Raw genomic sequence first — 56,807 nt, forward strand, 5'->3', positions numbered from 1 at the left:
GCGCGCGGTCTGCTCCGCAGACACGACGCGCCGCCGCTACGCGGCGGAAGGTCGCCGCGCTCCGCGCGGCTTGGCCGGCCACTCCGTGGCCGGTGCAGACAACTCCGTTGTCTGCGGCTCGGATCGCTCCGCGATCCGGCCAGACGGAATCCGCTCCGCGAATTCCTAAAGCAGCCAGCTGCGGGATGGGGGCGGTGTGCGAGTAACTGGCTTTACAACCTGGGAGATTGCTGGTACTTCTCCTCTTGTTCCATGGCTGACCACCCATCAGGTCTTCTGCCGTTGTTCCAGGGCGATGTCCAGAACGACGGCCTGAGGGTTCACCCGAAAGAGGAGGGCCGACCACCCCGACGATCACCGGGTTCCGGTAGCGTGAACTTGCGACTCACCTCTCCATGCTACCCCGGCAACCGGATGCATCATCCGTAAGGTTTGGGGATACGCCCACCCCCTCCGGCGACCTCCTCCTCTGTTGGCCTTCGCCTCCTGATGGTCTGGAAGGAATTCATCATGCCCACGGCCCCCATGTCCGACCGACAGGCCCGCTCTCTCGGTGAGCCCGTCATCCCCGCACGTGACCATCAACCCGACCTCCTCAACAAGGTGGTGGCAGAACTCCAGCCCCAACCCGGGGCCGGGATCCCAGAGAAAGGGCTACGGGTGACCCTTGCTGCCGCGCCCGGCTCAGGAAAGACATGGATCAGCCGGGAAGTGGCACGACGGCTGGCCCCGCGCCGGCGGGTCCTGGTGATGGTCCACACGCTCGACCTACTGGTCCAGACAGTGGCGTGGTGGAGGACCGCCGGCCACACCGAGCCGGGCATCGCAGTCTGCTCACCGATAGGCAACGCGGAGGAACTGAAGGAGCTGGGGGTACGGTGCACCACGAGTGCGCCGCGGCTGGCGCTGTGGGGCGGTAGCGGACCGGTCACGGTCTTCGCGACCTACGCCTCGCTCGCGTACCGCCGCCGGGGCGGCGAGATAGTGCCGGGACCGCTGGAAGAGGCCATGGCAGGCCTGTACGGACAGCAACTGGCTCCGTTCGACCTCGCCGTCGTGGACGAGGCGCACCGCACCTCCGGAGCGCGGGGGAAGCCGTGGGCCATCATCCATGACAACACGCGCATCCGGGCAGACCGCCGGCTGTACATGACGGCCACGCCCCGGTTGTGGGAGATCCCGGAATCCGTGGACGGCAAGGCGGGGCCGGCTCGTGGGGAGGAGGGGGTGGGCGGGCAGCTGGTCGCCTCTATGGACGATGAGGAGATCTACGGGCGGCAGATCGGCTTCGGGCTGCTGGAAGCGATCGAGCGCGGTGTCCTGGCCCGGTTCGAGATCGACGTGCTGGAGATCCGCGACCCTGCCGCCCAGGACGAGCTGACGGAGCAGCAGGCGCGGGAGCGGCGGCTGGCGGCTTTGCAGGCCGCGCTGCTGACGCGCTGGAAGGAGAGCGGGCTGCGGTCTGTGCTCTCCTTCCACCACCGCACCCGGGACGCGATGGGCTTCGCCCGGAGCCTGCCCTCGGTCGCCACCGACCTGTACGAGAGCGACCCTGGTCGTTACCCGGACCCTGCCAGGACGGTGGCGGAATGGCTTTCCGGTGAGCACCCTCTGGGCTACCGTCGGCAGGTGGTGGGCCGGTTCGCCGACGGGCTCGACGACGACGGCGCCGAGACGGTGATGTCGTTCCTGGCGACGTGCAAGGTCCTCGGGGAGGGCGCGGACATCACCGGGAGACGCGGTGTCGACGCCGTGGTGTTCGCCGACACCCGCGGCAGTGTGGTCGATGTCGTGCAGAACACCGGCCGCGCACTACGGCAGACGCCCGGCGAAGGAAAGATCGCGCGGGTCCTCGTGCCTATCTTCCTCCGGCCGGATGAGGACCCGCAGGACATGGTGTCCTCCCCCAGCTACCGGCCCCTGGTCGCTGTCCTCCAGGCGCTGCGCGCCCACGATGAGCAGATCATCGAGAAACTCGTCCTGCGCCAGGAGCACAGCGGCCGCGGAACCGCCGACGAGGTCCTCGTCGACGACCCCCAGTACATCCGCGACACCGGCACAGGCCAGGAACAGCAGGGCGCCGAGAAGGACGGGGGCGCGGCCGGGTGCGAGGGGATGCCGGGGGATGCGGCGCTGCTGCGGTTCTTCGCTCCGCGCGATGCGATCACGGTTGCGCGGTTCCTGCGTACCCGGGTTCTGCAGCCCCAGTCCGAGGTATGGCTGACCGGCTACCACCTTTTGTGCCGGTGGGTGGCCGGGCACGGGCACGCCCGCGTCCCTCTGCAGGAACGCGTCCCGCGCAGCAGTCAGGCGCAGCCCGGTGACGGTTGGGAGAGGGACTATGCGCTGGGGCAGTGGTGCGCCGAGCAGCGGCGGGCGCACCGGGACGGGACGCTGCGGGCGTGGAGGTTCCAGCTGCTGGACGAGCTCGGCATGGAGTGGGAGGGGGCCGACGCGCGGTTCGCGGCGAAGATCGCGGTCTACCGGCGCTACTACGACGAGCACGGCACTCTCGCCGCTCCTCTGGCAGCGGTCTTCGAAGGGCAGCCCGTGGGTCAGGAGTTGTCCAACCTGCGCAAGCCCCACGGCCTGGGGAAGAAGCCCGAGCGGGCGCAGCGGCGGCGGGAGCTGCTGGAGGCGATCGACCCCGACTGGAATCCCCAGTGGCCCCTGGCCTGGCAGCGGCGCTGGGCGAAGGTGAAATGGTGTCTGGACGGTGGGGCGCAGCTGGCCGACCTCCGGCCCGGCCTGATGGTCGACGGGGAAGATGTCGGTGCCTGGATCGCCGAGCAGCACCTTTCCTGGCAGGGCCTGAGCGCCGGTCAGCGCGAGCGGCTCGCCGTGCTCGGCATCCGCGTGCCGGCCGGTGAACTCGAAACCGCCGCCCTCCCGGCCCTCGAAGCAGCCGGTGCCGTCGTGCTGCCGGCCACGGCGACCCCATGGGAACGCGGCACAGCGGCTCTGCGCCAGTACAAGGCGCGCGAAGGGCATGTGCGGGTCCCGCGTGCGCACCGGGAGACCATCCGTATCGATCACGGCGACGACGGGCTCCGCGAGGAACACGTCCGCCTCGGCATCTGGCGCAGCAACACCCGCAGCCGCCGCGACCGCCTCACCGACACCCAGCGTCAGGAAGCGCAACGCCTCGGCCTCCTCACCTGACAGTGAGGATTGGCCATGGCATCGCCCGGAGGTCTGGCCCTCCACCTGTCTGACGCTTCAGTTGTCCTCGTGGTGAATCGTGGGCCGGCCGGGCGATGCCGTCTGGCGCGTGGCCGGCCGGGCTTCCGTGACTTCATAGGAGTCAGCTTCGCCCCCGCACCGGGACACTGTTGTCCGGAAGGCAGGGCGGAGGGGTGTAGCGCCGTTCACGTGTTCGCGGCGGTAGCACTGGTCTGGGCTGGAGGGCCGAAGGCGGTCCGACACCCGCTCTACTCGGCAGCGGAGACCATGCTGAAGCGGTCGAAGCGCTTCGGCGTGCTGAACATGGGTCGTGCCCAGTACCCGCCGGTGTCACGGCGCTTTAGTACGTCCTCCACGATCTCTCCCGCATCGCGGTCGAAGCCGGCGGGGGCGAGGGAGACTCGGTGGCAGAGCAGGTCCGACTCACCCTGCGAATATCCCTCCCACTTGCCGGAGTCGTAGCGCTTCTCGGGCCTGATGACGTCGAGGAGCTGGTAGGCGTCGAGGGCCTGGTGCGTCTCGTATGCCTTCCGCCCCAACCCGTAAAGGCCCTGCCTTATATCGCCGGTGACGTAGGTAATGGTGAGCGGGTCGCCCTCCTCGGCGCCGACTTCGGCGCCGGCGTACTTGAGACGGTCGAACCACATGAGCAAGGCGGCGATCTCGCTGTTGGTGAGCACATGCACCCAGCCGCAGGTGAAGAACTCGGCCGGGATCTCGATGTACGGCTCAGTGTCGTCAGCGGCGGTGTACGGGATGGCCGAGCTGACGGTGCTGGTCCCGTTCTCGCACAGGAGCTGCAATCCGGTGCTGAAGCGGCCAGGTCCGGTGTTGGCCCGCACGAGGGCCATCTCCTCCAGCGTCTTCAAGGCTTGGGTGATCTGGCGTCGGCGGTTGACGTCCTCGGACGCCAGCTGGATGCCAGGACCGGCGTATTGGCTCACAGAAGCCGACAGGCTCATCCATGACACCGGGTGCTTTGCCGTCGACTCCACGGGATAGGGGGTGCCCCACTGCTTGCCCGGCCCCACGGCGCACTGCGCGGCGTACAGCATCGTCAGCATGAGCCGGAGTTGGAGTCCTTTCGGGGTGACCATGCGGGCCGCGAACGGCTGCTCCTCCTTCGGAAGCGGCTTCCGCTCGTCTTCCAAGATCCTCATTTCGTCAAGCCGGTAGAAGGCCTGACGGACTCGGACGGAGGCGGGCCTCTGCCCTTGCTCCCAGATCCGGCGCATGACCTGGTTGACGCCCCCGAGCATGCGGCTGCGAAGGGTCTGAAGGTGTGCAAGGCGTGTGTCGACCTTGCCGTCCTTGGGACGCATCTCGATCCACCTTTTGGAAACTACGGATTGATTCTCATGCTCTGTGATCCATCAATTACTCACCCATTTCCGGTTTCTCTGGTCAGCATGTCATGCGAGTTAATCCGTAGTTGAGAGTACCGGACGACCCCTCAGACGGGCTACATCATTTGATGTGTGAGGCGCTGAACAGGGCCCCACAGGCGGCCTGGTGGGCTTCTCCAGCCGCGTCCAATCGGGGGCTCCGGAGCATCGACGCCGGCAAGCACTTGGTGCTCCGGGCCTCCCAATCGCGAAAGAGGCGGTACCTCTGTCAATGGAACGTACAGCAGAAGAGCACACCGAGCCCAGCCCGGGAGCCGAGCTCCAGGAAGAAGGCGGTGCCAACTACAGCCGTTCCCTGAGGTGGGTGACCTTCGGCTTCACAGCGGCCTGCACCGTGAGCGGCACGGCCATCGCCCTGACAGTCTCCCCACCAGTCGGACTGGCTCTGCTCGCAGTTGCGGCTCCCGCCATCACGATTCAGATCCGCCGGTAAATCCCGGATGGCCGCAGTCCTCGGGCTGCGGCCATCCGCCCCGGCCCCTGCCCGATCCAGAAGTGGGCTGGGATCTGCGCGCGAAGGACGGCACTCTCCACTGGCATCGCTGCGCCCGGCACTGCCACCCGCTGAGCGCCCCCGCGCCGGAACAGCGCTACAAGGGTGCTCCCCCGCCTGCCGCGTCTCAGCCGTCCAGGAAGGCGGCCAGGGCGCAGCGTTGCTCTTCCTCGCGGGCGATCTGCCGGGCGAGGAGGTCACGTCGGCGTACGGGGTGACGGCGGCGAGGGCTCCGGAGTTCGGTCGGCTCCAGGGCCTCCACCTCCCACTGCACCGGGCCCACGCCGCGCTCAACGCCGCAGACGCCGTCCAGGAGCCGGGCAGTGACGACGCGCACGAAGCGGCAGGCGGCGGACTCGGCGAGGCGCGCGAGCTGATCGGGCAGGCCCGCGACCACGTCCTGGTCGTCTACGCCCTCGCACATGCGCGGATCGGCCTGCCGCCCGACGCGGTCTGGAATGCGATCTGGCACCGCCAGCTCGTGCGACTTCGCCTGTTCCGGGCCGAGGGCGGCCGACGGGCCGGACTCCTTGCCGGACCACGGTGGTTCCGCGGCAGTGGCCTCGGAAAATGGGTGCAAACGCAGCATGTGCGGTGGAAGGGCCTGGCCGAGGCGCAGCGAGCGGCGCTCAAGGATCTGCGGATGGGCCCCGCCGCCGGCGACGCACGCGTCCGCGCGGCGGGGGCCCCAGGCGCGGCGCAGCCGCAGTGAGCGGGCCATGGAAATCGTCCTCGCCGCCCGGCAGCACCTGGAGGAGGCCGGGCCTGTCGTCGATGAGGCGGGGAGGATCATCGTCGCCGCCTCCTACCGGCCCGTCATTACCGGACGCGAGATTCAGCTCCGCAAGCGGCGTACCCGGTACGGGCCGGGTTCGACAGCTACCCGGCCGAGTTGCATGCCGTGTTCCACGGACCCGGACTGCCCTGGGTGAGGGAGGCACACCGGCCGGAAGGCTGAGGCGAGCACGTCATACGCTCCGGGCGGCGGGCCCAGGCAGGGGCCGGTCACTGGTAGAGGAAGTCCGTCCACCACACCTGTAGCCCATCGACCAAGACAACCGCGTTGTCCGCCGCTTCCCGACGCTGCGCGGCACTGCACGCGTCGTACATAACGCCGAAGGGTGGCCCCTGGTTGTGGTATTCCGCAGCGTGTCGGCGGAAGGTGGTCGAGGGGCGGAAAATGGTGCCCGCCGACGCGACCTCGTCCACGAGCTCCTCGGGAAGCCCGCCGTACACCTCGGACGTGATCCAGCATGCCCAGTCCACCAGCTTGCGCGTCGCCCCTACGCTGGCCGCGACGCGGGTCGAGGAGCAGCGGGCGGCAGGTGGGATCAGGGCATTCGTCCACCGTCGCATAAAACAGCTGGTCCAGCAGGGCGTCGCCCGCCGGCTCCTGGACGCCAGGCAGGTAGGACTCGGAAGGCGGAACGAACGTCCGTTGGCGTTGCTGGGCCGTCTCCGCAGTGTGTACGTGGTCAGCGCTGATCACCGTGTGTTCCACGGCCTTCTCGGCAGGCTCGTGTCCGGCATTGCAGCTCCTTGTCCTCATCCTTATCGTCGCGCCCCTGCGCGCGGGGTGGGTCTGTCACGGCTGATCTCGGTTTGTCGGTCTAGGTGAGGCGGCCTTCACGTGCGTGGAATCTGTCCGTGCGGTCCTGTGGCCGTGTGGGAGGGAGGTGTGCGGCTCCTCATGTGCGGAGCAGGCGGGCCTGGTGGTGCCAGGCTGGGCCGGGGTGCGGGTGGTCGAGGGTGGGGATGGGGTGGCTGGCATCCTTCACGAGGGCTTTGAGGCGGTGGCCGAAGGATTTGCTGAACAGGTGGAAGTGGCCGGGTGCGCCTTCGAGCTGGCGGAAGAGGCGTGCGGCTTGCAGGTAGGGCCGTGCGTGGGGCGGGATCGCGTACCAGACGCGGGGTGGCGGATGGTCTTGGTCGTACTCGCCGCTGAAAGGCTCGGGCAGGGCGAGCCGGGAGCCGTCGTGGTGCACGTCATCGACGGTGGCGTGGACGAGGCGGTCGGTGGCGGCTCCGGTACACAACAAGGCGGCTAGCGCGGCGACCTGGGTCGGTCCGGGTACAGCCCGGCTGATGCGGTACGCGACCTGGGCGGTGAACGGGACCGTGCAGATGCCCGGGCCGCCGGCGGCGGCGAGATCAGCGGGGTGGGCCAGGCGCAGGCCGGCTGCCGCGAAGCCGTCCCGGGCGCCGTGGATGCGGGCGGTGGTGTACTCGAGGGTGGGGCTGAGCGCAGTCAGGCGCGACAGGAAGAGCTCCACGTCGCGCTGGTCGGGCAGTGCCGGCAAGGTGGCGCGGTGCCAGGCCAGCCAGTTGTGGGCGGCGAGCAGCCCTGCACGATGCTGGCCGAAGAGGCGGGGCGCGGACCGTCTGGCGGGTGGAGCGCCGTGTGCCACGGTTGCGGCAGAGGATCTTGTTGTCGATGGCTGCTGCCGGGCGGGGCGCGGGCTCGGAAGGCTCGGCCGAGGTGCGGCGTGCTGGGTGAACAGGCGCAGGGCGGCGGGGGTGTCGAGGTGCTCGAGTTCACCGGCGAGGCCGGCTTCGGCGAGGTGCGTGGTGAGGCGGGCACGCTCGCCGGTGGTGGCGCCGCTGGCTATCAGGATCAGGCGGATGCCGGTCACCTCGCGGAGCACGGAGAGCTGTTCGGTGCGTTCGGGGGTGAGCATGTGCGCCCGCAGGACGGTCAGCTGGCGGATGTCATCGATGGTGATCCAGCAGGCGGCGGCCCGCCAGGCCGGTTGTGCGGTGATGACCGGGCTGTGGGTGGGTGCGTAGGCGGTGCGGCCGAGCGCGGCCAGGATGTCGCGGGCAAGGAACGCGGAAGTGACGGTGGCGGGGGTGGGATCGACCGTGATCCGGCCTTGGCGGGGGTTGGCCCAGTGGCGGGCCGCGCGGGCCAGCGCCACATCGTCCGCCGTGTCGGTGATGAGGGCGAGCGGCGGGATGGGGGCCGGAGCGGAGCACCGTCGGCGTCACCCGATGCTCCCGTCGTCCACGCGGGCGGCGAGCTGCTCGATCCATCTGCGGCAGGCGGCGGGGGCGGTGGATCGGATACGGCGGGCCTGGTGGGTGAGCAAGGCCCAGCGGCCGCAGCCGGCCGTGCGCGAAGTGGCCGTCCAGATGGCGCAGTTGGGCACCGGAGGCCTGCCGCCACAGCGGGTGCAGGCGGCGGGCGGCGAGTGGCACCAGGTCAGCATCCAGCGGGCGGATCTCGCACCACAGGGCGGCCCGGGTGCCCAGCAATCGGCGTATCGCGCAGCACGCTCTCGCTCTTCTCTCCGGCGATCAGCACGGTGCACAGGCCGTCGGGCAGGCTGTCGTAGAGGTAGCGCAGGTACTCGAGGGCGGCGAGGGAAAGCTGGTGTGCTTCGTCGACCACCACGGTCTGCGGGCCCGGCGGCCAGCGCGTCCAGGACGGCGGCGTCGCACACCCCGGGGTCGTCGGGCGGCGGGCCGGGAAGGTGAAGGGCGTCATGGAAAGCCGTGCGCAGGTCGGCCGGGGTGGGGCGGGAGGGCAGGCTGAGCACGCATGGACCGGTGGGCTGGGTGGCCCGCGAGCAACGGCGTGGGCGGCGAAGGTCTTGCCCACACCGGAGGCACCGGTCACACAGAGCATCGCGCGCCGGGCGAAGCAGACCTCGACGGCGCGGCTAACGTCCAGGAGGCCGGGGGTGCACAGCCCTTGAAGGCCTTCACCGTCCAGGAAGTGCGCTGAGGGATCAACGGGGTTCGGCACCGGGGCGAGCAACGGGCCGGTGCCGCCGCGCCGGGCAGCCGTCAGCACTGGGCCAGGGCCCAGTCAGCTACCTGCTGATCGACCGTGTCCGTCTTGAAGTGCTTCAGGCCTTTCAGGGCGTAGTGGGTGACCTTGGCCCACTCGCGCATCGAGCCGTCGGCGTGACGCACGTCGATGTGCTCGAGGAGTTCGGGGCCGGCAGTGGCCCAGATGGCATGGGTCAGCGGGATGACCTGCAGCATTTCTTCGGGAGACATGGCCTTCACCTCGCGCCGGGCGCACAGCCGGGAGGCCAGGGACGGGTCGCTCTGCAGGGTGTCGTACGCCTCGTGCCCGCCGATGAACAGCACGGCCGGCCGCTGTTTTCGGCTGTTGTCCCAGAGGTTGCGGATCAGCTCGAAACAGGCGCGGTTGTACTGCTGGGCCTCGTCGCACACGATCACGTACGGGCGCCGCGGCAGCGCGGCCATCAGCTGCCGGTACAAGGGGGTGGCGGTGCCCGGCATCTTCCCGGGCAGGCGCAGCTGGTGGAAAAGTTCCTCGCGCAGGTCTTTCGGGCCCGGGCGCGAGCGGGCGAACTGCAGGGACAGCAACAGATCCGGTGCGATGGTCTTGAGCGCGGCGCGGGTGGCGAACGTCTTGCCCAGACCGGACTCGCCGTAGATCAGCGACATCGCCCTCGCCTCGACCGTCTCGGCGATCGTGTCCTGGACCTGGAGCAGCACATCGGTCGTCACCAGCCTCGCGCCGGGAACATCGAGGTAGAACTCCGGCTCCATGTCCCCCGGCTCCCAAGACTGGGGCGGCACTTCACTGATCACGGTCACTCCTCATCGAGAGAATCTTCGTCAGGGGCGGCTTGGGGAACGGCCCAGCCCGGGGCGGGGCCAAGACGCGGGACATAGCGCTCGGTAGCCCGCTGGCGTCGTGGCATGGGTGACGCCGCGGTGCCCTCAAGTTCGGCGCGGGCCTCCTGCTCGGTCATACGCACAGCGCGCACGGGCACCTCGGGCCGGGTGGACGGCAGGTGGCGTTCCCGTCGGCGCTCGCCGGAGCGTTTCAGGGCGCGTCGCAGGGCCTGGCTGTGCTCGTCGCGTTCGAGGAGCACCTTGGCCCGCAGTTCCTCGCTGGCCTCGTTGCTGAGGAAGGCCCGGCCAGGTAGCGGTTGCCGCGGAAGGTGTAGAGGTCGACCTCGTGGGTGTGGTGCGGCATCCAGCGCACACGGACCTCGAGCCCGATCCGGCCCACCCCGTTCTCGGGCATATAGGCGCGGCGGTTGAACTCCACCCGTGACTGGTGATCTTACGGGGCCGGTGGTCGCTCTCCAGCATGAAGGCGCGCAGCTCGGACGCGCTCGGCTCGGGCCTGATCTCGGTGGGATCCGCCTGCCAGGCCTCAAGCGGGGTCATCCCGGTGCGCTCGATGACGTGCTCGGTGTTGTGCTGGTGGACCCACTCGCCCAGCAGGCGCACGAACTCCTCGAACATCAGCGGCGGGTCCGTGTCTCCGAGGCGGCGACGGTGATCGAGGCGGGGCGCTTTCGTGTAGCGGGGCAGGTCGGCGAAGAAGCGGGTCATGCTGGTGCGGTTCAGCCGCTCGACACCGCCCTTGTGGCGGGCGCTGCGCACCTGGTGGACCGGGACGCCAAGGAGGCCGAAGGCCCGTCGGACGGTCTTGGAGAGGAAATCGGCGCCGCCGTCGACGCGCACCAAGTGCGGCAGCCCGCCCGGCGGGCCGTAAGGAGCTTCGCGGAGGACGGAGGCGCGTACAGCGGCGAGGACGGAGCCGCGGTGCGCGGAGCCGGCGGTGACCGCCCAGCCCATCACATAGCCGGTACCGCGGTCCTCGAACCACGTCACCCACACCTTCGCCGGCTTGCCATCGGGCATCATCACGACGGTCTCGGCCTGCTTGTGGTCGCCCTCCCACACCTGGTTCCGGGCCACCGCCGGCCGCTGGAAAGCCGGATCGAACCCCCGCGCAGCCGGAATGCCCTCCCGCAGCCCTGCCATGAAACCCGGATCGAGATCACGAGCGATCGCATCGTGCAGCGTGGTCAAACCCGGCGGCCGCTCCCCCGCCGCCACGGCCATCTCGACCAGGCGCTCGTGAGCGCGCTTCACATTGCCCTGATAGTCGGCGAGGACTTCGATGACCTCCTCGGTGACCCGGAACCGGCGGCGTTCCGGCTTCTCCGGACTGCCGGTCCCCTCCGCTTGCGCCAGCCAGGTCCACACCGTCCTGATGTGCACACCCACCGCGTCAGCGACCAGCCGCACATGTGCCGTCCGCAACTCCCCCGCGGCCCGCAGCCGCAACAGCTGAGCCACCGCGGCAGGCCGCAACTCATCCCGATGCCGTCCCAACCCGCCCTCCACGGCCCCAGGGGCATCTCCCGCCGTCACCGGAGCCGACATACACGCACAGAGCAAACCGGTAACCAAGCAGTGATCACAGTGTCAGCCTCCGGGGAGTCAACCCCTGCTCCACACAGAGCAGTTCATGATGACGGCCCGTAACAGGCGCGACGCATGAAACGTTAAAGCCGACACCCCGACCAGACCCCACTCGATCACTTGGACGGGTGACAAATCTCCGTTCCTCTCCGCCTCACACCTTCATGCGCTACAGAACACGCCTCAAAGGAGGTTCGACGAACACACCACCGACCGATCCGGAATCACACCACCACCGAATCCGGAAGACCACCACCAAGATCAACTGCCTGACAGGCCCGTCGACCAGCACGCAAACAACCCCACATCAACGGCGGGGAAACCCGAACACCCTAGAGAGACCTTCCCCGAACCTCACAGGGCGGGTGTCGTGTTCCGCCCGGTGGAGCCGACGTCCGTCGGTCCGCCGCTTCCGTCCCGCCTCTCCCCCGTAACGGTCGGCACCGCGACGGCATGCGTCGCCCGGGCGAGGTTGCGAGGGAGGGGTGCGGTGTAGTGACGGCGGGCTACGGGGTGACCGGGCGGGGAGTTCCCGTGCGATCCGCAACGGGTGTGCCGGTCCCGTTCGCCACGGCCTCCGCCGGTGCGGGCGCGCGGTTCCAGCGCATACGGGACCACGGCAGGGCCAGCCCGCTCCGGTCGGACACCTCGCGCGGGGCGAGGTCCGTGATCGGGACGGCTTCCCGGTGGCGGGCGTGGACCGTGTCGGTGTAGCGGTGGCCGGTGTCGGCCGCGATGAACAGGACCGTGCGGCCGGGTGAGCGCTCGTGTTCGTGGCGGGCGGCGAGGTAGCCGGCGCCGGTGGACAGGCCCGCGAAGACCGCGTGCCGTCGCAGCAGGTCGACGCTGCCGGCGAGCGCGGCGTCGAAGGAGACCCAGTGGAGGATGTCGTACAGCTCGTGCGAGACGTTCCCGAAGGGGATGGAGCTGCCGATTCCGGCGATGATGATCTCGGGGTCGGCGATGTGTTCGGCGCCGAACGTGACGCTGCCGTACGGCTGGACGCCGACGAGCTCGACGTCGGCCGGCCCGTCGGGCCCGGCGCGCAGATGGCGGGCGAGGGCCCCGGTGGAGGCGCCCGAGCCGACGCCGCCGACGACGGTCAGCCCGTCCGCGCCGACCGCCTCCCGGATCCGGTCGGCGATCGGGCGGTAGCCGAGGTAGTGGATGTCGTCGTGGTACTGGCGCATCCAGTGGTACTCAGGGTGTTCGGCGAGGATCTCCTGGATCCGCTCCACACGGCGCTTCTGGTCGAGTTTGAGGTCGCTGCACGGTTCCATCTGTTCGAAGGTCGCGCCGAGGACGGCGAGCTGGACGCGCAGGGTGCGGTCCACCGTCGTCGAGCCGACGACGTGGCAGCGCATGCCGTGGCGGTGGCAGGCCAGGGCGAGGGCGTAGGCGTAGATGCCGCTGGAGCTGTCCAGCAGGGTGTCGCCGCGCCGTACGGCTCCGGTGTCGAGCAGGTGGCGGACGGCCGCGAGGGCGGAGACCACCTTCATCGTCTCAAAGCGCAGGCAGACGAGCCGTTCGTCGAGGCGTACGAGGTCGGGCCGGCCGATCGCCTCCGCGATGTGCTGGTCCATGCGGGATCTCCTTGAAGAAGGGGGTCGGGGTGGTGAAGGTGCGGGTGGCGGGGATGCCGTGGGCGGCCAGGGCGCGCAGGCAGCCGCGTACGCGGTGTCGTACGCCCGGCGCCGCCGGGTCGAACAGCACGCCCGCCACCGCTCCGCTGTGCGCGATCTGCACGCCCACCGCGCCGGACCGCCGGGCGATGCCCGTCAGCGCGTCGAACTCGGGGTGGCGCAGCACCCGTTGGCCGCGTGTCGCGCTGGCCGTGGCGACCTCGCCGAGGAGTCGCGCGTCGCCGGTGGCCACCGCGCGGCGCAGCAGCGCACGCAGGCGTTCGCAGGCCCGGACGTCGTGCTCGTCGGTCTCGTGGGCGGGCAGGGAGAGGGTGTCGACGGGCGCTCCCCCGCCGAGGGCGCAGCCGACCACGAGCAGCGGCGGGAGGGCCGGGCCGAGGGTTTCCAGGACCCGGCCCTCGCGCTGGGCGAAGAGCACCGGGCGGGCGTCGAGCATCAGCGGGTCGCAGGCCCGTTCGGCGCGGACGGCCAGCCGGGCGACCGTCCCGGGCGGCAGGCGCAGACCGTAGGAGGAGGCGACCGCGCGGATGGCGGCGATGACGTCGCTGGTGGAACTGCCCATGCCGAGGCCCACCGGTACGTCGCCGGTCAGCCGCAACGTGCCGCCGGCAGGCGGCCGTCCGGACCGTTCCGCGCACGCGGCGACCGCGAGGGTGGCGGCCCGGGCGGCCTTCGTACGGCCGGCGGGGACGACGGTGAGCGCCTCGGGCGGCGTACCGGGCCGGCGGACGAACACGGCGGTGCTGCCGGGGCCCGCCATGGGAAGCGTGACCAGTCCGGCGCACCGGCGCCCGTCGTCGTCGCGGAAGACCCCTTGGAGGAGCTCGCCGTGGTGGCAGGGGGCGTGCCCGGTGCCGGAGACGGATGGCCGGCGGGTGACGGGACTCATGCGGCCACCGCCGCACGGTAGCGGTACAGAACCGTTTCCTCGGCGCTGAACTGCGAGTACGGGAACGGTTCCGCGGACAGCGCGGTCACCCCCGCGCCGAGGAAGGCGCGGGCCACGGCGCTGCCCGTCTGCGCGTAGACGATCAGCGGGACGCCTCGGGAGCGGCACCGCTCCAGGATGACGTCGAACGAGCCGTTGCCCAGGGTCATTCCGGTGGCGACGACGGCGTCGGCGCGGTCCAGTACCTCGTGCATGTCGTCGGTGACGGGGTCGCCCCACTGGGTGGCCTTGAGGTTGAAGTCGCAGGGCAGCGGCCTGCCGCCGCGCTCGCGTATCGCCGCCACCAGCGGGTTGACGACGCCGATGAGGCCGACCGCGGCGCCCGCGTCGGTCTCCAGCAGCCCGGCGACGGCCGCGTCCCGGGCCCTGGCGCGGACCTCCGGGGTGCCCGTGGGAAGCACGACGGCCTCCGCATCACCCGCCCCGGCCGCCTCGCGGTGCGGGCGGACGCGGGAGAGGTAGGCGTCGAGCGCGGCGATCCGGAGCGGGCGCGGGGAGTCGCGCAGCAGGACGTCGAGCGGTGCGCCGGAGGCGTCCCGGCAGATCGACGGCTCGATCTCGCCCGCCTCGAAGGCGCATCCGCCGAAGGAGTCGCCGAGGCGGACGAGGACGTACTGGTTGAGGTAGGTGGTGTCACCGCCGGCCAGCCGGGTGCCGTGGTGACACCAGAAGACGCTGGTCGCGGTGGATTCGGAGGGCAGTGGTCCGTGCTCGCCAGCGAGGACGGCCTTGATGAGGGCGTCGACGGAGGAGGGATTGGGGGTGGAGATGGAGCGTGTGAGACTCATGAGGTTCCATTCGCAGGGTGGGTGGGGTGTTCGGGCCGTCGTTCCGTGGTGCGATGCGGTGCGGTGCAGGTTCGTGTGTGCGGGGCTTGCAGTGCGGAGGGGCGGGGTTCACCGGTTGGATCGGGTGACGGCCTTCGGCCCTGGCCGAAGGCCCCGGCGCACCGAGTCCGGCAGCGGACTCGACGGGTCCGGGCACTCGACGGGTCCGGGCACTCGACGGGTCCGGGCACCGGCCTCAACGGTTGGGCGGCCGATCGGGATGCGGGCCGGCCGGAGCGGGCTTCCCGCGCTCGGGCGAGCCGGACTATCGCGTTCCGAAACGGCCGTCTTTCGGGCGTCGGCGCGTCGGACGCCGGCGTCCGCGCGGTCAGAGTGTCGAACGCCGGCGTCCGCGCGGTCAGTGCGTCGGACGCCGGGCTGTCGGACATCAGCACGTCCGGCGCCAGCGTCCCCGACGACGGACTGCCGGACGGCCGCCTCCCCGAAGTCGGCTCGTCGGGCACCGGCCTGGCACACGTCAGCACGTCGGACACCGGTGTCCCCGAAGGCTGTGTGCCGACGGGCCGCCTCCTCGGAGCCGGCCCGTCGTTCCGGCCTGTCACGCGTCAGCGCGTCGGGCGGCGGGCGGCGGTGTCCTTGAAGCCGGCGCGTCGAAGGACGACGCGGCCGCCTCGGGCGCGCCGGGGATCGCCGTGTCGCCCGGCCGCCCCTGCCGCCGCGCACCGCGCGTCTTCTCTGCGGCGAGCGGTCCGCGATAGGTAATCGCCGGTCTGCCGACGGCGTCCGTGCCGAGTTCGGCGTCCACCTCGAAGACCTCTGCGAGCCGGTCGGCCGTCAGGACGGTGGACGGCGGCCCGGTGGCGACGAGGCGGCCGTGGTGCAGGAGGAGCAGCCGGTCGCAGTAGCGGGCGGCGAGGGACAGGTCGTGCAGGGCGACCAGGACCGTCTGCCCGGTCCCCGACAGCAGTTCCATGAGCTCGAGTTGGTGCCGGACGTCGAGGTGGTTGGTGGGTTCGTCGAGCAGGAGCGCGTACGGCTGCTGGGCCAGTGCGCGGGCGATGTGGGCGCGTTGCCGTTCGCCGCCGGACAGTGCCTTCCAGGAGCGGTCCGCGAGTGCGGTCAGTCCGACGCGTTCCAGGGCGGCGGCGACGACCGCGCGGTCGGTGGCGTCCGGTGCGCGCCAGCGGTCGCGGAACGGTGTCCGGCCCAGTCCCACCACGTCGGAGACCCGTAGTTCGCTGTCCGCGCCCGTCTCCTGCTCGGCGAAGGCGGCGTGCCGGGCGATCCGGCGCGCGCTCCAGCCCCGTACGCACACGCCGTCGTACCGGACCGTGCCCGCGTCGGGCGTCCGCAGCCCGGCCAGGCAGCGCAGCAGCGAGGACTTGCCCGAGCCGTTGGGGCCGAGCAGTCCGACGGTCTCGCCGGGGGCGATGTCCACGCTGACGTCGCGTACGACGGGGGCCGGCAGGCCCGCGACCGACCAGGTGAGCCCTTCGGCGGTGATCCTCACAGCTCCCCCCTCCTGCGCAGGACGAGGAGGAACAGGGGCACACCCAGCAGGGCGGTGATGACGCCGACGGGAACCTCGCGGGGCGCGAAGGCGACGCGCGCCACCGTGTCCGTCCACACCAGGAACACCCCGCCGGCGAGCGCCGCGTACGGCAGCAGGACCCGGTGCGCCGGTCCGACGAGGAACCGTACGGCGTGCGGGACGATCAGTCCGACGAAGCCGATGGCGCCGACGGTCGCCACCGCCACCGCGGTCAGGACGGCCGTGACCACGAGCAGCAGCGTCCGCGTGCGCCGTACGCCGATGCCGAGGGAGGCGGCGGTGTCGGCGCCGAACGCGAGTCCGTCCAGGGCGTTGGAGCCGAGCCACGCGAGGAGCAGCCCCGGCGGGGTGACGGTCGCGCAGGCCAGGACGGTGTCCCAGCGGGCGGGCGCCATCGAGCCGAGCAGCCAGTGGGTGACGGCCCGGGTGGTGTCCGCGTCCGCCGAGGCCATCAGGACGAGGGAGGTCAGGGCGGTGAAGAGCTGTCCGACGACGACGCCGGTGAGGACGATGCGGGTGGAGTCCGGCCCGGTGCGCCGGAGCAGCAGGAGGAGCAGTCCGAAGGCGAGCAGCGCCCCGGCGAGCGCGCCGCCGGTGGTGCCGAGCGCGTGCGCGCCCACGCCGAGGACGATGACGGTGACGGCGCCGGTCGACGCGCCCGAGGAGACGCCGAGGAGGTACGGGTCGGCGAGCGCGTTGCGGGTGACGGCCTGGAGCACCGTGCCGCACACGGCGAGCGCGGCGCCGACGAGGGCGGCCATCAGGGCGCGCGGCAGCCTGAGGTCCCAGACGAGGGAGTCCGTCAGCGGGGGCGGCGGTCGGACGTCCAGGCCGAGACGGGCGCCGAGGACGCGGGCGAGGTCGGTCCAGCTCACGTCGGCGGTGCCGATCCGTACGGCGGCCGTGAGCGAGCCGGCGAGGGCGGTGACGGCGAGGAGGAGCAGCGCGGCGCGGGCGGGCAGGGAACGCTCGATGGTGGCGGTGGGGGGTGGGACGGCGGCCCGGCCCCGGGCCGTCGGGAGCAGGAGGTCTGTCGGCGAGGGCAGGGGGTCCGTCAGTAGGGGCAGGGGGTCTGCCGGCTGCCGCCGGGTGGCCGGGTCAGTGGGTGTGCCGGGCATGTCCGACGCCCTTCAGCCCCTCGGCCAGCATGCCCAGGGCGTGCACCGACCGTACGGAAGGGTCGAGTTCGATGCCCGGTACTTCCAGGATCCTGTTGTCGCGGACCGCCGCGAGCCGGGAGACCACCGGGTGCGCGGTCATCGCGGCGCGCTTCTCGGCGGCGCTGTCGCCGGGGCGTCCGCGCTCGGACAGGTCGCCGATGACGATGTAGTCCGGGTCGCGTTTGGCGACCTCCTCCCAGGAGACCTCCGGCCAGTCCTCCTTGACGTCGTCGAAGGCGTTCCTCGCGCCGACGATCCGGCTCATCTCGCTGGGCAGTCCGGTCCCGCCCGCCACGTACGGCATGCCGTTGAAGACGGAGTAGAGGTACACGACCGTGGGGCGGTCCTCGTCCCGGGCGGTGTGCGGCGCGGTCTTCCCCGCCTCGGCGACGGCCGCCCGCTGCTCGGCGGCGAGCCGGTCCGCGCGCCGTTCGGCGCCGAAGATCTTGCCGAGGTTCTCGTAGTCGGAGAAGAGCAGCTCGAAGGGGGACGTACCGGCGCGTTGGCGCTCCGGGCAGTCGACGGCGCTGACGAAGGTGGGGACCTTGAGGGCGGCCAGCTCGTCGCGGGTGCCGGCCCGGTCCTTGGTAAGGAGGTCCGCGGATCCGGCGACGACGAAGTCCGGGGTGGCGGCGCGCAGTTGTTCGCCGGTGGCGATTTTGGGGGCGATGACGGGGACCTTGGCGTACGCGTCGGCGTACCGGGCGGTGACCTTGGTCTTGATGTTGGCGGTGCCCGCCATCCGGTCCTGGAGTCCCAGTTCCAGCAGGGTCTCGGTGGAGGACTGGTCCAGGGTGACGGTCCGCTCCGGCGGGCCGGCGAAGGAGAGTTGCCGGCCGCAGCTGGTGACGGACGTCCGCGCGGCGGAAGTCCCGGCGTCGGACTCGGTGCCCTGCGTGCCGCAGCCGGCGGTGGCGAGGGCGACGGTCAGAACTCCGGTCAGGGCTATGCCGAGGCGGGCGGGATGGTGCATGGGGGCTCCGATACGGGAGGGAAGGGTGCGGTCGTTGTCGTACACGGGACAGGGGTGCCGTGCACGAGAGAGAGTACCGTAATGGTATTCATTTTCATTAACGAATCCGGGGCCGGTCCGCGGAACCGCCCCTTCGCACCCTGAGGAGCACTCACACCGTGGCGACCACACCTGTCCCGGCGGCGGCCAAGTCCGCTTCCCCTCCCCCGCGTTCGATCCTCCGGGACTCGGCGTTCCTGCGCTTGTGGGCGGGGACCACCGCCTCCGGCCTCGCGACCTGGGCGCTGCCGTTCGTCCTCGGGCTGGCCGTCCTCCACCGCGACCTCGGCGCCGCCGGCCTGGGCCTCGTGCTCGCCGCCCGTACCGCCGGGTTCCTCGTCGCGGTCACCGTCGGCGGCGTACTGGCCGACCGGCACTCGCGCCGCGCGGTCGTCCTCTGGTCGTCCCTCGCGGCGGCGGCCGCCGCGCCCCTCCTCGCCGCCGGACTCGGCCGCTCGCTCCTGCTGATGTCGGCCGCCGCCGTCCTCGCGGGCGCCGGGCAGGGCGCCTGCCGCCCGGCGTTCCAGGCGCTCACCGCCGAGACCGTCGCCCCGGAGCGCCGCCAGCGGGCCAACGCCGCCATGACCCTCGCGGTACGGAGCTCCACGCTCGCCGGACCGGCCCTGACCTCGCTGCTCGCGGCGTTCCTCGACACCCGGACGCTACTGCTCGGCATCGGACTGCTGTGGCTGGTGGCCGCGTTCGTCCCGGGGCGGGGGGTCGGTGCGGGTGCGGTCCCGGCGGCGGGTTCCGCTTCGGACGCGTCGTCCCCGGCGGTCGCGGCCGCGCGGCCCGGGTTCCGTACGGAGTTCCTCGACGGGATACGCGAGGCGCGCCGCCACCCGTGGTTCCTCGCCGGGCTGGCCGCGCTCGTCGCGGTCGTCACCCTCGGCTACTCGGCCACCGGCGTCGCCCTGCCCCTGGTCAGCCGGGACCGCTACGGCACGGCGTGGGTGCTGGGGGCGTCCACGACCGCGTACACCGTCGGCGCGCTGGGTGGCGCGCTGCTCGTCGCCCGGTGGCGGCCGCGCTCGCAGGGCTGGGCGGCGTTCGCCGGTCTGGCCGCGTACGGCGTCGCTCCGCTGAGTCTGACGCTGCCCGTGCACGCGGCCGTGGTCGTCGCCGCGTACGCCGTCGCGGGGGTCGGGATCGAACTGTTCAACGTGCCGTGGTTCACGGCGACCCAGCGCGAGGTCGCCCCCGACAAGCTGGCGCGGGTCTCCTCGCTGGACTTCCTGGTCTCCTACGGTCTGGCGCCGGCCGGTCTGGCCCTGATCGCCCCGGCCATCGGCGCGTTCGGGGTGACGCCCGTCCTGGCGGTCTGCGCCGCCGCCTGCTTCCTCGTCCCGGCCGGCGCGGCGCTGGTCCCCACCGCCCGCCACTTCGCGCGCACGCCGTCGGCGGGGACGGGCTGATTCGACGGTGTTCGCGAAGACGCGCGGGCCCCGGACGTCATCCGAGGAGACCGGGTAGCGGAGCGCGGGAGGCGGGGGCGTGAGTCCGTCTCCCAGCCGTCCCGCGCGTCACTTGCCGAGGCTTCTCGCCCTGGCGGCGCGCCGGGCGAGGACCTCGTCCCGGGATTCGCCCATTTCGCGGAGGGCGGATCGCCGCTCCCGCCGCGTCAACCGGTCCAGGTACAGGCGGCCGTTGAGGTGGTCGGTCTCGTGCTGGAGGCACCGGGCGAAGTAGCCCCTGCCCTCGATCACCAGCGGATCGCCGTTCTTGTCGCGGCCTCGGACGACGGCGCGGTCGAGGCGGGGCACGACGCGGTAGGGGCCGGGGACGGAGAGGCAGCCCTCGGACTCGTCCACCAGACGGCGGTGGGCGGCGGGCACCTCGTCCAGGACCGGGTTGGCTATGTGGCCGACGTGGCGGATGCCCCACTCGTCCGTGATGTCCCAGACGAACAGCCGCAGGTCCACGCCGATCTGGTTGGCGGCGAGCCCGGCTCCGTCGGCCGCCTCGTTGGTGGCGAACATGTCGTCGACCAGCCGCGCCAGTTCGGGAGTGCCGAAGTCGGTGACCTCCCGGCACGGGCGGTGCAGGACCTCCTCCCCGACCACGGCGATCCGGCGCACCGCGCCGCGTTCCGCCTCGGGGGCGAGGCGCGGGTACGACTCGACGGGCTCGCCCTGCACGCGGACGCGGCGGTCCTGCGCGGTGTCATCGAAACCATGGGTCATGAACGATCAACGCCTTCCGTGAGGGTCGGCCGCGGGACGGCGGGGTGCCGGTCCGGCCGGCTGACGGCTTGCCAGATGCTTTGCAAAGTAGCACTCTTTGCAAAGTGAGTGATCGAAACCCTCCCACCGGACCCGCGGGGCCATCACCGGCCCGCGCCCCGCGCTCCCTTCCCGACCACCCCGTACGGATCGCCCTGCTGAACCTCCTGGCCGAGTCCGGCACCCTCACCTCCACCGAGGCCGCCGCGCGCCTCGGCCACAGCTCCGGCCTCTGCTCCTTCCATCTGCGCCAGCTCGCCCGGCACGGCCTCATCGAGGAAGTCCCGCACCAGGGCGGCGGCCGGGCACGGCCGTGGCGTCTGCGCTGGGGCTCCCCCGCGCCGTCCGTCCCCGCAGCGCCTGACACCGCGCCGTCCGACCACGCCTCATCCGCCCGGTCCCGGGAGATCGAACGCGAGGCGCCGGAAAGCTTCCCCGCGCTCGCCCGCGATCTGGAGGACGAGAGCTACCGGCAGTGGCTGACCCACCGGCACCAGGCACCGGCGGAGTGGCAGCGGGACGACGCCTTCAGCGCCGTCCTCCACCTCACCCCGGCGGAGGCGGCCGAGCTCACCGCGTCCGTCCGCCGGTTGTTCGCCGCCTACCGCGACCGAGAACGGGATCCGGCCGCGCGCCCCCGCGACGCCGTGACCGTGGCCGTGGTCAACCGGCTGTTCCCGCTCGTCGGCGGGGCGTTCCCGGTGGCCGACGGCGATACGGAAGCGGAGTAGCACCCGGCGGGAGGGGCGCAGCGGTGGGGGTCATCGCGCCCGGGAGCCGGTGTGCTTCCGGTGGTCGGATGCCGACGCCTCCTCCCCCGCCGTTCGCGGTACGAAGGTCCAGGCGAGGACGGAACCGACGGCACCGGCCGCCGCGGTGGCGATCAGGACGCGGTTCAGGCCGTCGGTCATGGGGCCCTCGCCGTGCCGGAACAGGGCGCCGAAGGCGGCGGCCCAAAGGGTCTGCCCCAGTTGCCGGAAGGCGGTCATGGCACCGGCCGCCATGCCGGACCGCTCGGGCGGGAACGCCGCGAGGACCGCGGTGCCCATGACCGGGCCCGTCAATCCCACGCCGACGCCGGTGACGGCCAGTCCCACGGTCAGGGACGCGGCGGACGAGTGCGCGTTCACCCCCGCCTGCAGCGCGCAGCCGGCCCCGCTCAGCAGCAGTCCCGCGGAGAGGACCGCGCGCGGAGACTTGTCGTGCAACCCGCGGCCGCCGATCAGTGAGGTGGCGAAGGAGGCCAGGGCGAGGGGCATGAGCGCGACCCCGGCGCGTACCGGCCCGAGGCCGAGACCCGACTGCAGCCACAGCGAGGTGTACACGAGCGCCGCGAAGGCGGCCGTGGAGGCGATCACGCATGTCATCACGCCGGAGAAGGACGCCCGGGTGAAAAGCCGCACGTCCAGCAGCGGCGCGGTGCCGCGCAGTTCGACGCGGACGAAGACGGCGAACGCGAGGGCGGCCAGGGCCAGCGGACCGAGCACCGCCGGGGAGAGCGGGCCCGTTTCGCCGACTGACGTCAGGGCGTAGGTCAGCGATCCGCCGCAGACCGCGAAGGCGACCGTTCCCGGCAGATCGAGGCGGGCTCCGGTGCCCGGCCGCGCCGCCGCAAGGACGCGCAGGGACAGCGCGACGGCGACGGCGACGAGAGGGAGGTTGAGGAAGAAGACCGCCCGCCAGCCGAGATATTGGGTGAGGACGCCGCCGAGGACGGGTCCGGTCGCGGCGGCCAGGCCGGTCACCGCCGCGAACACGCCCATCGCCCGCCCCAGGACGGGCCCCCGGTAGACGGAGCCGATCAGGGCGAAGGTGGTCACGGCCATCGCCGCGCCGCCGACGCCCTGCACGGCGCGGGCCGCGATCAGCATCCCCGGGTCCGGCGCCAGGCCGCACGACAGGGAAGCGACGCCGAAGACCGCCAGACCGGCCACGTACACGGCACGCGCGCCGTGCCGGTCGGCCAAGGCCCCCATGGTGAGCAGGGAAACGGCCAGGACCAGAGGGGAGACGGCGGCCCGCGCGATGGCCCGCCACCCCGAGGTCTCGCTCGTCGCCCGGACCACCGGGCCGACGAATCTGCTCGCGGTCGTCAACTGCCGTGACTCGCTCGACCTGGCGCGGTATCTGAGCGAGCGGATCGGCTCGTTGGACGCGATCCGCGCGATGGAGACGGCTCCGGTGATCCGCACGGTGAAGCGGGCCGGTGCACTTCTGCCGTTCGAACGCTGAGCGGGACCGGTCGGGAGGCGTGGACGTCGTGTCGGCCCGTCACCGGCTTACGCCAGGCTGCCGCCGTCGATGGTGAGGACGGTGCCGGTGACGAAGGAGGCGGCGGGGTCGGCCAGGAAGAGGACTCCGGCGGCGATTTCCTCGGGGCGGGCGTAGCGGCCCAGTGCGTTGGTGGAACGCTGGCGGTCGGAGGTCGGGCCGTCCTGCGGGTTCATGTCGGTGGCCGTGGAGCCGGCCGCGATCACGTTGACGGTGATGCGGCGGGGCGCGAGGTCGCGTGCGGCGCCCTTGCTGTATCCGACGACCGCCGCCTTGCCCGCCGCGTAGTCGGCGACGCCGGGGAAGGCGGTGCGGGCCGCGAGGTTGGAGCCGATGGTGATGACGCGGCCGTCGTCGGAGAGCAGGCCGGCGGCGGAGCGGATGGCGGCCACGACGCCGCCGACGTTGACCGCGTACTGGCGGTCGAGCGCGGCGGTGTCCGCGGCCGGGTCGCCGACCGTGCCCGAGGCGATTACTCCTGCGTTGTTGACGAGGACGTCCAGCCGCCCGAAGTCCTCCGCGACCGTGGTGACCAGCCGTGCGACCTGCTCGGGGTCCGCCTGGTCGGCGCGGTAGGCGGCGGCCCGGACGCCGCGGGCGGTCAGTTCGCCGACCACGTCCTCGGCCCGGGCGGCCGACGCGGCGTAGGAGATCGCGACGTCCGCCCCCGCCTCGGCGAGCATCCGCGCGGTGGCCGCTCCGATGCCCCGCGATCCTCCGGTGACCAGGGCGACCTTGCCGGCCAGGCGGCGGCTCTGGGTGGCCGAGGCGCTCGCGGTGGGCGCGGCGGGCGTGCTCGTGGTGAGTGTGGTGTTCGTGGGGACCATGGAAACCCTCCCTAGTTCTGTACCGATCGGTACTGAACTAGGACGCTACCATACCGTTCAGTACAGAACTTCGACGGAGGCAGCTCATGACGCCCGGACGCCCGCGCGAATTCGACCTCGACGAACGGCTCGACCGCGCCCTGCGCGTGTTCTGGCGGCAGGGGTACGAGGGCACCGCGCTGTCGGACCTCACCGAGGCGATGGGGATCAGCCGGCCCAGCCTGTACGCCGCCTACGGCAACAAGGAGGCGCTCTTCCGGAAGGTGCTCGACCGCTACATGGAGACGGCCGTGCATGTGCGGGACGCGCTCCGGCAGCCCACCGCCCGTACCGCCACCGAGACCCTGCTGCGCGGCACCATCGCGGTCACCACCGGGGAGGACGGCCCCGGCTGTCTCATGGTGCACGGCGCCCTGGCCACGGGGGGCGCGTCCGCCGCCGTCCGCGCCGAGGCGGCCGCCCGGCGGCACGCCTCGGAGGACGCCCTGCGCGAACGCTTCGAGCAGGCCCTCCGCGACGGCGACCTGCCCGCCGGAACGGACGCCGACGACCTGGCCCGCTACGTGTGCCTCGTCTGGTACGGCATCGCCGTCCAGGCGTCCTCCGGTGCGACCTCCGACGACCTGGAGCGCGCCGTCGAGATCGCGATGCGGGCCTTTCCCGGGAGGTGAGCGTGCCGTCCGCTCCCACGAACCCGTCGGAGCGCGGCACCTGTTTGACCGGCGTGGGAAGCCACATGCGTCGCACTAGTGTGCTCGTTCGCGCCCGCAGACGTCCGACGGCCGTCTACTCTTCCCCAGTCGCGCGGCGACCGGCCGCCTGGGGAGGGGCAGATGGAAGGGACGAGGAACGTGCGTACCGATGGTGCGGAGCGGGCGGAACGCTTGACGGCCACGCGCGCGTGCCCGGAGTGCGACGGCGTGATTCCCATCGACGAGCGCTATGTCGACTGGTGTGATTCCTGCGACTGGAACGTGGATCCCGACCCCGCCGAACCGCGGCCCGGGCGGGTCGCGGCCGTACGGCGGACTCTCGCGCGGCGGTACGGTGAGCAGTTGGCCGACGAGATGGGCCGAGGGGGCGGTCTCGGCCGGCCGCGCCGGGACGCCGCGACGGTCGCCGCGTTCGCCTTGGCGCTGCTGGTGCACGGGGTGACCGTGGCCGTGGCGGTCGCCGGGGTGCTGCTGATCGTGCTCGGGTGGAGCACCGTGGTGCAGCCCGTGATCGGCGTCGTGGCGCTGGCCGTCTCCGTGGTCCTGTGGCCGCGGCCGGCGCGGCTGCCCAGGAACGCCCCGGTGCTGTACCGGGCCGACGCTCCGGAGCTGTTCGCGCTGATCGACGAGGTCGGGGCCGGTGTCGGGACGGCCGGGGTGGACGCGGTGGTGGTCGACGCGCGCTTCAACGCGGCGGTGACGGCGTACGGGTACCGCGGGCGGCGGGTGCTCTTCCTGGGGCTGCCGCTCTGGCGCGTCCTGTCGCCGCGGGAACGCGTGGCCCTCCTGGGCCACGAACTCGGGCACTTCGCCCACGGGGACATCCGGTACGGCTTCATCACCGGTCAGGCGCTGCACACGCTGTCCACCTGGCACTACACGCTGGCGCGGACCCCTGTGCGAGGTCTGATGGAACTGTTCGTGAACGCCGTGACGTTCCTGCCCCGCCAGGCCGTCCTCGGACTGCTCCTGCTCCTCGACCACCTCTCCCTGCGGGCGTCGCAGCGGGCCGAGTACCTGGCCGACGCGGATGCCGCCAGGGTCGGTTCCACGGAGGCCGCCGTCGGTCTGCTGGACCGGCTGCTCCTCTTCCGCACGGTCGACTCGGAGTTGCGGCGGGTCTCGGCGGCCGCGTCGATGCGGGGCGGCCGGAGTGGGCACGAGGCACGGGAGCAAGCGGAACGGTTGTTGTGGGAGGGGTTGACCGCCCATGTCGGTGCCGTCCCGGAACGAGAGGTGGAGCGGCTGCGCCGGGTCGGCACACGCCGCGGTCACAGCGTGGACAGCACCCACCCGCCGACCCACCTGCGCCGCCAATGCCTCCTCGCGGGAGGCCCGCAGCCGGCGACGGTCGCGTACGGCGACGCCCGGCTGGCGGCGACCGCGACCGAACTGGCCGCCACAGAGGCGCTGTTGGCCCGCCAGGTGGTCAGGGATCGCGTGATTTGAAGGGCCGCGCGGTTTGGGGGGTAGCCCTGGTTGAGGGGGCAGCGCCGGCTGAGTGAGCCGGGTGGGGTGAGTGGAGCCGGGTGGGGTGAAGGGCCGGGGCGGGTGGCACCCGTCCCGGCCGCGACGGCCGTCGCGGTCCCCTCCGACTCAGGGAGTCGCGCACGGGGCCCCGAACGCTCGGCGTGCGGCGCGGCGCCACTGGTTGGCGGGCAGGCCCGGGTGGAGGGCCGCGAGTCCGCCGCAGTACTTGGTGAAGACCGCCGGGCGCTCCCCGTAGCCGTGCAGGAGCCGGTCGGCGTCGGTGAGGTGACCGGCCGACTTGGTCTCGACGAGGACGAGGTCCGTGTCGCAGCGCACCGTCCGCCCGGTCCGCAGGTCGCCGCAGAGCAGCCCGGCGTCGCAGGTGACGCGTTCGCCGTCGGCTACCAGGGTGGTGCGCAGGTAGTCCGTGGTGAGGGACAGGGTGAGTGCGGCGGGGGGTTCGATGCCGTAGGTGCGGCGCAGGGTGCTTGCGAGAAAAGAGCGGTGGTGGGCGTCGAGCGGGTCGGCGCCGTCCGTCAGGATGCTGCGGTGTTTGACGGTGTCGCCGCGCCGGCCTTTGAGCTTGATCTCGAACTGCCGCTCGCCCGAGTCCTCGTACACCCGCTCACGGATCTTGAACCGGAGTCTGCGGCCCTGGCGGTGGTCGTGGAAGGAGCGGAGCCCTGGGGTGTCGTAGTAGACGGAGTGGTAGCGGAAGGCGCGCCGCCCGTCGATCGTCAGGGCGCGGAAGGGGCCGCCGGGGCGCCGGGGGTCCGTCAGCCGTTCGGCCAGCCGCAGGAAGACCTCCGTGGGCAGCAGGTAGGAACGGTCGAAGCGGGTGAGGAGCCCGGCGCGTTCGTTGAGTTCGGCGAGGGAGATGGGGGCGGCGGCGTCGGCGGCGGTCCGGATGCCGCGGACCCCGGCGCCCGCGGGCCGCGCCGCGAGCCGTCCGACGCCGCTCACACCGTCTCCCGGGCGGGCTGGGCGCGGTGCGCGCTCGCGCCGGGGAACGCCGGCAGGTGCTCGCGGTAGCGCACGTCGACGACGGTGAGGTCCCGGACGTAGTCGACGTTCACCACCGTCCAGTGCAGGGGCTCGCCCAGCCGGCGGGCGAGGTCGGCCCGCAGGGTGTCCGGGTCGCCGTGCGCGGTGTCCAGGGTGACGAGGGCCCGGCGCGAACCGGCCAGCATGCGGGGGTGGTCCGCGGTGTGGACGACGAGCAGCAGGACGGCGCTCAGCGCGGCGGCCGTCAGGAGCGAGAGGTGCGGCAGTGCGCAGAGCAGGCCGAGGACCATCGCGGTGAAGTAGTAGCCGACCTCCTCCTGCTGAACGGCGTCGGAGCGGAGCCTGACCAGGGACAGCACGCCGAACAGCCCGAGCCCCAACGAGGTCCCTCCGTGGCCGCCGTCCGTCGCGGCCAGGACGTGGACGACGGTGAACAGGCCCGCGTTCAGGGCCAGTAGGGACGGGACGAGGTCCCGGCGCCCGTGTCGCGGGTGGTAGATGCGGAAGGTCAACAGGCAGACGGCCGCGAGGTCGAGTCCCAGATGGGCGGCGAGGTGCCGCAAAGCTTCCATGGTGGTGCCCCCTGTGCGTTCTCGGTGTGGTGGAACGGGCACCGACGATAGGCGCGACCGCGGTGAACATGTGTTCGGCTGTGGAGAAACGATACGCCGCGAGCCGGTCCACTTAGCGCTCCCAGCCCGCGGGGAAAGAGACCTGTGGGAAAGGGAACGGAAGGCGACCGACGCGCCTCCCTCACAAGGGGATTGACGCGCGGTAACGCTCCACCGGAAGCGGCCGGCAGCGGGAAGGAACAGACGTGGAGGGACCACTGGGTACGGCGGCTCTGATCATCAACTCGCGTGGGGAGTACTTATTGCACCTGCGGGACAACATCCCCGGCATTTGCGACCCCGGCACGTGGTCGCTGCTCGGAGGGGGTCGGGAGGGCGACGAGGAGACGCCCGAGGCAGCCATCGCCCGAGAGCTGAAGGAAGAAGTGGGCCTGGTTCTGCCCGGACTCAAGCGGTACGCCGTCGTGCCGGCGCACGTGGCGGACGCGACGGATGACCTGATCACCGTCTTCCTGGGCCGCTGGGACGGTGCGGCCGAGACCCTGCCTCTCACCGAGGGCATCATGGTGCGCTGGTTCTCGGCTTCCGTCATTCCGCGGTTGGTCATGTGCCCATGGGCACAGGCCGTCATCGAACGGTACGAGCAGGGGAAGGGTTCCTGTGCGGAATGAGCCCCAAGTATGCGGCCGGCCGTGGGGGTGGGATGGGTGTGGCCGGTGGGCTGCAGGACGGCGGGCCTCCGGGCGTCAGGACGTGCGGTATACCGCCGCTTCGGCGATGGCGCGTAGGGCGTGGGAGGCGTTGTCGGGGAGGCGGGCGTGGTGGAGGGCGGTCATGGCCTGGTGGTGGCGGTTGTCGATCATTTGCTCGACGGTGTGTTCGGCGCCGGTGTCGAGGATGATGCGGGTGGCGCCGTCGGTGTCGTCGTTCATGAGGGGCTCTGTCGAGGGGCGTGGGGGTGGGGTGGGGGTCTGCCCGGAACGGCCGGAGCACGCCGGTGCGTCCGCTCGCACCGGTTGGCCCGCTCAAGGGCGCCGGCGGGCTTCCGGAGCGACGTCCGGGAAGGCACCGGGGATCCGGTACCGGGTGGAGCGTGAATACCGGTACCAGCGTTCGAGGCCGGTGACCATGAGCTGCATCTGGCGGAAGTACTCCCGGACCCCCTCCTGATAGGGGCCGAAGTCGGGGAGCTGCCGGCCGAGGGCCAGGATCTCCGCGGAGAAGGAGTCGAGGATCCGTACCGCCTCAGCGACCGCCTCGTCGCGTGTGCACCCCAGTTCATGACACAGCACAGGGACGATGTTGACGCATTCGGACGGGCGGGCCTCTTCCTTGGCCAGGGAGTGCAGGTCGTTCTGGACGGACATCAGCCGGCAGATCAGCGAGCGGAGCCGCTGGATGACCGGGTGGCGGAAGACGGACTCCGGCAGCACGCCGCCCATCGCCGGTTCGACCAGATCCCCGTAGGGCCGCATGGCGATGGAGTACTCGTGGATGAGGAGATAGTGCGCCAGGGATGGCGGACCGGACCTCTTCCCGAGTTTGTACGGCGCCTCTTCCATGACCCCGTAGGTGAAGAACTCGTGGAAGGAGTGCGCGAGCCGCTCCAGCCACAAGTGGGGCATGAACTCCTGGAATTCGGCACGCATACGGGCCAGGAAGCGCAGGTGTCCCGGTTCCCCGTCGTGTGGTTCCTCTCCGCTCAGGATGTCGCGGACCCGGTCGCGCACGGCGACGAGTTCCGGGACCGTGTGGAACTCGTGGTAGTCGTCGATCTGGGTGAGGAAGACGAACCACCGTGCCATGGGCCGCAGGCGGGCCGGGTCGGTGACGGTGGGCGACATATAGGCCGCGCCTTGGGCGAGGTCGTGTTCCTTGTACTTGGCGCGATCCCCTTCGGGAAGGAAGCCGTAATACGTCTCGTACCATTCCCGCTCGTCGTGGAACGACTCGTCCGTTTCGAAGGGGCTGACGACGGTCGGGAACGGATAGGACAGCTCGGGGACCGGCAACGTGTCGGGCATGGTCATCCTTTCGTCCCGGGCCCGGAGACACGGGCCGCCAAGGCGAGTCGGTGGTGGTCCGTGTAGGTTCCCAGGTCGTAGCGGGAGATCTTCGCGTCCACACCGCGCCGGCCGGAGACCACGAATTCGAAGTGGCGGATGTGGTTCTCGACGGCGTCGTGCCCTTCACGGAAGTCCGGCAGGTTCCGCCGGAGTCGCGCGAACTCGTCAAGGTCGTTCTCGTGCAGGCGGAACACCCATTCGCGGGCGTCCGCCAGGGAGCAGGAGCGTTCACGGCGGACCACCTTGATGGGGTTGAGGTTTCCCATGCCGGTGCGCTGGTCCTTGTCATAGGACTGGAATCCGTTGAACCACCCCGGGAGCCTGACGGCCAGGGATTTGAGCCTCCTGAACGTGGGACGACCGTGGATCTCCCCCGCCTGGTGCGCGGTGGCCTTCCCGCGAGCCACCGCCACCGTGCGCTCACGGACGGCCCGGACGACCCGCGGAGTGACGCGCTCGTAGATGTCGTCCTGGTGCAGCGAGAAGAGCATCATTCTCGCCAGTGGTTTGAGTCGTTCCCAGGTGGCCATGGGATAGAAATACGAGGCCACGTAGGCGGCGCGGGTCTTCTTGGACCGCTCCGCGATATCGGGTGGTACGAATCCCGCGCATTCGCCGTCGATCCAGACGCGGTCGGTGTGCTCCTGCATGTCCGCCGCGTGCGGATTCACCAGCGTGGGAAACGGCTGGCGCAGCCTCGCCGACGTCTCGTCGTCGAGCACGGGACCACTCCTTCCTGGTCGCGGACGGCGAGCCGACGGTTCCGCCGGCCGACCGGTGGCAGACGGCGCGAACGGCGCGGACGGTGCCCCGGCGGCAGCGGGGGCGGTTCGTCCGGCCCGGGTGAGGGAGTCGAACCGGTGATCAGCCGCGTCCTCGTCCCCCGGGGGTGTTCGATCCCCGACCTCCGCCGATCGCTCGTCGCCGGTACCGGTACCGGCGACGGTCCCCGCCGGGACGGGGCGGCGCGTCCGGTACCGCCTCTCGGCTCGCACCCGCTCCCCGACCGGCCCGCCCCGGCCCCGTCTGACCTGACCTGACCCGGCCCGGCCCGGCCCGGCCCGGCCCGGCCCGCTGAGAAGCGGTACCCCGCAGTCCGTGGCGCTTGGCAGTCGCGCGACGACCACCGACCGCACCAGCCGGACCTGGCACGATGCGTCGCCTACGATGCGCATGCCCATCCCCCCGCGGTCCGGACACGGCCGGCCGGGAGCACTCCCGGCCGGAAGAAGCACGGCGGCACCCCGGCGGACCGTTTCCGCACCCCGTCCATCGCGCTGAGGGCGGCGTACGCGCTCCCGCTCACCCGACGGCCGCCCGCGCCGGAGCGGTTCCACACCCGGACACGGCGCGCGGACCAGGGCATGCGCCCCTTGCTGGACGCAGCGTCGCGCAGTCCCCCCGCGCGCCGTCCCCGCCTGCCGGTGACGCCCGGATGCCGCCGTCGGAGGCCGCCCACGCCTGGACCGGGAGTCGGGCGTTCCCTTTGATGGAGAGGACGTCGGCTTGATGGGAGGGCGTCGGCCCCCTGGGAGCCGAGCCCTCATGACGAGCAGAGAGGCCGTGATGCTCCCGACCGCTTCCGCCGGCCGTCCACCGGATCCGCCTCCGGCGAGCGGGTACGGGAACGTCCGCGGGCCGGTGCCGGACACGGTGATACGGCGCTGGCCCAGGCCCGCGCGCCCCCTCGGGCGGCCACGCGCCGTCCCGGCCTGCCGGTGCTGGTCGGACGGCCGGACGTTCGGACGCCATCGGAAGGCCCGGCCGCTGGACCGGCATCGCACTGCATCGCACCGCACACACTGCCGTACGTCTCCCCACGAGAAGGGTCTCCGACGATGCCCGACCGCTCGCACGGCCGCGGCCGCACCGGTCTCATCCGCTTCATCGGCAATGTGATCGACGACGCCAAGGAGTTCACCGACGAGTGCCTCGACCGCATGCGGGACGTGGAGCACGACCTGCGCAAGACGGTCAGCGACAACGTCCGGCCGGGGAGGGACGCCGACGAGCCGGACGCCTCGACCGCGGCCACCACCGTGCGCGCCACGGCCGGAAGGTCCCGCCGGGCCCACGGGTGATGGGCTCCCGGCGGACGGAGGGAGCCGGGCCCGGCGGCACCCCCGTCCGCACCCCGCCGACGCGCGACCTGGCGCGGCACCACGACGGCTCCCTGTTCGACATGGCGCGCCAACGTCCGGTCGCGCTGGCGGAATTGGCGGAGGACGTACGCGCCGGCGGATCCTTCCGGGCGCGGGACGCGGCCACCGGGCGGGACTGCACCTATCGGGTGCTTGCCGCCGTCCTGGCCCAGGAGGTCGCGTGGGGGGCGGGGGTGCCGGGGCAGAACGGCCTGTCGGCCCTCCGGGCGGCCGTCTCGGCCGTCCGCCCGCCGACGCCCGGATGAGCGGGGGTGGGCGCCCGGTCCGGGTTCACCGCCCTCCGGCGCCGCAGGCGAGGTATACGGCGAGGGCGAGGGCTACTTGCCCAGGAGGCGCGGGGTCCGGTGTCGTTGAGTTTGCCGTGGCGGTTGGGTTCGCCGGCGACCTTGGCGTGGAGGGTGAGGTCCTGGTCGGCGAGGGTGCGCAGGATGCCGCGGGTCTGCTGGAGTGCTCCCGGTGCGGCGATGATGATGTCCAGGGCGGTGCGGGCGGCCTGTCGCTCGGAGAGGGTCTCGCGGGCGAGGCCGAAGATGATGGTGCGCAGGTCGTCGGCGATGGTGAGCAGGGCCAGCACCAGGCTGCGGCTGGTGGAGCTGTCCATGCGGCCGACCATGCCCCAGTCGATCAGGTGGGCGGGCTCGCCGGGGTGGACGAAGAGGTTGCCGGGGTGGGGGTCGGCGTGGAAGTAGCGGTCGAGGAAGAAGCCGTGGTACATGAACGCCATCAGGTCGCGGCCGATGCCGGTGCGCTGGGCGAGGGTGAAGTCGCGCGGGTCGGCGTCGCGGATCGACGTCCCGGGGGCCAGGGACTGCACCAGCACCCGCCGGGTCGGCGGCATCAGCACCCGCGGTACGGTCAGGTGCTCGTAGGGCTGGGTCAGTTGCCGGGCCCGGCGCATGTTCGCGGCTTCGACGCGGAAGTCCGTCTCGGCCTCCATGGCGTCGAAGAGCACCTCCAGCATGGCGGGTACGTCCACCACCGCGGTGAACTTCGGCGTCGCACGCGCCACGAGAGCGGCCGCCCGGCGCAGCAGCCGCATGTCGTCGGCCATCACCCGCTGCGCGCCGGGCCGTTGCAGTTTGACGGCCACGGGGGTGCCGTCGGCCAGCCGCGCGCGGTAGACCTGGGCCAGGGACGCCGCCCCCAGCGGCAAGGCCGTGTCGAAATCCCGGAGCAAGCGCCGCCACTTGGGCCCCAGGTCCGCTGCCAGCACCGGCTCGAAATCCGAGAACGGCGCGGGAGAGACCCGGTCGTGCAGCGTCGCCAACTCCTCCAGCATGGCCGGCGGTACGAAGTCCGGCCGGGTCGACAACAACTGGCCGACCTTGATGTAGAAGGGCCCGAGGTCCTGAAGCGCCTCGCGCACGGCCCGCGCCCGCTCCTCCGCCCCGTCCCCCGGTTTACGGCGGGCCCGCGCCTGTTCGGCCAGCAACCGCCCCAGCACCCGGGCGACGTACCGCGCGCGCCCACCGGACACCTTCCCCTCCACGCCCGTACAGGCCGGCCGAGCGCACGACACATCACCGTCGGCCGACAACCGCGCGCCCGGGGCGGCGCGCGAGAGCAACGGGAGCCCGCCGGACGGCCGACACTGCCTTGTGCGCCCCCGCGCGTGGTACGCACCGTCGGCTGGACGTGCTGCCCCCGCTCGTCGGGCCGGGGAAATGCGGGAAGTCACCGGCCCTTCGACACTGACGACTCCCTGTGCAGATGCGCAGCGTCGTGGCGCTGCGCACCCGGGGGAGGTGGGGACCGCGAGGCTGGAGGGCGTGACCGGCCGGAGCGGTCGCCTCAGGGGCAGGTGACGACCTGGCCCGCCCAGGACATCCCGCCGCCGAAGGCCATCAGCAGGACCGGGCCACCGGTGGGGAGTTCGCCGCGTTCGGTCAGTTTGGCCAGGGCGAGGGGGACGGACGCGGCGGAGGTGTTGCCGGAGTCCACGACGTCCTGGGCGACCACCACGTGCTCCGGCAGGTCGAGTTGGCGGACGACGGACTCGATGATGCGCAGGTTGGCCTGGTGGGTCACCACGCCCGCGAGGTCGGACGGGGTGAGGCCGGCGCGGCGGCACACCTCGCGGACGAGAGCCGGGAGTTCGGTGGTGACCCAGCGGAAGACGGTCTGGCCCTCCTGGGCGAAGCGCGGGTGCCAGTCGCCCATGAGCCGGACGGCGTCGGCGCGCGTCGGGTCCGAGCCCCAGACGACCGGGCCTATCCCCTCGTGTTCGGCGGCGCTGACGACGGCCGCCCCCGCGCCGTCGCCGAGCAGGACGCAGGTGCTGCGGTCGGTCCAGTCCGTGACGTCGGACATCTTCTCCGCGCCGATGATCAGGGCGTGGCGTGCGGCGCCGGCGCGGACGGAGTGGTCGGCGCCGGCGAGGGCGGTACAGAAGCCGGCGCAGCCGTTGTTGAGGTCGTACGCGACGGCCGAGGGGATGCCGAGGCGTCCGGCGACCTGGGCGGCGGTCGAGGGACAGCGGTCGGCGGCCGAGCAGGTCGCCACCGTGACCAGGTCGATGTCGGAGGGCTCCAGGCCCGCCGCGGCGAGGGCCTTGGCCGCCGCGGCGGCCGCCATGTCGGCGACCGACTCCGTCTCGGCGGCGATCCGCCGGGTGGCGATGCCGGTCCGGCGGCGGATCCACTCGTCGCTGGTGTCGACCATGCCCGCCAGGTCGTCGTTGGTCAGGACGCGCGACGGCTGGTAGTGGCCCAGGGCGGCGATACGGGATCCCGGCACGGTCGTTCTCCTTGCTTCGGTGCGACTCATTCGGCGCGACTCGGGGGAAGGCGGCGCGCGCCCAAGGAGGCCCGGGAGCCCAAAAAGAGCCCAAGAGGCCCAAAGGGGCTCAAGGGAGCCCAAGGGAGCCCAAGGGGCCGGCCGAGGAAGGCGCCGCCACGCCGGAATATAGCAACCGACCGATCGGAAGCTAAATGTAAGGCGAGTGACTAGGATGGCCGGATGAGCCCACGGAAGTCCGCCGCCGAAGCCCGCTCCACTCGTCGGCGGATCATCGACCGCGGCATCGCGATCGCCTCGGTGGAGGGCCTGGAGGGGCTGACCATCGGGCGGCTCGCCACCGACCTGGGCATGAGCAAGGCCGGCATCCTCGGCCATTTCGGCACCAAGGAGACCCTCCAGCTCGCCGTTCTGGAGGGCGCCTCCGCGGTCTTCGTCCACAGCGTCTGGCACCCCGCCGAAGACGCCCCGCCGGGCCTGCCGCGGCTGCGTGCGCTGTGCGAGGCGTGGATCGGTTACCTGGAACACGAACGCGCCGTCTTCCCGGGCGGGTGCCTCTTCACCACCGCCTCCGTGGAGTTCGACGCCCGGGGCGGCCGGGTGCGCGACGCGGTGGCGCGGCTCAGCCGCGTCTGGCGCCGCCGCCTCGCGGCCGAGGTCCGCCAGGCGGTCGCGGCCGGCGATCTGCCCGCCGGCACCGATCCCGAGCAGGTGACGTACGAACTCGTCGGCTGCTACCTGGCGCTCAACCAGGAGTTGCAGCTCCTCGCCGACCCGGAGGCACCGGCCCGTACCCGCCGCGCCCTGGACCGGCTGCTGGCGCCGGACGCTCCGGTCCACCCCCGCTGACGGCACGGCCGGGCGGACGGCCTCGCCCTGACGGACCCCGCGGCGGTGACTGCGCGGTCGGCACGAACGCCCGTCGGATGCTTCCCGGACTCCGCCAACCGCGCCGCCGACGTGAAGCCGCGCCCTGATGCCGTCGGATGCTGTCGGACGTCGCCGGCCGCCGGTGCGGGCACCAGTACCACCCCCACGTCGGGTGCCAGCCGGATGGAGCCGCGCCGGGACCGGCAGGAGGATCGGTGCCGACACCGAAGTGACATCGTTGGGAGGGTCCGATGGCCAAGGCGTGGGGCGGGCGAAGGGGGTCGCGGGCGCGGCGGAGGGGCGCGGTCGCGCTGGCCGGAACGGCGGCGGCGGTCATGGCCGCCGCGGTGCTGCCGGCCGGCGTCGCACGGGCCGGGGACGCGGCGGAGGCGCGGGTGCCCGTACGGTACGCGCAGCAGCGGCTGGGCTGGCGGCCCTGCGGGGACGGGTCGGTGCTGGAGTGCGCGGCGATGACCGTCCCCCGCGACTGGCACCGGCCGAACGCCGGTCACGATCTGACCGTGGCGGTCTCCCGGCACCGCGCGAGCGGCCCCGGCGGCCGGCGCGGGGTGCTGATGGTGGCGGCGGGAGGGCCGGGTGCCTCGGGGCTCGACCGGCCGTCCGGCCTCGTCGAGGACAAGCCCGAACTGGCCGCCGCGTACGACGTGGTGGGCTTCGACCAGCGGGGCGTCGGCCGCAGCACGCGTCCGGTGTGCCAGACGGAGGAGGAGTTCCGGGAGTTCTTCGCCCACGACTTCCGGGACCGCTCCCCCGCCGCCCTCCGGGGCGTGCTGGATCGATCGCGCGCGATGGCGCGCGACTGCGAGGCACGCAGCGGCGGGCTGCTGCCGTATCTGACCACCGAGCAGACGGTCCGGGACGTGGACCTGTTCCGTTCCCTGCTCGGCGCGGAGCGGATCTCGTACTACGGCCCCTCCTACGCCACCATGATCGGCGCCTACTACGCGACGCTGTTCCCCCGGCGCGTGGAACGGATGGTGCTGGACAGCAACGTCGGCTGGGCGGGTTCGTGGGAGGCGTTCGAGCGGGGGCAGCCCAGGAGCTTCCAGCGCCGGTTCGAAGGGGACTTCCTGCCGTGGCTGGCGAAGTACGACGCCGTGTACCACTACGGGCGGACGGCCGGGGAGGTCAAGGCCCGGTGGGAGGCGCGACGACGGGCACTGGCCGAGCACCCGGTGACCGTCGGCACGGCCGTCATCGGCCCGAACCAACTGGACAACGGCACGATCCAGGCCATGTACAACGCGCGGGAGGGCTTCCCCGCGCTGGCGGCGGCGCTCCACGCGCTGGACCGCGGCAACGACGCGGAGCCCGGCGAACGGCACCTGCTGGAGAAGGTCTTCGGCTCCTACCTCAGCCCGGCCTTCCTCGCCGAGTTCTTCTCCGTGACCTGCGGCGACACCGCCTGGAACCGTGACGTCGGCACCTGGGTCCGGCGCGGCGCGCGGGACACCGCGGCGCTGCCGCTCGCCGGGGCCCGCGAACTGGCCTTCTCCTCGGTGTGCGCGTACTGGCCGGCGTCTGCCACGCCGAGGGTCAAGGTCACGGGCGCCGGCCTGCCGACGACGCTGATGGTCAACTCCGTGCGCGACCCCGCCACGTACTACGAGGCCGCGCTCGCGGACCACCGGGCCCTGCGCGGCTCCCGCCTGGTCACCGTCACGGGCGGCGGCGACCACGGCCAGTACCGCGACGGCAACGCGTGCGTCGACGCCATCGTCACCGAGTACCTGCTGACGGGCCGGGCGCCGGGACGCGACACGACGTGCGCGGCCGGCCCGCTCCCCGTCCCCGCCGGGGCGGGCGCGCGGGCTGTCTCCTAGCGTCCTCGGCGTCCTTCATCCGCCGAGGTGCCCGCGCAGCACCTCCGTATGGCTGTGGGCGGGGTCCTTGGCCGCGGTCAGGAGGGTGACGGGGCCTTCGGCCGCGAGGCCGCGCAGGCGGTCGAGGGCCCCGGCCGCCTCGGGCGCGGCGAGTTCGGCCTCGTAGCGGCGGCGGAACTCGTCGAACGTGCCGTCGGGGCCGTGGTACCACCGGCGCAGTTCGGTGGAGGGCGTGAGCTCCTTGGGCCACTCGTCGACGTGCGCGTCCTCCTTGGCGAGGCCACGCGGCCACAGGCGGTCGACCAGGACCCGGGTGCCGTCGGCGGGCTGGGGCGGGTCGTAGACGCGTCGTACGTTGATGTGGGGTGCGGGTTTCGGATTCATGGCGCCGGATTCACCTTTCGTCTGTTTCCGCCTGCTTCCATCTGTTTCCGTATGTTTACGTCCTCCGCGGTGGTGCCGCAGGTCTACGACTGCCACCGGCCACCCTCCTGGAACCCAACCGGCCCGCCGCGACGTCACGACGTGCGAATCCGCGGGGGGCCGGCGAGGAATCCCGACGGCCCGTCCGTACCGGACACCGCCCATGGCACAGTGCTGCCATGAGCAACCTCGATCTTCATCCGGCCCCCACTCCGTGCGGCGGCCGGGAGGACGTCACCGCGCGTCCCGTGCACGAGCTGCTGCGGGCGAAGAGCGTCCCGCTGGGCGAGAGCACCATGGTCCGGCGGCTGCTGCCCAGCATGGGACGGCGCATGATCGGCGCCTGGTGCTTCGTCGACCACTACGGGCCCGACGACATCGCCGACCGGCCGGGGATGCAGGTGGCGCCGCATCCGCACATGGGCCTGCAGACCGTCAGCTGGCTGCACGAGGGCGAGGTCCTGCACCGTGACAGCCTCGGCAGCCTCCAGACGGTACGGCCGCGGGAGCTAGGGCTGATGACGTCCGGGCGGGCCATCGCCCACTCCGAGGAGTCGCCGCGCGAGCACGCCCGGCTTTTGCACGGCGCGCAGTTGTGGGTGGCCCTGCCCGACGCCGACCGGCACCGGGCACCCATGTGGGAGCACCACGCGGACCTGCCGCGGGTCCACGGCGGCGGCCTCGACGCCACCGTCATCCTCGGCGAACTCGACGGCGCCCGCTCCCCCGGCACCACCTTCACCCCGATCGTCGGCGCCGACGTCTCCCTCCCCGCGGGCGCCTCGGCACGCCTCCCCGTCGAGCCCGACTTCGAGTACGCGGCGCTGACCATGTCGGGCGAGGCCGAGGTGGACGGCGTCCGGCTCGCCCCCGGTTCCCTGCTCTACCTGGGCTGCGGACGCCGCGAACTGCCGCTGCGCGCGGACACGGACAGCGCGTTCATGCTGCTGGGCGGCGAGCCGTTCGAGGAGCACCTGGTCATGTGGTGGAACTTCGTGGGCCGTTCCCACGAAGAGATCGCCCAGGCCCGATCGGACTGGACGGCCGGCTCCCGCTTCGGCACGGTACATGGCTACGCGGGCACCCGACTGCCGGCTCCCGAACTGCCGCCGGTGCCGCTCAAACCGCGGGGAAGGGCGCGCTGAACCGGGCAAACACTCAAGGGCCAGGCTGCTCGCGCCGGCCTTGGCCCTCCAGCCCGGTTCATCGTCGAACCGGCCCGAGCACCCGACGGTTCGACAGCCGCGTCCGGGACAGCCTGCTCCCCGAGCTTGGACCTCTGTCAGCAGCTTTTTTCATCCTCATGCTGACCTGGTGCCGACTTTACTGACAGGCCGTCAGCACTGGGCGGCTGCTGCGCCTCGGCAGCCGAAGCGCCTTCACGGCCGGATGGCCTGGGCACGGCCGGGACCTTCGGCCCCGAGCCGGGTCAGGGCACGGGCACCAGGACCACGGGACAGTGGGCGCCGCGCAGCACGGAACGGGTGACCGGACCGAACCGGAACCCGGCGGCGTGCCGGGCGCGGCGCACGCAGAGGACGACGACGTCCGCGTCCTCGCTCGCCTCGACCAGCGCCCTCCCGGGCGATCCGGATACGGATTCCGTGCGGACCTCGACGTCCGGGTACTCCTCGCGCAGCGCCGCCGCCGCGAACACCGGCACGGCGGCCTCGCACCGCTCCCGCCGGACCGCGCCGTCCCGGTACCACTCCGCCGGGGGCAGCGGGCCGGGCACCGCCGAGTACCGCCAGGCGTGCAGCACCCGGAGAGCGGCGCCGCGCCGGGCGGCCCCGGACGCGGGAGGAACAGGGGGCCGACGGTCCCTCGCCGACGCGCGATTCCGTGTTCCGCCCGCAGTCGACTCCCGGCATGAGGGGGCCGAAGGCCCTCCCGTGCCGCACGGCTGAGGGTCCATCGCCCCCGGCACCGGGGTCCACCGGCCCGGAGCCTCGGCCGGCCCGGGGCGTCAGCCTGACGGGTGGAGCATCGGGACGGCGAGAAGGAGCCTGAGATGGTGGACCACCGCACGGTCGGCGACCTTATGACGCACCATGTGGTCCGGGTTCGCCCGGACACGCCGTACAAGGCGATCGTCCGGAAGCTGACGGAGTACGAGATCACGGCCGTGCCGGTCGTGGACGGCGGCGGCCGGGTGGTCGGGATGGTCTCGCAGGCCGACCTGATGCCCAAGGCGGCCGGCCTGTCGGCCGCTTCGGCCCGGCCGCGTCCCGGGCCGCCCGGTGGCCGGCCCGTTCCGGAGACCGGGGCGAAGGCCGAGGGGGTGCGGGCCGCGGACCTCATGACCTCTCGTCCGGTCTGCGCCCGGCCGGACTGGACGGTGGCGGAGGCCGCCCTGGTGATGACGGAGCGGAACCTCGGCCGCCTGCCCGTCGTCGACGAGGCGGAGGTGCTCGTCGGGATCGTCAGCCGCGGCGACATCCTGCGGGTCTACCTGCGCGACGACGCCGCCATCCGCTCCGAGATCGAGCTCGACGTGTTGTGGCGGTGCCTGGGCCTGTCGCCCTCGGCGGTGCGGGTCCGGGTGTCCCAGGGCCAGGTCACGCTGACCGGGACGGTGGAGGCGGACGACGCGGGCGTCCTGCCCGTGATCGGCCGTCTCTGCCGCTCGGTGGACGGGGTGGTCTCCGTTCAGCGGCGCGTCTCGTGCCTGCGGACCGGCACGGAGTCCACCGCCGCGTCAGGGACGAGGTGAGCGGGATGACGTACGAGTCGCACGGGCCGCGCACCGTCGGCGACGTGATGACGCGGACGGTGGTCGCCGTCGGCCGCCGGGCGGTCTACAAGGAGATCGTCAAGACGCTCGCGGAGTGGCGGGTCGGGACCGTGCCGGTGCTGGCGGGCGAGGGACGGGTGGTCGGGGTCGTCTCCCGGGCTGATCTGCTGTCGAGGGAGGAGTTCCGGGACGAACCCGGGCGGGAGGTCGAGGGCGTCGGAGCGGCCGTCGCCCTGGGCCGCCACGGCGCGGACGGCCTGGCGAAGGCGGCCGCGCGGACCGCGGAGGATCTCATGAGCGCTCCCGCCGTCACCGTGCGCGGTGACGCGACCGTCGCCGAGGCCGCGCGGATCATGGCCCGCGCGCGCGTCAAGACGCTCCCCGTGGTCGACGCGGAGGGCCGGCTCGCCGGCATCGTCAGCCGAGGCGACCTGCTCACCGTCTACCTGCGCGAGGACGAGGACATCGCCGCGGAGATCCGTACGGACGTCGTCGCCCCGCTGTTCCCCCACCGTCGGCCCACGGTGGACGTCCGGGTGGACGAAGGCGTCGTCACCCTCTCGGGCGCGGTGCCGGACTCGGTGCCGGTCCCGCTCGTCATCCGGCTGGTGCGGGCGGTCGGCGGCGTCGTCGACGTCGGCGTGCGGCCGGCACCGTCCGTCGCCCGGTGACGCCCGTGATCCCGGTGACGCCCGCCCGGCTCCCGGGCGGGCGAGTGGCGCGTCGTGGAACCGCTCTGGTCGAAGCGGCTGCCCACCCGGCACCGGCCGTGGCGGGCCCCGCGCGGGGTCCGAAGGTCCCCCGCCGGGGCGGGACCAGCGGCCCGGCGGGACGGCGGACGGAGGGGCCCGTCGGCGGGGCCCGGGGCACCTCAAGTCCCTGGCCCCGCACTCCCGCCGGCGACGAACATCGGCGGCGGGACGCCCCGCGGCACCGGCCGACGGACGGCGTCACCGACGATCGGAGGCAGTGATGACCACGGTGACCGAGCCCGCGGCCGGCACTCCGGCGGGCGCCTGGCACGGCTTCGCCGGCCAGGGCTGGCGGGAGCGGATCGACGTACGGGACTTCATCCTGGCGAACGTCACCCCGTATGAGGGGGACGCCGCCTTCCTGACCGGTCCCACCGGGCGGACCCGCGCCGTGTGGGGCGCCGTGACGGCGCTGTTCCCGGAGGAGCGGCGCAAGGGCGTCCTCGACGTCGACACCGCGACCCCGGCCGGCATCACCGCGCACCGCCCGGGCTACATCGACCGGGACCGCGAACTGATCGTCGGTCTGCAGACCGACGCCCCGCTCAAGCGCGCGATCATGCCGAACGGCGGGCTGCGGATGGTCGAGAACGGCCTGCGCGCCTACGGGTACGAGCCCGACCCGTTCGTCACCAAGGTCTTCGGCACCTACCGCAAGACCCACAACGACGGGGTCTTCGACGCCTACACCCCAGAGATGCGCCGGGCCCGCAAGGCGGGCGTCATCACCGGTCTCCCGGACGCCTACGGGCGCGGGCGGATCATCGGCGACTACCGCCGGGTGGCGCTGTACGGGGTGGACCGGCTGATCGAGGCCAAGCGCGCCGAGCGGGCCCGGCTGGACGATGTGCCGTCCGGCGAGGCGGTGATCCGCGACCGCGAGGAGCTCGCCGAGCAGCTGCGGGCGCTGGACGAGCTCAAGCGTATGGCCGCCGGCTACGGCTGCGACGTCTCCCGCCCGGCCGCCACCGCGCACGAGGCCGTCCAGTGGCTGTACCTGGGCTATCTGGCGGCGGTCAAGGAGCAGAACGGGGCGGCCATGTCCCTGGGCCGCACCTCGACGTTCCTCGACGTCTATTTGGAGCGGGACCTGGCCGAGGGGCGCATCGACGAGACGCGCGCCCAGGAGCTGATCGACGACTTCGTCATCAAGCTCCGCATCGTGCGCTTCCTGCGCACGCCGGAGTACGACGAGCTGTTCTCGGGCGACCCGACCTGGGTGACGGAGTCCATCGGCGGCATCGCCGAGGACGGCCGCCCGCTGGTCACCCGCACCTCCTTCCGCTTCCTGCGCACCCTCTACAACCTCGGGCCGGCCCCCGAGCCGAACCTCACCGTGCTGTGGTCGCCGGCGCTGCCCGAGGGCTTCAAGCGCTACTGCGCCCGGGTATCCATCGACACCAGCTCCATCCAGTACGAGTCGGACGACCTGATGCGGCCGCGCACCGGCGACGACACCGCCATCGCCTGCTGCGTGTCGGCCATGGCGGTGGGCCGGCAGATGCAGTTCTTCGGCGCGCGGGTCAACCTCGCCAAGGCGCTGCTGTACGCGGTCAACGGCGGCCGGGACGAGCTGACCGGGGAGCAGGTCGCCCCGGCCGCGCCCCCGCTGACGGGCGAATACCTCGACTACGACGAGCTGTGCGCGGCCTACGACCGGATGCTGGACTGGCTGGCGGGGACATACGTCGACGCGCTGAACGTCATCCACTACATGCACGACAAGTACGCCTACGAGCGGCTGGAGATGGCCCTCCACGACCATCCCGTGCGGCGCACCATGGCGTGCGGCGTCGCCGGCCTGTCCGTGGCGGCCGACAGCCTCTCGGCGGTCCGGTACGCGCGGGTGAGGGTGGTCCGCGACGCCACCGGCCTGGCGGTCGACTACGAGGTGGAGGGCGACTACCCGGCCTACGGCAACAACGACGACCGCGCGGACTCCCTCGCGTCCGGCCTCGTCACCGCGTTCATGGCCAAAATCCGCCGGCACCCCACCTACCGGGGGGCCGAGCACACCCAGTCGGTGCTCACCATCACCTCCAACGTGGTGTACGGCAAGCACACCGGCAACACCCCCGACGGGCGGCGGGCGGGCGCCCCCTTCGCGCCCGGCGCCAACCCGATGAACGGCCGCGACCGGCACGGCATGGCGGCCTCCGCCCTCTCGGTCGCCAAACTCCCCTACGACCAGGCCCTCGACGGCATCTCCCTGACCTCCACCATCACCCCGGACGGGCTCGGCCGTACCCCCGAGGACCGGGTGACGAACCTGGTCGGCCTGCTGGACGGCTACATGGCCGCGGGCGGCTTCCACATGAACGTCAACGTCCTGGACCGGGCCGTGCTGGAGGACGCCATGGAGCATCCGGAGAAGTACCCCGACCTGACCATCCGGGTCTCCGGGTACGCGGTGCACTTCGTCCGGCTCACCGAGGAGCAGCAGCGCGACGTCATCGGCCGCACCTTCCACGGGACGGCGTGAGCACCGCCGGGCCGGCCACCGGCCGCGTCCACTCCTGGGACCTGTCGACGGGGGTGGACGGGCCGGGGACCCGGTTCGTGCTGTTCACCAGCGGCTGCCCGCTGCGCTGCCGGTACTGCCAGAACCCGGACACCTGGCACCTGCGGGACGGGAAGGCCGTCGGCGTGGACGAGGTGCTGGCCCGGATCGAGACGTTCCGGGTGTTCCTGGCCGCCTCCGGCGGCGGGGTCACGATCAGCGGCGGGGAGCCGCTGCTCCAGCCGGCGTTCACCGGCGAGGTGCTGCGCCGGTGCAAGGCGCTCGGTCTGCACACGGCCCTGGACACCTCGGGTCACCTCGGCGCCCGCGCCGACGACGCGCTGCTCGCCGCCACCGACCTCGTCCTGCTCGACATCAAGTCCTTCGACGCCCGCACTTACCGCGCACTCACCGGCGGCGCCCTGGCACCCACGCTCCGCTTCGCCCGCCGCCTCGACGCGCTCGGCACGCGGGTGTGGGTGCGTTACGTGCTGGTGCCGGGCTGGACGGACGCGGAGGCGGACGTCGAGGGGCTGGCGGCGTTCGCCGCCGGCCTCGGGTGCGTGGAGCGCGTGGACGTGCTGCCGTTCCACAAGCTCGGCGCGGGCAAGTACGAGGCGCTGGGCATCCCCTTCCCCCTGCGGGACACCCCTGTGCCGGACGCGGCGCTGGTGCGCCGGGTGCGGGAGCGGTTCCGGGCCCACGGGCTGCGCGCGGACTGACCGCGCGCGGACCGCGTGCCCGGCGCCGACGCGGCTGCCGGGAACCCGACGCCTGCGGTCGGCCAGGAGCAGGCCGCTCGACCTGTACGGACCGTACGGCAGCCGCCGCACGGCCTGACGGGCCGCCGTCCCGGGCCGTCACGCGCGGTGCGACGGGACCTGCCGGCGGCCACCCGGCGCGCGCGCCCGTGCCGCGCCCCCGGAAAAGGGCGGCCGGCCGCCGTTTCACCCTCCCCGCGGATCACGATGCCCTAGGGTGGCCGGGCCGCGGGGTCACCGCGGTCTCCCCAGACCGGGGTCCGGCGCGGTACGAGGTGGCATGAGCGAGGACGAACGGCAACGTCGGCAGGGAGCCGGGTCGCCCCCTCCGGCTCCGGACGAGGATCCGGAACACATCGCCGAACGGATGTGCCGGCTCGACCGCGCGCAGGAGCGGATGCGGGCACTGCTGGACGCGGTGTTGGCCGTCAGCCGCGAACTGGACCTGCCGGTCGTGCTCCGCCGCATCGTCTCGGCCGCGATGGAGCTGGTGGACGCCCGCTACGGCGCCTTGGGCGTGCTGAACGACGACCACACAGGACTGGACGAGTTCCTCCCCCTGGGGCTCGAAGACCGGGAACGCCGGGCCCTGGCGGGGGTGGACCTGCCGCACGGCCAGGGCCTCCTCGGCCACCTCATCGAACACCCCGTGCCCCTGCGGGTCGACGGCCTCCTCCACCACCCGGGCTCCACGGGCTTCCCCGCGGGCCATCCGCCGATGCAGACGCTCCTCGGCGTCGCCATCAGCGTCCGCGGGCGCGTCTACGGCAACCTCTACCTGTGCGACCGCCGCGACGGCAAACCGTTCGACGACGAGGACGAGGCCGTGGTCCTCGCCCTGGCCGGCGCGGCCGGCGTCGCCATCGAGAACGCCCGCCTGTACGACCAGGTCCGTTCCGGCGCCGAGCAGTTCCAGCGGATGCTCCTGCCTCGGCTCCCCGACCTCGGTCCCTTCAGCGCGGCCGCCGTGTACCGGCCCGCCACCGCGCCCGGACACCATCTGGGCGGCGACTGGTACGACACGCTGCTGCTGCCCGACGGCGCCTGCGCGGCCGTCATCGGTGACGTGGTGGGGCACGACCTCAAGGCCGCGGCCGCCATGGCGCAGACCCGGAACATGCTCCGGGCCCTGCTCTACGACCGCGGGTCCCCGCCGAGTTCGATCCTCACGCAGCTCGACCGCACCCTCCACGCGGTCGCCGAGTCGCCGGTGACGACCGCGTGCCTGGCCCGGCTGGAACCCACGGCCGACGGCTGGACCCTGCGCTGGTCGGCCGCCGGCCATCTGCCGCCCCTCGTCCTGGATCCCGACGGACGGACGCGGTTCCTGCACGCCGAGCCGGGGCTGCCGCTCGGCGTGGACACCCGCCTGCCGCGCCCCGACCACGTCCACCCGCTGCGGCCGGGCAGCACGGTGATCTTCTACACGGACGGGCTGGTCGAGCATCCCCGGCATCCGATCGATGCCGGCCTGGACGCCCTGGCGGCCCTCGTCGCGGCCCACGCCCGGCTGCCGGTCGAGCACCTGTGCCGCGTCCTGGCCGACGAACGCCCCGGCGACGGCCACGACGACCTGGCGATTCTCGCCGTGCGGACCCCGGACCGCCCCGGGCGGGAGGGCTGACGGCCGGTCCGATGCTGCCGCCTCGACGGCCGGTGACCGGCATCGGTGGTCTCACACCTCACCCCGGCCCCGGCTCGTCCCGTTCCCGGTGGCGTGCTGCGTCCGCCTCGGCCAGGCCGGTCTCCACCCGATTCAGGCCCGGGTCCCTCCCGGCGCTGGGCCACGCGGCGGCCCGGGTCGCCGCCGGGACGTGCCCGGACACCGTCCGCGGGGGATGTTGGAAGGAAGCAGGGAGGACGGCACGGACCGGGGCCCGGCCCGTGAAGACCGGCGAAGCGGAGGACACGATGGAACATCCCGTGGTGGTGGGCGTCGACGGCTCGGACGGCAGCCTCGCCGCCCTGGACTGGGCCGTGGCGGAGGCGGCCCGCTTCCGGCTCCCCGTGCGCGTGGTCTACGCGTCCCTGTGGGAGCGCTACGAGGGCGCGGTGCCCTCCTTCACCGATCAGCCGCCCGCGGAGGCGGAGGTGGCCCGGCGCATCCTCGCCTCTTCCGAGCAGCGGGCCCGGCAGCTCTCGCCGGACACCCCGGTGAGCGCTGTGACGGTGCCGGACGACGCCGCGGAGGCACTGGTCGAGGAGTCGCGGGGCGCGACCGCCCTGGTGACCGGTTCCTCCGGCCGGGGAGCCGTCGCGACGCTCCTGCTGGGCTCGGTGAGCCTGGCGGTGGCCGGCCGTGCGCACTGCCCGGTCGTCGTCGTACGAGGCGAGCAGCGCACCATCAGGGGCATGTGCGGCCGGGTCGTCGTCGGTGTGGGAGAGGCGGACGAGGCGGCCACCGCCGTCCGGTTCGCGCTGCGCGAGGCCGCGGCCCGCGGCTGCGAGCTGGAGGCGGTACGGGCGTGGCGCCGCCCCCAGCAGCCGGTGGACGATCTGGGCGTGCTCGATCCGGCCGTCCGGGAGTACGAGGAGCGGGCGACCGCCGTGCTGGACGAGGTGCTGGAGGAGGCCGTGGCGGAGCATCCGGAGGTGCCGGTCCGGCGCACGGTGTCGGAAGGGCCGGCGCACCGGGTGCTGCTCGGGCCGGCGGCCGGCGCCGACCTGCTGGTGCTCGGCGCGACCCGGCGGCAGGACCGGCTGGGTCTGCAGCTCGGCCGGGTCAGCCACAGCGCCCTGTCCCGTCGCGGTGGCGCCGCACCGGTGAGGCTCCCGGCGGCCCGGGCCGAGGCCGCGCGGGCAGGGTCGCTGTCGCGACGCGGTGACCGGCCCCCGCGAGTCCCGGCGTGGACGGGCCGGCCCGCGGTCCGCTCGTCGAGCGCCCGCGCCGGCCCGGACGGACGAGGCCGCCCCCGTTCGGCGGAACGCCTTCGTGTCCGTCGTGGGCGGGATGAGGGGTGATCACGAGGCGTCCGGCTCTGCGGGCGGCCGGAACACTCCCGGTGCGGGCACGGGGAGGCTCGGCGAGGGTGGTTCGCATGGACGGCGGTCTGAGCGACTGGGAGCGGACCACGGCGGCCTCCGGCCGTGTCACGGTCATCGGAGTCGGCAACGAGTTCCGGCGGGACGACGGCGTCGGACCGGCGGTCGTCGGCCGGTTGGGGCGGCGCGCGGCCCGCGACGGACCGCCGCCGGGCGCCCGGCTGGTGTGCTGCGACGGCGAACCGGGCCGCCTGATCGGGCTGTGGGAAGGCGTCGAGCTGGCCGTGGTCGTGGACGCGGCCCACGCGCACCCGGGGTGTCCGGGGCGGGTCCACCGGCTGGAGCTGGACGGGTGTCCTGCGTGGCGGGGGGAGTCGGCGAGCAGCCACGGCCTGGGGCTGGGCGAGGCGGTGGAGCTGGCGCGGGCGCTCGACCGGCTGCCCCGCCGTCTCGTCGTCTACGCGGTCGAAGGGTCCGACGGTTCCCTGGGGACGGGGTTGAGCCCCGCGGTCGCGGCGGCGGTCGGACCGCTCGCGGAGCGGATCGGGCGGGAGATCGCCCGGTACCTCGCCGGCGAGGCGGCGCCACGGAGCGTACGGCGGTGACGGAGGCGCCCGGAGCGGCGGTGGTCCCGGCCGGGGCCCCGGGGCGGGTCGCTCGGATGATCACAGTGTCCGGCCGCGTGCAGGGTGTCGGCTTCCGCCCCTTCGTCCACCGGCTGGCCACCCGGTTGGGGTTGGACGGCTGGGTCCGCAACGCCGCCGGCCGCGTCGAAATGGTCGTGGCCGGGCCGCCGATGGCGGTGGAGAGCATGGTCGGGCTGGTGCGCACGGAGGCCCCGCGTACGGCCGACGTCCGCCGGGTCGCCGTGGCGGATCCGCCCGGCCCCCCGCCGCCGCCGGGCGCGGGGTTCACCGTCCGGCCCAGCGCCCGGACCGGGACCGGCCGCCCGGAGGCCCGCGAGGTGCCGCCGGACGTCGCCGTCTGCGAGGCGTGCCTGCGCGAGCTGTTCGACCCCCCCGACCGGCGCCACCGCTACCCGTTCGTCAACTGCGCGGACTGCGGGCCGCGGGCCACCGTCGTCGAGGACCTTCCGTACGACCGGGAGCGCACGGTGATGCGGCGCTTCCCGCTGTGTGCCGCGTGTGCCTCCGAGTACGCCGACCCGGCCGACCGGCGTTTCCACGCGGAGCCCACGGCGTGCCCCGCGTGCGGGCCGCGGCTGGCGTGGGAGGGACTCACCGGTGACGCGGCGCTGCGGGCCGCGGAGGCGGTCGTCGCCGGCGGGGGCATCGTGGCGGTCAAGGGGCTGGGCGGCTTCCAGCTGGTCTGCGACGCCACCGACGCGGGGGCCGTGGCCCGGCTGCGGGCCCGCAAGCGGCGGCCGGCCAAGCCGTTCGCCGTCATGGCCGCCGATCTCGCGGGCGCCCGGCGCCTGGCACGGCTTCCGTCCGCCGCCCTGGCGGCGCTGACGTCCCCGGCGGCGCCCATTGTCCTGGCGCCGGCCCGCCCGGGCTCGTGCGCCGCGCCCGGCGTGCATCCGGGCACCGGCCTGGTCGGCGTGTTCCTGCCCACCACGCCCCTGCACCACCTGCTGCTGCGCGACCTCGCCCGGCCGTTGGTGGTCACCAGCGGCAACCGCTCGGGCGAGCCCATCGCCGTCGACGAACCGGCGGCCCGGGAGGCGCTGGCGGAGGTGGCCGACGGCTTCCTGGTCCACGACCGGCCGATCCGGGCCCGTTACGACGACTCGGTGGTCCGCCCGGTGGGCCGCACGGTGCTGACGGTACGCCGGGCCCGCGGTCTCTCCCCCGCTCCGCTCGCGCTCCCCGTCGCGGCCCCCCGGCCGATCGTGGCGGCCGGCGCCCAGCTGAAGCACACCTTCGCCCTCGCCGCGGGCGCCCGGGCGGTCCTGGGGCCGCACACCGGCGATCTGGAGGACGCGACCACGCTCGACGCCTTCGAGACCGCCTACGCCGACCTGTCGCGGCTCACCGGCATCGAGCCCCGGGTCGTAGCCTACGACCCGCACCCCGGCTACCTGTCCACCCGGTGGGCGGCGGCCCGGCCCGCCGAGCGGCGGATCGCCGTGCAGCACCATCACGCGCACGTCGCCGCCTGCGCCGCCGAGCACGGGCTGGACGGGCCGTTCGTCGGGGTCGCCTACGACGGGCTGGGGTTCGGCGACGACGGCACGCTGTGGGGCGGGGAGGTCCTGGTCGCCGACCTGGTCCGGTACCGGCGGGCGGGGCGGTTCGCCACCGCCCCGCTGCCCGGCGGGCCGGCCGCCGTGCGCCGCCCCGCCCGCATGGCCCTGGGGTACCTGTACGGGACGGAGGAGCTCGGCGGGCCCGGCCTGCCGCCGTCCCTGGCCGGGGCTTTCGAGCGGCGCCTCGGCCCGGAGGAGGTCCGGGTGGTCCGGACGATGGTCGAACGCGGCGTCAACTGCCCGCGCGCGTCCAGCGCCGGGCGGCTCTTCGACGCCGTCGCCGCCCTGCTGGGCCTGTGCGACGACGCCTCGTACGAGGGCCAGGCGGCCGTCGCCCTGGAGGCCGCGGCGGGGGACGAGCGCGCCGAGGCCCTGCCCTGGCGCCTCGCGCGGGCGGGCGGACTGTGGGTGTACGACCCCGCCCCCACCCTGGCGGCCGTGCTCGACCGCGCCGGCGCCGGGGAGCGGACGGGCACGCTCGCCGCCGCGTTCCACCGCACACTGGCCGAGGTGACGTCGGACCTGGTCCACCGCGTCGTGCGCGCGGGGGCCCCGCCGACCGTCTGCCTGGCCGGCGGCTGCTTCCAGAACGCCCGCCTGCTCACGGAGACCCGGGCCCTCCTCCGGGACCGAGGGCTGCGGGTCCTGGTCGGCACGGCCGTACCGGTCAACGACGGGGGCATCGGCTACGGGCAGGCGGCGGTCGCCGCGGCCCGTCTGAGGGAAACCTGAGAGAAGGGCGACGACGATGTGCCTGGGGATTCCGGGACGGGTGGTGGAGATCCGCGACCGCGCGGGGCTGCGGATGGCCACGGTCGACTTCGGCGGGGTGCGCCGCGAGGCGTGCCTGGCGTACACGCCGGACGCGGGCGTGGGCACGTACGTGGTGGTCCACGTCGGGTTCGCCATCACCACGGTCGACGAGGCCGAGGCGGAACGGACCCTGGAGGTGCTGCGGGCCATGGCCGACGCCGTGGAAGGGGAACTCGGCGAGCCGCTGCCCCGCTCCGGCTGACGCCGGTCTGGCGCGCTCCGGAAACACCGGTCCATGCTGGAGACCGAGGAGGCGACCTGCCATGACCCGTGCCCCGGAGTCGCCGGCCGGCGCCGTGTACGCGCTGCTCGCCGACGGGACGACCGTGCGGGTGCGGCCCGTCGGCGCGGCGGACCGCGCGGCGGTCCTCCGGCTGTACGAGCACATGTCCCCCGCGAACCTGCGCCTTCGTTTCTTCTCCAGCGGCTCGCTCCTCGCGCGCAGGGCGACGGACGCCCTGTGCCGGGACGCCGGGCCCGGTGACCGGGCGCTGCTGGCGGAGACGGCCGACGACGTCGTCGGAATCGCCGAGTACCACGTCGTGCCCGCCGATGGGCCGGCGACCGCCGAGGCCGCCCTCGCCGTGGCGGACGAGTGGCACCACCGCGGCGTCGGAACGCTTCTGCTCGAACACCTCGTCGACCTCGCCCGCGCCGCGGGCGTCCGGGTGCTGACGGCCGACGCGCTGAGCGAGAACCTGCCGGTCATCCGGGTCTTCGCCGACCTCGGGCTCCCCGTGCGGCGGCGTTACGTGGGTTCCGAGATCCACGTCCGGGTCGCGTTGGTACCGGACGAGCGCTACCTGGACACCCTCGACGCCCGGGGCCGGACCGCCGACGTCGCCAGCCTCCGGCCGCTGCTGCGCCCCCGGTCGGTCGCCGTGGTGGGCGCGGGGCACCGTCCCGGCTCGGTCGGCCGGGCCATCCTGCGCAACCTGCGGGCCAACGGCTTCACCGGTCCGGTGCACGTCGTCAACCCGCACGGTCCCGCCCTCGACGGCCTGCCCTGCCACCCCTCCGTGGCCGCCCTCCCGGATGCCCCGGACCTCGCCGTGCTCGCCGTCCCCGCGCCCGCGGTGCCCGCCGTCGCCGAGGAGTGCGGTGCGCGCGGGGTACGGGCGCTGGCCGTGGTGACCGCCGGGCTCGACGCGGACCAGGCGGCCGGGCTGCGGGCGGCGTGCCGCCGGCACGGCATGCGCCTGGTCGGCCCCAACTGCCTCGGGCTGGCCAACAGGGAGCGGGACGTCCGGCTGGACGCGACCTTCGCCGCCCGCTTCCCGCTCCCGGGCACGGCCGGGGTCGCCACCCAGTCGGGCGGCGTGGGCATCGCCCTGCTGGACGGGCTGTCCCGGCTGGGCATCGGCGCGTCGACGTTCGTCTCGCTCGGCGACAAGTACGACGTGAGCGGCAACGACCTCCTCCAGTGGTGGGAGGAGGACGGGCGCACCGACCTGGCGGTCCTGCACCTGGAGTCGTTCGGCAACCCGCGGGCCTTCTCCCGCACCGCGCGGCGGGTGAGCCGGCGCATGCCCGTGCTCACGGTGGACGCGGGGCGTTCCGAGGCCGGGCGGCGGGCGGCGGCCTCGCACACGGCCGCCGCCGCCACTCCGACGATGACCCGGCAGGCACTCTTCCACCAGGCCGGTGTCATCGCCACCCGGACCATCGGCGAACTGCTGGACACCGTTGCCCTGTTGCACACCCAACCGCTGCCCGCCGGCGACCGCGTGGTGGTGGTCACCAACGCGGGCGGGGTGGGTGTGCTGGCCGCCGACGCCTGCGTCGAGGCCGGTTTGAGCGTCCGTCCGCTGGAACCGGGCCTGGCGGCGGAGGTCGCGGCCGTGCTGCCGGAGGGCGCGGCGGTCGGCAATCCGGTGGACACCACCGCCGCCGTCCCGGAGGACCGGTTGCGGGCCTGTGTGGACCTGCTGGCGGCGCACCGGGACGTCGATATGGTCCTGGGGGTCCTGGTCCCGACGGCGCTCGGCGCGGCGACCGGCGACGACCCGGTGCGGGCGTTCACCCACGCGCCGGACCGGGCACCCCGTACGACGGCCCTGGTCCTCGTGGACCGGTCCGCGCGGGTGGAGTCACTGCCGGCCGAGCGCGGCGGGGCGGTGCCCGTGTACACCGACGCACAGGACGCGGCCCGGGCCCTGGCGTACGCGGCGGCCTACGCCCGGCGGCGGAGCCGTCCGCAGCGCCTGCCGCCGGAGCCGGCGGGCATCGACGTGGACGGGGCCCGCGCGGACGTGGCCGCGTGGCTCGCCGAGCGGCCCGAGGGCGGCTGGCTCGATCCGGTCGAGTGCGCGCGGCTGCTCGGCCGCTACGGCATTCCGCAGGTGGACTGGGAGTGGGTGTGCGGCGAAGAGGCCGCCGTAGCGGCAGCCGCGCGCCTGGCGGGGCCCGACGGCCGGGTGGTGCTCAAGGCGCACTGGCCGGGGCTGGTGCACAAGACCGCCGAGGGGGCCGTCCGGCTCGACCTCCAGGGCGAGGCGCGGGTCAGGTCCGCGTACCGGGACCTCGCGGACCGCTTCGGCGATCGGCTCTCCGGCGTCGTGGCGCAGCCGCAGGCGCCGCACGTCCTGGAGCTGGTGGCGGGCGTCGTCCAGGACCCGGTCTTCGGCCCGCTGGTCCTCTTCGGACAGGGCGGCACGGCCACCGACGTGCTGGCCGACCACGCGGCCCGCCTCGCCCCGCTGACCGCCTACGACCTGGACGACCTGATCACCGCGCCGCGCTGCTCCGTCCTGCTGTCGGGCCGGCACGGCGGCGTCCCCGTCAACCTGGAGGCGCTCGAACGCCTGCTGCTGTGCCTGTCCCGGATGGCCTGCGACCTGCCGGAGCTCGCCGAGGCCGACCTCAACCCGGTGGTGCCCCGCCCGGACGGTGTGATGGCGCTGGACGCCCGGGTGCGGCTGGCGCCCCACACGGCGTACGACCCGTACCTGCGGCGCCTGCGCTGACGCCCGGTCGGCCGCCCCTCCCTGCGCGCTCGGCGTGCGGGGCGCCGCGGGCACGGTCAGGCTGGGGACACCACCGCCCCTTCGAGCCCTTCGGGCTCTTCGAGTGAGCAGGAGCCGCCATGCCCTCCGCGACGGCATCGCCGCACGCCGACGCAGCGGCGTGCGTGCTGGACCGGGACGGCGTCGGGTCCCTGGTGCGGGAGCTGCGCGCCCGGGGCCGTACGGTCGTCGGGCCGACGGAGCGGGACGGCGCGATCGTGCTGGCCGAGCTGGAGTCCGCCGACGAGCTGCCCTACGGCTGGGGCGTGGAGCTGGAGGCGGGCCGCTACCGGACCAGGCGGAGGGCCGACACGGCGGCGTTCGCGCACAGCGCCGGCCCCCAGTCGTGGAAGAACTTCCTGCATCCCGAGCGCGTCCGGCAGTGGACCGCCGACCGCGCGCCCGACGGCGGACTGACGGTCCGCGCGGAGCGCCCGGAGCCCGTCTCGTTCGCCTTTCTGGGCGTACGCCCGTGTGATCTGCGGGCCGTCCAGATCCAGGACCGGGTGATGCTCGGCGGCCGGCACCGGGACGACGCCTACGGAGAGCGCCGGGCCGGCGCGTTCCTGGTGGTGGTCGAGTGCACCGAGCCGGGCGCCACCTGCTTCTGCGCCTCGATGGACACGGGACCCGCCGCCCGCCCCGGCTACGACCTGGCCCTGACCGAGGTGGTGGACGAGGCCGGGCACCGGTTCCTGGCCCGCGCCGGGACCGAGGAGGGCGCGGACGTCCTCGCGTCCCTGCCGCACCGGCCCGCCGACGGCCTCACGCGGACGCGTGCCCGTGAGGGCGTCGAGGCCGCCGCAGGGCGGATGGGCCGGACGATGCCGGAGACCGACCTGCGCGCGCTGCTCGCCGGGACCCTGGACGCCGAGCGCTGGAACGACGTCGCCGCCCGCTGCCTGACCTGCGGCAACTGCACCATGGCCTGCCCGACGTGCTTCTGCACCACCACGGAGGACGTCACCGACCTGACCGGTGACCATGCCGAGCGCTGGCGGCGCTGGGAGTCCTGCTACGACCTGGAGTTCACACATCTGCCCGGCGGCTCGGTCCGGAGCAGCGGGCGGAGCCGCTACCGCCAGTGGCTCACTCACAAACTGGGCACCTGGTGGGACCAGTTCGACAGTTCCGGCTGCGTGGGCTGCGGCCGGTGCATCGTCTGGTGCCCGGTCGGGATCGACATCACGGAAGAGGCCCACGCGCTGCACCGGGAGGCCCTGGAGGGCGGGGCCGGCGGCGGAGAGGACGCGGCGTCGTGAATCGTTCGGGAGTGCTGGCCGCCCTGCCTGACGGGCCCCGGGAACGGCTGACGGAGCTGGGCCGCGAGGTGTCCTTCGACGCCGGTGCACGCCTGTTCGAGGAGGGCGGCCGGGCCGACCGCTTCTGGATCCTGCGCACCGGCAACGTCAACCTCGACATGCACGTGCCCGGCCGCCGGCCCGCGGTCGTCGAGACCCTCGGCCCGGGGCGCATGCTGGGCTGGTCCTGGCTGTGTCCGCCGCACCGGTGGCACCTCGGCGCGGAGGCGATCAGTCCGGTACGGGCCTGGGAGTTCGACGCCGCCGAGGTGCTGGCCCTCTGCGAGCGCGACCACGAACTCGACCACGCCCTCCTCACCTACGTCGTCGAGGTCATCGGCCGCCGCCTGCGCGCCGCCCGCACCCGGCTCCTCGACCTCTACGGCCCCTACGGCAGCGGACCGACACCGTGACCGCCACCCCCGTGCCCTACCGGGTCGTGGACAACCGGCCGGAGACCACCGACACCCGCACGATCGAGCTGCGGCCGGCCGGCGAGGCGCTGCCGGACTTCGCCCCGGGCCGGTTCGCCATGCTCTACGCCTTCGGGGTCGGCGAGATCCCGGTGTCCGTCGCCGGGCTGCGGGACGGCACGCTGACCCACACGATCCGTGGGGTGGGCGCGGTGTCGCGCGCCCTGTGCGCCGCCCGCCCGGGCACGGAGGTGGGGGTGCGGGGCCCGTTCGGCACCGGCTGGGACCTGCCGGCCGCCGCCGGCCGCGACCTGCTCGTGGTGGCGGGCGGCATCGGCCTCGCCCCGCTGCGACCACTCGTCCACGCCGCGCTCGCCGCACCCCGCGCGTACGGTCGGCTGAACGTCCTCATCGGCGCCCGCACCCCCGAGGACCTGCTCTACCGGGACGAACTGCCCGGGTGGGCCCGGCCGTACCGCGGAGTGACGGTGGACCGCCCGGCCCCGGCCTGGACGGGACGCGTGGGCGTGGTCACCTCGCTCCTGGACGAGGCGGAGTTCACCCCGGCCACGACGACGGCCTTCGTCTGCGGCCCCGAGGTGATGATCCGCGCCACCGCCCGCGAACTGCTCCACCGCGGCGTCCCGGCCCGGCACATCCGCGTCTCCCTGGAACGCAACATGCACTGCGCCACCGGCCACTGCGGCCACTGCCAGCTCGGCCCCCTGCTGCTGTGCCGGGACGGTCCCGTCGTCGGACACGACCGGGCCGAACCCCTGCTCGCCGTGCGGGAGCTGTGAGATGACCGCGCCCGCACGCCCCCGTCCCCGGCTCGGCGTGTTCAAGTTCGCGTCCTGCGACGGCTGCCAGCTCACCCTGCTGGACTGCGAGGACGAACTGCTGCCGCTGGCCGACCGGATCGAGATCGCCCACTTCGCCGAGGCGTCGGGCGACATCCGGCCGGGACCGTACGACCTCGCTCTCGTCGAAGGGTCGGTCTCCACCCCCGAGCACCTCGAGCGCGTCCGGCGCGTCCGCGCGGAGTCCCGCCACCTGGTGACCATCGGCGCGTGCGCCACGGCGGGCGGTGTCCAGGCCCTGCGCAACTTCGCCGACGTCACCGAGTTCCGGGCCGTCGTCTACGCGAAACCCGAGTACATCGAGACCCTGGCCACCTCCACCCCCATCTCGGCTCACGTCCCCGTCGACTTCGAGCTCCGCGGCTGCCCCATCGACCGCGGCCAGCTGATCGAGGTCGTCACCGCCTTCCTCGCCGGCCGCCGCCCCGACATCCCGGACCACAGTGTCTGCTTCGCCTGCAAACGGCGCGGCACCACCTGCCTCCCGGTCGCCCACGGCACCCCCTGCCTGGGCCCGGTGACGCACGCGGGCTGCGGCGCCCTGTGCCCGGCCTACGGGCGCGGCTGCTACGGCTGCTTCGGCCCGTCGGGCTCGCCGAACATGCCCGCGATGATCCCGCTGCTGCGCAGCGACGGCATGAGCGACGAGGACATCCTGCGCTTCCTGCACACCTTCAACGTCGACGACTTCGCGGCGATCGAACCGCCCGGGACACTCGGCGGACGGGAGGAGTCCCCGTGACGCACCGCGGCTCGCGCGTCCTGCACGTCGGCGCCCTCGCCCGCGTCGAGGGCGAGGGGGCGCTGCGCCTGCGTCGAGGGCGAGGGGGCGCTGCGCCTGCGGATCGACGACGGCACCGTCACCGGGGCCGAGCTGCGCATCTACGAGCCGCCGCGCTTCTTCGA

52 protein-coding genes (1 of these 52 running past the window's edge) are annotated in these 56,807 nt (G+C 73.3%); 26 read left to right on the forward strand and 26 right to left on the reverse strand.

What is annotated here, in order from left to right:
• The first annotated feature begins 525 nt into the window (after positions 1 to 525).
• A complete protein-coding gene (locus J7W19_RS00005) occupies positions 526 to 3,162 on the forward strand; it encodes a DEAD/DEAH box helicase (RefSeq protein ID WP_051072770.1) in 2,637 nt (878 codons plus the stop codon).
• 269 nt (positions 3,163 to 3,431) lie between these two features.
• Here J7W19_RS00005 and J7W19_RS00010 read toward each other — a convergent pair whose 3' ends face one another.
• From J7W19_RS00010 to J7W19_RS00075, 14 genes are all read right to left on the reverse strand, one after another.
• Positions 3,432 to 4,343, reverse strand: a complete 912-nt coding sequence (locus J7W19_RS00010; protein WP_233478033.1) for a hypothetical protein — start codon at positions 4,341 to 4,343, stop codon at positions 3,432 to 3,434.
• 866 nt (positions 4,344 to 5,209) lie between these two features.
• Positions 5,210 to 5,803, reverse strand: coding sequence for a hypothetical protein (locus J7W19_RS00015; protein WP_004954756.1), 594 nt, complete (start codon positions 5,801 to 5,803; stop codon positions 5,210 to 5,212).
• A 284-nt stretch (positions 5,804 to 6,087) separates the two neighbouring features.
• Positions 6,088 to 6,438, reverse strand: coding sequence for a hypothetical protein (locus J7W19_RS00020; RefSeq protein ID WP_233478034.1), 351 nt, complete (start codon positions 6,436 to 6,438; stop codon positions 6,088 to 6,090).
• A gap of 332 nt (positions 6,439 to 6,770) precedes the next feature.
• Entirely contained in the window at positions 6,771 to 8,000 is a 1,230-nt protein-coding gene (locus J7W19_RS00025) for a hypothetical protein (RefSeq protein ID WP_210455229.1), read from the reverse strand.
• 66 nt (positions 8,001 to 8,066) lie between these two features.
• Complete coding sequence (locus J7W19_RS00030; RefSeq protein ID WP_210455230.1) at positions 8,067 to 8,291, reverse strand: hypothetical protein; 225 nt, start codon at positions 8,289 to 8,291, stop codon at positions 8,067 to 8,069.
• The gene (locus tag J7W19_RS00035) at positions 8,285 to 8,878 is read right to left on the reverse strand and encodes an ATP-binding protein (RefSeq protein WP_210455231.1); all 594 of its coding nucleotides are present in this window, start codon (positions 8,876 to 8,878) and stop codon (positions 8,285 to 8,287) included. The genes J7W19_RS00030 and J7W19_RS00035 overlap by 7 nt, the downstream gene beginning before the upstream one ends.
• Positions 8,872 to 9,651 (reverse strand): AAA family ATPase, encoded by a 780-nt coding sequence (locus J7W19_RS00040; RefSeq protein ID WP_233478035.1) that lies wholly within the window; start codon positions 9,649 to 9,651, stop codon positions 8,872 to 8,874. Before J7W19_RS00040 ends, J7W19_RS00035 begins: the two co-directional genes overlap by 7 nt.
• Positions 9,652 to 9,783: 132 nt before the next feature.
• Entirely contained in the window at positions 9,784 to 11,160 is a 1,377-nt protein-coding gene (locus tag J7W19_RS00045; protein WP_233478036.1) for a transposase, read from the reverse strand.
• Positions 11,161 to 11,792: 632 nt separating this feature from the next.
• Positions 11,793 to 12,869, reverse strand: coding sequence for a pyridoxal-phosphate dependent enzyme (locus tag J7W19_RS00050; RefSeq protein ID WP_004952042.1), 1,077 nt, complete (start codon positions 12,867 to 12,869; stop codon positions 11,793 to 11,795).
• The gene (locus J7W19_RS00055; RefSeq protein ID WP_004952040.1) at positions 12,790 to 13,818 is read right to left on the reverse strand and encodes a GHMP family kinase ATP-binding protein; all 1,029 of its coding nucleotides are present in this window, start codon (positions 13,816 to 13,818) and stop codon (positions 12,790 to 12,792) included. The genes J7W19_RS00050 and J7W19_RS00055 overlap by 80 nt, the downstream gene beginning before the upstream one ends.
• Positions 13,815 to 14,666 carry a Rossmann-like domain-containing protein gene (locus tag J7W19_RS00060; protein WP_004952038.1) on the reverse strand — a complete coding sequence of 284 codons (852 nt, stop codon included), beginning with the start codon at positions 14,664 to 14,666 and terminating at the stop codon, positions 13,815 to 13,817. Before J7W19_RS00060 ends, J7W19_RS00055 begins: the two co-directional genes overlap by 4 nt.
• Before the next feature lie 598 nt (positions 14,667 to 15,264).
• Positions 15,265 to 16,176, reverse strand: coding sequence for an ABC transporter ATP-binding protein (locus J7W19_RS00065; protein ID WP_004952037.1), 912 nt, complete (start codon positions 16,174 to 16,176; stop codon positions 15,265 to 15,267).
• Positions 16,173 to 17,336 (reverse strand): FecCD family ABC transporter permease, encoded by a 1,164-nt coding sequence (locus J7W19_RS00070; protein WP_004952035.1) that lies wholly within the window; start codon positions 17,334 to 17,336, stop codon positions 16,173 to 16,175. Before J7W19_RS00070 ends, J7W19_RS00065 begins: the two co-directional genes overlap by 4 nt.
• Positions 17,317 to 18,351, reverse strand: a complete 1,035-nt coding sequence (locus J7W19_RS00075) for an ABC transporter substrate-binding protein (RefSeq protein ID WP_004952033.1) — start codon at positions 18,349 to 18,351, stop codon at positions 17,317 to 17,319. The genes J7W19_RS00070 and J7W19_RS00075 overlap by 20 nt, the downstream gene beginning before the upstream one ends.
• Positions 18,352 to 18,509: 158 nt before the next feature.
• Here J7W19_RS00075 and J7W19_RS00080 point away from each other — a divergent pair, with 158 nt between their 5' ends.
• Positions 18,510 to 19,805: an MFS transporter gene (locus J7W19_RS00080; RefSeq protein WP_004952031.1), complete on the forward strand. Its 1,296-nt coding sequence runs from the start codon at positions 18,510 to 18,512 to the stop codon at positions 19,803 to 19,805.
• Positions 19,806 to 19,913: 108 nt separating this feature from the next.
• Here the strand turns inward: J7W19_RS00080 and def are convergent, their stop codons facing one another.
• The gene (def, locus tag J7W19_RS00085) at positions 19,914 to 20,573 is read right to left on the reverse strand and encodes a peptide deformylase (protein WP_004952030.1); all 660 of its coding nucleotides are present in this window, start codon (positions 20,571 to 20,573) and stop codon (positions 19,914 to 19,916) included.
• 104 nt (positions 20,574 to 20,677) lie between these two features.
• Between def and J7W19_RS00090 the strand changes: the two genes are divergently transcribed.
• Positions 20,678 to 21,343, forward strand: coding sequence for a winged helix-turn-helix domain-containing protein (locus tag J7W19_RS00090; RefSeq protein WP_004952027.1), 666 nt, complete (start codon positions 20,678 to 20,680; stop codon positions 21,341 to 21,343).
• A gap of 30 nt (positions 21,344 to 21,373) precedes the next feature.
• Here the strand turns inward: J7W19_RS00090 and J7W19_RS00095 are convergent, their stop codons facing one another.
• Positions 21,374 to 22,588 (reverse strand): MFS transporter, encoded by a 1,215-nt coding sequence (locus J7W19_RS00095; protein WP_106429735.1) that lies wholly within the window; start codon positions 22,586 to 22,588, stop codon positions 21,374 to 21,376.
• Between J7W19_RS00095 and J7W19_RS00100 the strand changes: the two genes are divergently transcribed.
• Positions 22,587 to 22,844 carry an Lrp/AsnC ligand binding domain-containing protein gene (locus J7W19_RS00100; RefSeq protein ID WP_233478038.1) on the forward strand — a complete coding sequence of 86 codons (258 nt, stop codon included), beginning with the start codon at positions 22,587 to 22,589 and terminating at the stop codon, positions 22,842 to 22,844. The two genes, J7W19_RS00095 and J7W19_RS00100, sit on opposite strands and share 2 nt — an antisense overlap.
• A 47-nt stretch (positions 22,845 to 22,891) precedes the next feature.
• Here the strand turns inward: J7W19_RS00100 and J7W19_RS00105 are convergent, their stop codons facing one another.
• Positions 22,892 to 23,710 carry an SDR family NAD(P)-dependent oxidoreductase gene (locus J7W19_RS00105; RefSeq protein WP_004952021.1) on the reverse strand — a complete coding sequence of 273 codons (819 nt, stop codon included), beginning with the start codon at positions 23,708 to 23,710 and terminating at the stop codon, positions 22,892 to 22,894.
• Between the two features lie 86 nt (positions 23,711 to 23,796).
• Here J7W19_RS00105 and J7W19_RS00110 point away from each other — a divergent pair, with 86 nt between their 5' ends.
• Together J7W19_RS00110 and J7W19_RS00115 are read left to right on the forward strand one after the other, a co-directional pair.
• A complete protein-coding gene (locus J7W19_RS00110; protein ID WP_004952020.1) occupies positions 23,797 to 24,381 on the forward strand; it encodes a TetR/AcrR family transcriptional regulator in 585 nt (194 codons plus the stop codon).
• A gap of 249 nt (positions 24,382 to 24,630) precedes the next feature.
• A complete protein-coding gene (locus J7W19_RS00115; RefSeq protein WP_233478039.1) occupies positions 24,631 to 25,872 on the forward strand; it encodes a M48 family metallopeptidase in 1,242 nt (413 codons plus the stop codon).
• Positions 25,873 to 26,019: 147 nt separating this feature from the next.
• Here the strand turns inward: J7W19_RS00115 and J7W19_RS00120 are convergent, their stop codons facing one another.
• On the reverse strand, positions 26,020 to 26,856 hold the full coding sequence (locus J7W19_RS00120; protein WP_004952014.1) for a polyphosphate polymerase domain-containing protein: 837 nt from the start codon (positions 26,854 to 26,856) through the stop codon (positions 26,020 to 26,022).
• Complete coding sequence (locus J7W19_RS00125) at positions 26,853 to 27,470, reverse strand: DUF4956 domain-containing protein (RefSeq protein ID WP_040891947.1); 618 nt, start codon at positions 27,468 to 27,470, stop codon at positions 26,853 to 26,855. Before J7W19_RS00125 ends, J7W19_RS00120 begins: the two co-directional genes overlap by 4 nt.
• A gap of 245 nt (positions 27,471 to 27,715) precedes the next feature.
• On the opposite strand from J7W19_RS00125, the gene J7W19_RS00130 reads away from it, so the two are divergent.
• The gene (locus J7W19_RS00130) at positions 27,716 to 28,141 is read left to right on the forward strand and encodes an NUDIX domain-containing protein (RefSeq protein WP_004952009.1); all 426 of its coding nucleotides are present in this window, start codon (positions 27,716 to 27,718) and stop codon (positions 28,139 to 28,141) included.
• Positions 28,142 to 28,216: 75 nt separating this feature from the next.
• Here J7W19_RS00130 and J7W19_RS00135 read toward each other — a convergent pair whose 3' ends face one another.
• The 3 genes from J7W19_RS00135 to J7W19_RS00145 form a co-directional block, all read right to left on the reverse strand.
• The gene (locus tag J7W19_RS00135; RefSeq protein ID WP_004952006.1) at positions 28,217 to 28,402 is read right to left on the reverse strand and encodes a hypothetical protein; all 186 of its coding nucleotides are present in this window, start codon (positions 28,400 to 28,402) and stop codon (positions 28,217 to 28,219) included.
• Positions 28,403 to 28,495: 93 nt separating this feature from the next.
• Positions 28,496 to 29,494, reverse strand: a complete 999-nt coding sequence (locus J7W19_RS00140) for a terpene synthase family protein (protein ID WP_004952004.1) — start codon at positions 29,492 to 29,494, stop codon at positions 28,496 to 28,498.
• Between the two features lie 2 nt (positions 29,495 to 29,496).
• Positions 29,497 to 30,258 carry a terpene synthase family protein gene (locus tag J7W19_RS00145; RefSeq protein WP_004952003.1) on the reverse strand — a complete coding sequence of 254 codons (762 nt, stop codon included), beginning with the start codon at positions 30,256 to 30,258 and terminating at the stop codon, positions 29,497 to 29,499.
• Positions 30,259 to 31,374: 1,116 nt separating this feature from the next.
• Between J7W19_RS00145 and J7W19_RS00150 the strand changes: the two genes are divergently transcribed.
• On the forward strand, positions 31,375 to 31,617 hold the full coding sequence (locus J7W19_RS00150; protein ID WP_004952001.1) for a hypothetical protein: 243 nt from the start codon (positions 31,375 to 31,377) through the stop codon (positions 31,615 to 31,617).
• A gap of 202 nt (positions 31,618 to 31,819) precedes the next feature.
• Here the strand turns inward: J7W19_RS00150 and J7W19_RS00155 are convergent, their stop codons facing one another.
• Both J7W19_RS00155 and J7W19_RS00160 read right to left on the reverse strand, forming a co-directional pair.
• Positions 31,820 to 33,175: an ABC1 kinase family protein gene (locus J7W19_RS00155; protein WP_210455232.1), complete on the reverse strand. Its 1,356-nt coding sequence runs from the start codon at positions 33,173 to 33,175 to the stop codon at positions 31,820 to 31,822.
• A gap of 314 nt (positions 33,176 to 33,489) precedes the next feature.
• Entirely contained in the window at positions 33,490 to 34,434 is a 945-nt protein-coding gene (locus J7W19_RS00160) for a beta-ketoacyl-ACP synthase III (protein WP_004953339.1), read from the reverse strand.
• Between the two features lie 222 nt (positions 34,435 to 34,656).
• Between J7W19_RS00160 and J7W19_RS00165 the strand changes: the two genes are divergently transcribed.
• Together J7W19_RS00165 and J7W19_RS00170 are read left to right on the forward strand one after the other, a co-directional pair.
• Positions 34,657 to 35,283 carry a TetR/AcrR family transcriptional regulator gene (locus J7W19_RS00165; RefSeq protein WP_004953343.1) on the forward strand — a complete coding sequence of 209 codons (627 nt, stop codon included), beginning with the start codon at positions 34,657 to 34,659 and terminating at the stop codon, positions 35,281 to 35,283.
• A 272-nt stretch (positions 35,284 to 35,555) separates the two neighbouring features.
• Entirely contained in the window at positions 35,556 to 37,148 is a 1,593-nt protein-coding gene (locus tag J7W19_RS00170; protein ID WP_004953346.1) for an alpha/beta hydrolase, read from the forward strand.
• A gap of 15 nt (positions 37,149 to 37,163) precedes the next feature.
• Here J7W19_RS00170 and J7W19_RS00175 read toward each other — a convergent pair whose 3' ends face one another.
• A complete protein-coding gene (locus J7W19_RS00175; protein WP_004953348.1) occupies positions 37,164 to 37,532 on the reverse strand; it encodes a DUF488 domain-containing protein in 369 nt (122 codons plus the stop codon).
• Between the two features lie 218 nt (positions 37,533 to 37,750).
• Between J7W19_RS00175 and J7W19_RS00180 the strand changes: the two genes are divergently transcribed.
• On the forward strand, positions 37,751 to 38,716 hold the full coding sequence (locus J7W19_RS00180) for a pirin family protein (RefSeq protein WP_004953351.1): 966 nt from the start codon (positions 37,751 to 37,753) through the stop codon (positions 38,714 to 38,716).
• 284 nt (positions 38,717 to 39,000) lie between these two features.
• Here J7W19_RS00180 and J7W19_RS00185 read toward each other — a convergent pair whose 3' ends face one another.
• Positions 39,001 to 39,486: a universal stress protein gene (locus J7W19_RS00185; protein WP_078588246.1), complete on the reverse strand. Its 486-nt coding sequence runs from the start codon at positions 39,484 to 39,486 to the stop codon at positions 39,001 to 39,003.
• Positions 39,487 to 39,582: 96 nt separating this feature from the next.
• Here J7W19_RS00185 and J7W19_RS00190 point away from each other — a divergent pair, with 96 nt between their 5' ends.
• From J7W19_RS00190 to J7W19_RS00260, 15 genes are all read left to right on the forward strand, one after another.
• Positions 39,583 to 40,284 carry a CBS domain-containing protein gene (locus J7W19_RS00190; RefSeq protein ID WP_004953359.1) on the forward strand — a complete coding sequence of 234 codons (702 nt, stop codon included), beginning with the start codon at positions 39,583 to 39,585 and terminating at the stop codon, positions 40,282 to 40,284.
• A gap of 5 nt (positions 40,285 to 40,289) precedes the next feature.
• Positions 40,290 to 40,976, forward strand: a complete 687-nt coding sequence (locus tag J7W19_RS00195; protein ID WP_004953360.1) for a CBS domain-containing protein — start codon at positions 40,290 to 40,292, stop codon at positions 40,974 to 40,976.
• Positions 40,977 to 41,277: 301 nt separating this feature from the next.
• Positions 41,278 to 43,539 (forward strand): formate C-acetyltransferase, encoded by a 2,262-nt coding sequence (pflB, locus tag J7W19_RS00200; protein ID WP_004953363.1) that lies wholly within the window; start codon positions 41,278 to 41,280, stop codon positions 43,537 to 43,539.
• Positions 43,536 to 44,279: a pyruvate formate-lyase-activating protein gene (gene pflA, locus J7W19_RS00205; protein ID WP_004953366.1), complete on the forward strand. Its 744-nt coding sequence runs from the start codon at positions 43,536 to 43,538 to the stop codon at positions 44,277 to 44,279. The genes pflB and pflA overlap by 4 nt, the downstream gene beginning before the upstream one ends.
• A 406-nt stretch (positions 44,280 to 44,685) precedes the next feature.
• Entirely contained in the window at positions 44,686 to 45,942 is a 1,257-nt protein-coding gene (locus J7W19_RS00210; RefSeq protein WP_004953368.1) for a PP2C family protein-serine/threonine phosphatase, read from the forward strand.
• A gap of 287 nt (positions 45,943 to 46,229) precedes the next feature.
• Complete coding sequence (locus J7W19_RS00215; protein WP_051072749.1) at positions 46,230 to 47,279, forward strand: universal stress protein; 1,050 nt, start codon at positions 46,230 to 46,232, stop codon at positions 47,277 to 47,279.
• 77 nt (positions 47,280 to 47,356) lie between these two features.
• Positions 47,357 to 47,905, forward strand: coding sequence for a hydrogenase maturation protease (locus tag J7W19_RS00220; protein ID WP_004953374.1), 549 nt, complete (start codon positions 47,357 to 47,359; stop codon positions 47,903 to 47,905).
• A gap of 56 nt (positions 47,906 to 47,961) precedes the next feature.
• Complete coding sequence (gene hypF, locus J7W19_RS00225) at positions 47,962 to 50,241, forward strand: carbamoyltransferase HypF (RefSeq protein WP_210455233.1); 2,280 nt, start codon at positions 47,962 to 47,964, stop codon at positions 50,239 to 50,241.
• Between the two features lie 16 nt (positions 50,242 to 50,257).
• Positions 50,258 to 50,524: a HypC/HybG/HupF family hydrogenase formation chaperone gene (locus J7W19_RS00230; RefSeq protein ID WP_040890402.1), complete on the forward strand. Its 267-nt coding sequence runs from the start codon at positions 50,258 to 50,260 to the stop codon at positions 50,522 to 50,524.
• Positions 50,525 to 50,585: 61 nt separating this feature from the next.
• Positions 50,586 to 53,288, forward strand: coding sequence for a bifunctional acetate--CoA ligase family protein/GNAT family N-acetyltransferase (locus tag J7W19_RS00235; RefSeq protein WP_004946969.1), 2,703 nt, complete (start codon positions 50,586 to 50,588; stop codon positions 53,286 to 53,288).
• Positions 53,289 to 53,407: 119 nt separating this feature from the next.
• Positions 53,408 to 54,589, forward strand: a complete 1,182-nt coding sequence (locus tag J7W19_RS00240; protein WP_004946970.1) for a 4Fe-4S dicluster domain-containing protein — start codon at positions 53,408 to 53,410, stop codon at positions 54,587 to 54,589.
• Positions 54,586 to 55,041, forward strand: a complete 456-nt coding sequence (locus J7W19_RS00245) for a Crp/Fnr family transcriptional regulator (RefSeq protein WP_004946973.1) — start codon at positions 54,586 to 54,588, stop codon at positions 55,039 to 55,041. Before J7W19_RS00240 ends, J7W19_RS00245 begins: the two co-directional genes overlap by 4 nt.
• Positions 55,038 to 55,841, forward strand: a complete 804-nt coding sequence (locus J7W19_RS00250; protein WP_004946976.1) for an FAD/NAD(P)-binding protein — start codon at positions 55,038 to 55,040, stop codon at positions 55,839 to 55,841. The genes J7W19_RS00245 and J7W19_RS00250 overlap by 4 nt, the downstream gene beginning before the upstream one ends.
• A 1-nt stretch (position 55,842) precedes the next feature.
• Positions 55,843 to 56,643: an NADH-quinone oxidoreductase subunit B family protein gene (locus tag J7W19_RS00255; protein ID WP_004946978.1), complete on the forward strand. Its 801-nt coding sequence runs from the start codon at positions 55,843 to 55,845 to the stop codon at positions 56,641 to 56,643.
• 90 nt (positions 56,644 to 56,733) lie between these two features.
• Positions 56,734 to 56,807 carry the start of a Ni/Fe hydrogenase subunit alpha gene (locus J7W19_RS00260; RefSeq protein ID WP_106429649.1) on the forward strand. 1,198 nt of this gene lie beyond the right edge of the window, so the window shows 74 of its 1,272 coding nt (coding positions 1-74); its start codon is at positions 56,734 to 56,736; its stop codon lies beyond the right edge, outside the window.

Source organism: Streptomyces mobaraensis NBRC 13819 = DSM 40847 (assembly GCF_017916255.1).
In the GTDB taxonomy this organism is placed as follows: Bacteria; Actinomycetota; Actinomycetes; order Streptomycetales; family Streptomycetaceae; genus Streptomyces; species Streptomyces mobaraensis.

Coding starts and splice junctions, on each gene's coding strand:
- J7W19_RS00195 (WP_004953360.1), top strand. CDS start 40,290: ATGACGTACGAGTCGCACGGGCCGCGCACCGTCGGCGACGTGATGACG.
- J7W19_RS00075 (WP_004952033.1), bottom strand. CDS start 18,351: ATGCACCATCCCGCCCGCCTCGGCATAGCCCTGACCGGAGTTCTGACC.
- J7W19_RS00125 (WP_040891947.1), bottom strand. CDS start 27,470: ATGGAAGCTTTGCGGCACCTCGCCGCCCATCTGGGACTCGACCTCGCG.
- J7W19_RS00175 (WP_004953348.1), bottom strand. CDS start 37,532: ATGAATCCGAAACCCGCACCCCACATCAACGTACGACGCGTCTACGAC.
- hypF (WP_210455233.1), top strand. CDS start 47,962: ATGATCACAGTGTCCGGCCGCGTGCAGGGTGTCGGCTTCCGCCCCTTC.
- J7W19_RS00055 (WP_004952040.1), bottom strand. CDS start 13,818: ATGAGTCCCGTCACCCGCCGGCCATCCGTCTCCGGCACCGGGCACGCC.
- J7W19_RS00220 (WP_004953374.1), top strand. CDS start 47,357: ATGGACGGCGGTCTGAGCGACTGGGAGCGGACCACGGCGGCCTCCGGC.
- J7W19_RS00070 (WP_004952035.1), bottom strand. CDS start 17,336: ATGCCCGGCACACCCACTGACCCGGCCACCCGGCGGCAGCCGGCAGAC.
- J7W19_RS00015 (WP_004954756.1), bottom strand. CDS start 5,803: ATGGCCCGCTCACTGCGGCTGCGCCGCGCCTGGGGCCCCCGCCGCGCG.
- J7W19_RS00180 (WP_004953351.1), top strand. CDS start 37,751: ATGAGCAACCTCGATCTTCATCCGGCCCCCACTCCGTGCGGCGGCCGG.
- J7W19_RS00170 (WP_004953346.1), top strand. CDS start 35,556: ATGGCCAAGGCGTGGGGCGGGCGAAGGGGGTCGCGGGCGCGGCGGAGG.
- J7W19_RS00050 (WP_004952042.1), bottom strand. CDS start 12,869: ATGGACCAGCACATCGCGGAGGCGATCGGCCGGCCCGACCTCGTACGC.
- J7W19_RS00140 (WP_004952004.1), bottom strand. CDS start 29,494: ATGCCCGACACGTTGCCGGTCCCCGAGCTGTCCTATCCGTTCCCGACC.
- J7W19_RS00210 (WP_004953368.1), top strand. CDS start 44,686: ATGTGCCGGCTCGACCGCGCGCAGGAGCGGATGCGGGCACTGCTGGAC.
- J7W19_RS00030 (WP_210455230.1), bottom strand. CDS start 8,291: ATGCTGACCTGGTGCCACTCGCCGCCCGCCGCCTGCACCCGCTGTGGC.
- J7W19_RS00165 (WP_004953343.1), top strand. CDS start 34,657: ATGAGCCCACGGAAGTCCGCCGCCGAAGCCCGCTCCACTCGTCGGCGG.
- J7W19_RS00110 (WP_004952020.1), top strand. CDS start 23,797: ATGACGCCCGGACGCCCGCGCGAATTCGACCTCGACGAACGGCTCGAC.
- pflB (WP_004953363.1), top strand. CDS start 41,278: ATGACCACGGTGACCGAGCCCGCGGCCGGCACTCCGGCGGGCGCCTGG.
- J7W19_RS00150 (WP_004952001.1), top strand. CDS start 31,375: ATGCCCGACCGCTCGCACGGCCGCGGCCGCACCGGTCTCATCCGCTTC.
- J7W19_RS00105 (WP_004952021.1), bottom strand. CDS start 23,710: ATGGTCCCCACGAACACCACACTCACCACGAGCACGCCCGCCGCGCCC.
- J7W19_RS00185 (WP_078588246.1), bottom strand. CDS start 39,486: ATGGACCCTCAGCCGTGCGGCACGGGAGGGCCTTCGGCCCCCTCATGC.
- J7W19_RS00010 (WP_233478033.1), bottom strand. CDS start 4,343: ATGAGGATCTTGGAAGACGAGCGGAAGCCGCTTCCGAAGGAGGAGCAG.
- J7W19_RS00240 (WP_004946970.1), top strand. CDS start 53,408: ATGCCCTCCGCGACGGCATCGCCGCACGCCGACGCAGCGGCGTGCGTG.
- J7W19_RS00135 (WP_004952006.1), bottom strand. CDS start 28,402: ATGAACGACGACACCGACGGCGCCACCCGCATCATCCTCGACACCGGC.
- J7W19_RS00255 (WP_004946978.1), top strand. CDS start 55,843: ATGACCGCGCCCGCACGCCCCCGTCCCCGGCTCGGCGTGTTCAAGTTC.
- J7W19_RS00230 (WP_040890402.1), top strand. CDS start 50,258: ATGTGCCTGGGGATTCCGGGACGGGTGGTGGAGATCCGCGACCGCGCG.
- J7W19_RS00095 (WP_106429735.1), bottom strand. CDS start 22,588: ATGGGGGCCTTGGCCGACCGGCACGGCGCGCGTGCCGTGTACGTGGCC.
- J7W19_RS00020 (WP_233478034.1), bottom strand. CDS start 6,438: ATGCGACGGTGGACGAATGCCCTGATCCCACCTGCCGCCCGCTGCTCC.
- J7W19_RS00215 (WP_051072749.1), top strand. CDS start 46,230: ATGGAACATCCCGTGGTGGTGGGCGTCGACGGCTCGGACGGCAGCCTC.
- def (WP_004952030.1), bottom strand. CDS start 20,573: ATGACCCATGGTTTCGATGACACCGCGCAGGACCGCCGCGTCCGCGTG.
- J7W19_RS00005 (WP_051072770.1), top strand. CDS start 526: ATGTCCGACCGACAGGCCCGCTCTCTCGGTGAGCCCGTCATCCCCGCA.
- J7W19_RS00190 (WP_004953359.1), top strand. CDS start 39,583: ATGGTGGACCACCGCACGGTCGGCGACCTTATGACGCACCATGTGGTC.
- J7W19_RS00100 (WP_233478038.1), top strand. CDS start 22,587: ATGGTGAGCAGGGAAACGGCCAGGACCAGAGGGGAGACGGCGGCCCGC.
- J7W19_RS00235 (WP_004946969.1), top strand. CDS start 50,586: ATGACCCGTGCCCCGGAGTCGCCGGCCGGCGCCGTGTACGCGCTGCTC.
- J7W19_RS00060 (WP_004952038.1), bottom strand. CDS start 14,666: ATGAGTCTCACACGCTCCATCTCCACCCCCAATCCCTCCTCCGTCGAC.